This window comes from Modicisalibacter muralis (assembly GCF_900102945.1).
In the GTDB taxonomy this organism is placed as follows: domain Bacteria; phylum Pseudomonadota; class Gammaproteobacteria; order Pseudomonadales; family Halomonadaceae; genus Modicisalibacter; species Modicisalibacter muralis.
This window is the reverse complement of sequence record NZ_FNGI01000006.1, coordinates 1-56,815: the sequence shown is the minus strand read 5'-3', so window position 1 is coordinate 56,815 and position 56,815 is coordinate 1. Positions and strand designations below refer to the sequence as shown.

57 protein-coding genes and 1 pseudogene (1 of these 58 cut by a window edge) are annotated in these 56,815 nt (G+C 55.7%); 46 read left to right on the top strand and 12 right to left on the bottom strand.

Annotated features, from left to right (window positions below; genetic code table 11):
- Positions 1 to 238 carry the final stretch of a DUF2182 domain-containing protein gene (locus BLR92_RS11410; RefSeq protein WP_245704186.1) on the top strand. It extends 617 nt beyond the left edge of the window, so only the last 238 of its 855 coding nucleotides appear in the window; its start codon lies off the left edge, out of view; its stop codon occupies positions 236 to 238.
- A 26-nt stretch (positions 239 to 264) separates the two neighbouring features.
- Here BLR92_RS11410 and BLR92_RS11405 read toward each other — a convergent pair whose 3' ends face one another.
- From BLR92_RS11405 to BLR92_RS11395, 3 genes are all read right to left on the bottom strand, one after another.
- Positions 265 to 936: a hypothetical protein gene (locus BLR92_RS11405; protein ID WP_089728642.1), complete on the bottom strand. Its 672-nt coding sequence runs from the start codon at positions 934 to 936 to the stop codon at positions 265 to 267.
- A 233-nt stretch (positions 937 to 1,169) separates the two neighbouring features.
- A complete protein-coding gene (locus tag BLR92_RS11400; protein WP_089728640.1) occupies positions 1,170 to 2,516 on the bottom strand; it encodes a uracil-xanthine permease family protein in 1,347 nt (448 codons plus the stop codon).
- 69 nt (positions 2,517 to 2,585) lie between these two features.
- Positions 2,586 to 3,941 (bottom strand): 8-oxoguanine deaminase, encoded by a 1,356-nt coding sequence (locus BLR92_RS11395; protein WP_089728638.1) that lies wholly within the window; start codon positions 3,939 to 3,941, stop codon positions 2,586 to 2,588.
- Between the two features lie 265 nt (positions 3,942 to 4,206).
- On the opposite strand from BLR92_RS11395, the gene BLR92_RS11390 reads away from it, so the two are divergent.
- From BLR92_RS11390 to BLR92_RS11355, 8 genes are all read left to right on the top strand, one after another.
- A complete protein-coding gene (locus tag BLR92_RS11390; RefSeq protein ID WP_089728636.1) occupies positions 4,207 to 4,386 on the top strand; it encodes a hypothetical protein in 180 nt (59 codons plus the stop codon).
- Between the two features lie 72 nt (positions 4,387 to 4,458).
- A complete protein-coding gene (locus tag BLR92_RS11385; protein WP_089728634.1) occupies positions 4,459 to 5,241 on the top strand; it encodes a helix-turn-helix transcriptional regulator in 783 nt (260 codons plus the stop codon).
- Positions 5,242 to 5,369: 128 nt separating this feature from the next.
- The gene (locus tag BLR92_RS11380) at positions 5,370 to 6,242 is read left to right on the top strand and encodes an ABC transporter permease (protein ID WP_089728632.1); all 873 of its coding nucleotides are present in this window, start codon (positions 5,370 to 5,372) and stop codon (positions 6,240 to 6,242) included.
- A gap of 36 nt (positions 6,243 to 6,278) precedes the next feature.
- Complete coding sequence (locus tag BLR92_RS11375) at positions 6,279 to 7,067, top strand: ABC transporter permease (RefSeq protein ID WP_089728630.1); 789 nt, start codon at positions 6,279 to 6,281, stop codon at positions 7,065 to 7,067.
- Positions 7,068 to 7,154: 87 nt separating this feature from the next.
- On the top strand, positions 7,155 to 8,300 hold the full coding sequence (locus BLR92_RS11370; protein ID WP_089728628.1) for an extracellular solute-binding protein: 1,146 nt from the start codon (positions 7,155 to 7,157) through the stop codon (positions 8,298 to 8,300).
- Between the two features lie 3 nt (positions 8,301 to 8,303).
- On the top strand, positions 8,304 to 9,482 hold the full coding sequence (locus tag BLR92_RS11365) for an ABC transporter ATP-binding protein (RefSeq protein WP_089728626.1): 1,179 nt from the start codon (positions 8,304 to 8,306) through the stop codon (positions 9,480 to 9,482).
- Positions 9,479 to 10,510 carry a histone deacetylase family protein gene (locus tag BLR92_RS11360; RefSeq protein ID WP_089728624.1) on the top strand — a complete coding sequence of 344 codons (1,032 nt, stop codon included), beginning with the start codon at positions 9,479 to 9,481 and terminating at the stop codon, positions 10,508 to 10,510. Before BLR92_RS11365 ends, BLR92_RS11360 begins: the two co-directional genes overlap by 4 nt.
- Positions 10,511 to 10,521: 11 nt before the next feature.
- On the top strand, positions 10,522 to 11,460 hold the full coding sequence (locus BLR92_RS11355; RefSeq protein ID WP_089728622.1) for a bifunctional Delta(1)-pyrroline-2-carboxylate/Delta(1)-piperideine-2-carboxylate reductase: 939 nt from the start codon (positions 10,522 to 10,524) through the stop codon (positions 11,458 to 11,460).
- 300 nt (positions 11,461 to 11,760) lie between these two features.
- Here the strand turns inward: BLR92_RS11355 and bioA are convergent, their stop codons facing one another.
- On the bottom strand, positions 11,761 to 13,062 hold the full coding sequence (gene bioA / locus BLR92_RS11350) for an adenosylmethionine--8-amino-7-oxononanoate transaminase (protein WP_089728620.1): 1,302 nt from the start codon (positions 13,060 to 13,062) through the stop codon (positions 11,761 to 11,763).
- A gap of 242 nt (positions 13,063 to 13,304) precedes the next feature.
- Here bioA and BLR92_RS11345 point away from each other — a divergent pair, with 242 nt between their 5' ends.
- Complete coding sequence (locus BLR92_RS11345) at positions 13,305 to 13,682, top strand: histone-like nucleoid-structuring protein, MvaT/MvaU family (protein ID WP_089728618.1); 378 nt, start codon at positions 13,305 to 13,307, stop codon at positions 13,680 to 13,682.
- Between the two features lie 494 nt (positions 13,683 to 14,176).
- Here the strand turns inward: BLR92_RS11345 and BLR92_RS11340 are convergent, their stop codons facing one another.
- From BLR92_RS11340 to speB, 4 genes are all read right to left on the bottom strand, one after another.
- On the bottom strand, positions 14,177 to 15,622 hold the full coding sequence (locus tag BLR92_RS11340; protein ID WP_089728615.1) for an aldehyde dehydrogenase family protein: 1,446 nt from the start codon (positions 15,620 to 15,622) through the stop codon (positions 14,177 to 14,179).
- A 9-nt stretch (positions 15,623 to 15,631) separates the two neighbouring features.
- Entirely contained in the window at positions 15,632 to 17,248 is a 1,617-nt protein-coding gene (locus BLR92_RS11335) for a 5-guanidino-2-oxopentanoate decarboxylase (protein WP_089728613.1), read from the bottom strand.
- A gap of 9 nt (positions 17,249 to 17,257) precedes the next feature.
- Positions 17,258 to 18,643 (bottom strand): YjiH family protein, encoded by a 1,386-nt coding sequence (locus BLR92_RS11330; protein ID WP_089728610.1) that lies wholly within the window; start codon positions 18,641 to 18,643, stop codon positions 17,258 to 17,260.
- Between the two features lie 183 nt (positions 18,644 to 18,826).
- On the bottom strand, positions 18,827 to 19,783 hold the full coding sequence (speB, locus tag BLR92_RS11325) for an agmatinase (RefSeq protein ID WP_089728607.1): 957 nt from the start codon (positions 19,781 to 19,783) through the stop codon (positions 18,827 to 18,829).
- A 239-nt stretch (positions 19,784 to 20,022) separates the two neighbouring features.
- On the opposite strand from speB, the gene BLR92_RS11320 reads away from it, so the two are divergent.
- From BLR92_RS11320 to BLR92_RS11300, 5 genes are all read left to right on the top strand, one after another.
- Positions 20,023 to 20,313: a nucleotidyltransferase family protein gene (locus tag BLR92_RS11320; RefSeq protein ID WP_089728605.1), complete on the top strand. Its 291-nt coding sequence runs from the start codon at positions 20,023 to 20,025 to the stop codon at positions 20,311 to 20,313.
- Positions 20,314 to 20,329: 16 nt separating this feature from the next.
- Positions 20,330 to 21,754, top strand: coding sequence for a sigma-54 interaction domain-containing protein (locus BLR92_RS11315; RefSeq protein WP_089728603.1), 1,425 nt, complete (start codon positions 20,330 to 20,332; stop codon positions 21,752 to 21,754).
- A 335-nt stretch (positions 21,755 to 22,089) separates the two neighbouring features.
- Entirely contained in the window at positions 22,090 to 22,305 is a 216-nt protein-coding gene (locus tag BLR92_RS11310; protein ID WP_089728601.1) for a hypothetical protein, read from the top strand.
- A gap of 69 nt (positions 22,306 to 22,374) precedes the next feature.
- Positions 22,375 to 22,677: a nucleotidyltransferase family protein gene (locus tag BLR92_RS11305; RefSeq protein ID WP_089728599.1), complete on the top strand. Its 303-nt coding sequence runs from the start codon at positions 22,375 to 22,377 to the stop codon at positions 22,675 to 22,677.
- A complete protein-coding gene (locus tag BLR92_RS11300) occupies positions 22,674 to 23,201 on the top strand; it encodes a hypothetical protein (RefSeq protein ID WP_089728597.1) in 528 nt (175 codons plus the stop codon). The genes BLR92_RS11305 and BLR92_RS11300 overlap by 4 nt, the downstream gene beginning before the upstream one ends.
- Before the next feature lie 95 nt (positions 23,202 to 23,296).
- Here the strand turns inward: BLR92_RS11300 and BLR92_RS11295 are convergent, their stop codons facing one another.
- The 3 genes from BLR92_RS11295 to BLR92_RS11285 form a co-directional block, all read right to left on the bottom strand.
- The gene (locus tag BLR92_RS11295) at positions 23,297 to 23,497 is read right to left on the bottom strand and encodes a hypothetical protein (protein ID WP_089728595.1); all 201 of its coding nucleotides are present in this window, start codon (positions 23,495 to 23,497) and stop codon (positions 23,297 to 23,299) included.
- Between the two features lie 68 nt (positions 23,498 to 23,565).
- Entirely contained in the window at positions 23,566 to 24,081 is a 516-nt protein-coding gene (locus tag BLR92_RS11290) for a hypothetical protein (protein WP_089728593.1), read from the bottom strand.
- An 89-nt stretch (positions 24,082 to 24,170) separates the two neighbouring features.
- Positions 24,171 to 25,439 carry a FliC/FljB family flagellin gene (locus BLR92_RS11285; protein ID WP_089728591.1) on the bottom strand — a complete coding sequence of 423 codons (1,269 nt, stop codon included), beginning with the start codon at positions 25,437 to 25,439 and terminating at the stop codon, positions 24,171 to 24,173.
- A gap of 351 nt (positions 25,440 to 25,790) precedes the next feature.
- Here BLR92_RS11285 and BLR92_RS11280 point away from each other — a divergent pair, with 351 nt between their 5' ends.
- From BLR92_RS11280 to BLR92_RS11175, 22 genes are all read left to right on the top strand, one after another.
- Positions 25,791 to 26,612: a hypothetical protein gene (locus BLR92_RS11280; RefSeq protein ID WP_089728589.1), complete on the top strand. Its 822-nt coding sequence runs from the start codon at positions 25,791 to 25,793 to the stop codon at positions 26,610 to 26,612.
- Between the two features lie 275 nt (positions 26,613 to 26,887).
- Entirely contained in the window at positions 26,888 to 27,655 is a 768-nt protein-coding gene (locus tag BLR92_RS11275) for a Wzz/FepE/Etk N-terminal domain-containing protein (protein ID WP_089728587.1), read from the top strand.
- A gap of 45 nt (positions 27,656 to 27,700) precedes the next feature.
- Positions 27,701 to 29,467: an SLC13 family permease gene (locus BLR92_RS11270; RefSeq protein ID WP_089728585.1), complete on the top strand. Its 1,767-nt coding sequence runs from the start codon at positions 27,701 to 27,703 to the stop codon at positions 29,465 to 29,467.
- Positions 29,455 to 29,907 carry a nucleotidyltransferase domain-containing protein gene (locus BLR92_RS11265; protein WP_217636577.1) on the top strand — a complete coding sequence of 151 codons (453 nt, stop codon included), beginning with the start codon at positions 29,455 to 29,457 and terminating at the stop codon, positions 29,905 to 29,907. Before BLR92_RS11270 ends, BLR92_RS11265 begins: the two co-directional genes overlap by 13 nt.
- A complete protein-coding gene (locus tag BLR92_RS11260) occupies positions 29,904 to 30,380 on the top strand; it encodes a hypothetical protein (protein WP_089728581.1) in 477 nt (158 codons plus the stop codon). Before BLR92_RS11265 ends, BLR92_RS11260 begins: the two co-directional genes overlap by 4 nt.
- A 57-nt stretch (positions 30,381 to 30,437) precedes the next feature.
- Entirely contained in the window at positions 30,438 to 31,289 is an 852-nt protein-coding gene (gene cysQ / locus BLR92_RS11255; protein WP_245704185.1) for a 3'(2'),5'-bisphosphate nucleotidase CysQ, read from the top strand.
- Positions 31,290 to 31,400: 111 nt separating this feature from the next.
- Positions 31,401 to 31,622, top strand: coding sequence for a DUF2281 domain-containing protein (locus BLR92_RS11250; RefSeq protein WP_089728577.1), 222 nt, complete (start codon positions 31,401 to 31,403; stop codon positions 31,620 to 31,622).
- Entirely contained in the window at positions 31,609 to 31,872 is a 264-nt protein-coding gene (locus BLR92_RS11245) for a PIN domain-containing protein (protein ID WP_217636576.1), read from the top strand. Before BLR92_RS11250 ends, BLR92_RS11245 begins: the two co-directional genes overlap by 14 nt.
- Positions 31,873 to 32,017: 145 nt before the next feature.
- On the top strand, positions 32,018 to 32,221 hold the full coding sequence (locus BLR92_RS11240) for a DUF2281 domain-containing protein (protein WP_089728575.1): 204 nt from the start codon (positions 32,018 to 32,020) through the stop codon (positions 32,219 to 32,221).
- A 139-nt stretch (positions 32,222 to 32,360) separates the two neighbouring features.
- Positions 32,361 to 33,278: a sulfate adenylyltransferase subunit CysD gene (gene cysD, locus BLR92_RS11235; RefSeq protein ID WP_089728573.1), complete on the top strand. Its 918-nt coding sequence runs from the start codon at positions 32,361 to 32,363 to the stop codon at positions 33,276 to 33,278.
- Positions 33,279 to 33,326: 48 nt separating this feature from the next.
- Positions 33,327 to 33,695, top strand: a complete 369-nt coding sequence (locus BLR92_RS11230; protein WP_089728570.1) for a four helix bundle protein — start codon at positions 33,327 to 33,329, stop codon at positions 33,693 to 33,695.
- Positions 33,696 to 33,749: 54 nt separating this feature from the next.
- Positions 33,750 to 35,678 carry a sulfate adenylyltransferase subunit CysN gene (gene cysN / locus BLR92_RS11225; RefSeq protein WP_089728568.1) on the top strand — a complete coding sequence of 643 codons (1,929 nt, stop codon included), beginning with the start codon at positions 33,750 to 33,752 and terminating at the stop codon, positions 35,676 to 35,678.
- Between the two features lie 50 nt (positions 35,679 to 35,728).
- Positions 35,729 to 36,799: a dTDP-glucose 4,6-dehydratase gene (gene rfbB, locus BLR92_RS11220; RefSeq protein ID WP_089728566.1), complete on the top strand. Its 1,071-nt coding sequence runs from the start codon at positions 35,729 to 35,731 to the stop codon at positions 36,797 to 36,799.
- On the top strand, positions 36,796 to 37,674 hold the full coding sequence (rfbA, locus tag BLR92_RS11215) for a glucose-1-phosphate thymidylyltransferase RfbA (RefSeq protein ID WP_089728564.1): 879 nt from the start codon (positions 36,796 to 36,798) through the stop codon (positions 37,672 to 37,674). Before rfbB ends, rfbA begins: the two co-directional genes overlap by 4 nt.
- Positions 37,674 to 38,780 (top strand): DegT/DnrJ/EryC1/StrS family aminotransferase, encoded by a 1,107-nt coding sequence (locus tag BLR92_RS11210; protein ID WP_089728562.1) that lies wholly within the window; start codon positions 37,674 to 37,676, stop codon positions 38,778 to 38,780. Before rfbA ends, BLR92_RS11210 begins: the two co-directional genes overlap by 1 nt.
- Before the next feature lie 122 nt (positions 38,781 to 38,902).
- Entirely contained in the window at positions 38,903 to 40,084 is a 1,182-nt protein-coding gene (locus tag BLR92_RS11205) for a TDP-N-acetylfucosamine:lipid II N-acetylfucosaminyltransferase family protein (RefSeq protein ID WP_089728560.1), read from the top strand.
- The gene (locus BLR92_RS11200) at positions 40,074 to 41,489 is read left to right on the top strand and encodes a lipopolysaccharide biosynthesis protein (RefSeq protein ID WP_089728558.1); all 1,416 of its coding nucleotides are present in this window, start codon (positions 40,074 to 40,076) and stop codon (positions 41,487 to 41,489) included. The genes BLR92_RS11205 and BLR92_RS11200 overlap by 11 nt, the downstream gene beginning before the upstream one ends.
- Positions 41,490 to 41,691: 202 nt before the next feature.
- Positions 41,692 to 43,005 (top strand): UDP-N-acetyl-D-glucosamine 6-dehydrogenase, encoded by a 1,314-nt coding sequence (wbpA, locus tag BLR92_RS11195; RefSeq protein WP_089728556.1) that lies wholly within the window; start codon positions 41,692 to 41,694, stop codon positions 43,003 to 43,005.
- Positions 43,006 to 43,019: 14 nt separating this feature from the next.
- A complete protein-coding gene (locus tag BLR92_RS11190; RefSeq protein ID WP_089728554.1) occupies positions 43,020 to 43,967 on the top strand; it encodes a Gfo/Idh/MocA family oxidoreductase in 948 nt (315 codons plus the stop codon).
- 3 nt (positions 43,968 to 43,970) lie between these two features.
- A complete protein-coding gene (locus tag BLR92_RS11185) occupies positions 43,971 to 44,552 on the top strand; it encodes an acyltransferase (RefSeq protein ID WP_089728552.1) in 582 nt (193 codons plus the stop codon).
- A gap of 3 nt (positions 44,553 to 44,555) precedes the next feature.
- Positions 44,556 to 44,840 (top strand): hypothetical protein, encoded by a 285-nt coding sequence (locus BLR92_RS11180; RefSeq protein WP_089728549.1) that lies wholly within the window; start codon positions 44,556 to 44,558, stop codon positions 44,838 to 44,840.
- Positions 44,827 to 46,398 carry an aminotransferase class I/II-fold pyridoxal phosphate-dependent enzyme gene (locus BLR92_RS11175; RefSeq protein ID WP_217636574.1) on the top strand — a complete coding sequence of 524 codons (1,572 nt, stop codon included), beginning with the start codon at positions 44,827 to 44,829 and terminating at the stop codon, positions 46,396 to 46,398. Before BLR92_RS11180 ends, BLR92_RS11175 begins: the two co-directional genes overlap by 14 nt.
- A gap of 82 nt (positions 46,399 to 46,480) precedes the next feature.
- On the opposite strand, the pseudogene BLR92_RS11170 reads toward BLR92_RS11175, so the two are convergent.
- Positions 46,481 to 47,535 (bottom strand): annotated as a pseudogene (locus tag BLR92_RS11170) (IS30 family transposase).
- A gap of 133 nt (positions 47,536 to 47,668) precedes the next feature.
- Between BLR92_RS11170 and BLR92_RS11165 the strand changes: the two are divergent.
- From BLR92_RS11165 to BLR92_RS11130, 9 genes are all read left to right on the top strand, one after another.
- Positions 47,669 to 48,487 (top strand): hypothetical protein, encoded by an 819-nt coding sequence (locus tag BLR92_RS11165; RefSeq protein ID WP_089728545.1) that lies wholly within the window; start codon positions 47,669 to 47,671, stop codon positions 48,485 to 48,487.
- Between the two features lie 55 nt (positions 48,488 to 48,542).
- On the top strand, positions 48,543 to 49,142 hold the full coding sequence (locus tag BLR92_RS19565; protein ID WP_139171594.1) for an O-antigen polysaccharide polymerase Wzy: 600 nt from the start codon (positions 48,543 to 48,545) through the stop codon (positions 49,140 to 49,142).
- A gap of 87 nt (positions 49,143 to 49,229) precedes the next feature.
- Positions 49,230 to 50,339, top strand: a complete 1,110-nt coding sequence (locus BLR92_RS11160; protein ID WP_089728543.1) for a glycosyltransferase family 4 protein — start codon at positions 49,230 to 49,232, stop codon at positions 50,337 to 50,339.
- A gap of 383 nt (positions 50,340 to 50,722) precedes the next feature.
- The gene (locus tag BLR92_RS11155) at positions 50,723 to 51,961 is read left to right on the top strand and encodes a glycosyltransferase family 4 protein (RefSeq protein WP_281242923.1); all 1,239 of its coding nucleotides are present in this window, start codon (positions 50,723 to 50,725) and stop codon (positions 51,959 to 51,961) included.
- Positions 51,948 to 52,580: a sugar transferase gene (locus BLR92_RS11150; RefSeq protein ID WP_089728539.1), complete on the top strand. Its 633-nt coding sequence runs from the start codon at positions 51,948 to 51,950 to the stop codon at positions 52,578 to 52,580. The genes BLR92_RS11155 and BLR92_RS11150 overlap by 14 nt, the downstream gene beginning before the upstream one ends.
- A complete protein-coding gene (locus BLR92_RS11145; protein WP_089728537.1) occupies positions 52,577 to 53,200 on the top strand; it encodes an acetyltransferase in 624 nt (207 codons plus the stop codon). The genes BLR92_RS11150 and BLR92_RS11145 overlap by 4 nt, the downstream gene beginning before the upstream one ends.
- Positions 53,201 to 53,236: 36 nt before the next feature.
- Positions 53,237 to 54,412 (top strand): DegT/DnrJ/EryC1/StrS family aminotransferase, encoded by a 1,176-nt coding sequence (locus BLR92_RS11140; protein ID WP_089728535.1) that lies wholly within the window; start codon positions 53,237 to 53,239, stop codon positions 54,410 to 54,412.
- A gap of 17 nt (positions 54,413 to 54,429) precedes the next feature.
- Positions 54,430 to 56,382: a polysaccharide biosynthesis protein gene (locus tag BLR92_RS11135; RefSeq protein WP_245704183.1), complete on the top strand. Its 1,953-nt coding sequence runs from the start codon at positions 54,430 to 54,432 to the stop codon at positions 56,380 to 56,382.
- Between the two features lie 132 nt (positions 56,383 to 56,514).
- Positions 56,515 to 56,815, top strand: a 301-nt coding sequence (locus tag BLR92_RS11130) for a helix-turn-helix domain-containing protein (RefSeq protein WP_139171580.1), incomplete at its 3' end; no start/stop codon positions are given.

Genomic DNA, 56,815 nt, shown 5'->3' with positions numbered 1-56,815 from the left:
CACGCGTGGCGCCTTCGAAATGGGCCTGCGACACGGGACTTACTGTGTCGGTTGCTGTTGGGCACTCATGTTGCTGTTGTTTGTCGTCGGCGTCATGAATCTTGCCTGGATCGCCGGGTTGGCCATTTTCGTGCTGGTGGAAAAATTCGCGCCTGCGGGGCCCTGGCTGGAGCGTGGCGTGGGAGTCGCGCTGATGGCTTGGGGGCTCGCGATCCTGGCGATGGCAGTTCACTTCTAGGCCGGGTCCGATGACCGGGTTTCGCGCTACCGGGAGGCCTGTAGCGGCTTGGCGCCCGTGGGGCCTTCGTCGGAGAGTGGCGTGGTACCCGCCAGATTCGCCGGTACCTTCAAGCTGTCGTAGAAGGTTTCCGCCTGGCTGTTGTCCAGTGTGGCCAATCCCATGCACATGCCTTGCAGGCCCGCGGGGGGCGATGGCCCCTCGGTCAATGCGGCATGTAGCTCGGGCATTTCCGATTCGCTGGCATAGTGTGCCAGCAGGAGCTTGGCCAGGTCGCCATCGTATTCCGACAGGTCGGCGGCGGCCTGTTGATAGGCCATGAGAAGGCCGAGCGGGGAGCGCTCTTGCGGTGTTTCCTTGCCCTGGTAGACGATGGTGACGGGGGGCTGCGGAGTGGCATCCAGGCTCTGCATGCCACCCAGCGCTAGCAGTACGCTTACACCCGAGGTCACTCCCGAGGCGGGGTGGGCAAACGCAGCCCCGGCGATGGCCAGGTTGAATACGGATTCGAACAGGCCCGAGCCTTGCGCGTGTTGTGTCTGGAGCGTCTCCAGATACATGGCCACTTCGGCGTTGTCCTTCCTGATCGCTTCGATGACGGCGTCTTGATCGGCGGCACTGACCTTGGACTGATAATCCATGCTGCTGCAGGCTTGCAGCGCGAGGGGCAGCGTCAGTAGGGCAAGGATCTTGTTCATGGCAAAGCAACCGTGCCTGTCAGGCATCGTCACGCGGGGGCTGACAATCAGCCGCCCAGAGTCGCCGGCCTCATGGCCCGCAAGATACCCCATTGTGAGACATGAAGTGATTTCCCATCGCTTGAATAACGATGAAAAACGCCCTTTTTAACGGGTTTTCAGGCTCGCGTCGGGTCGTCAACGAAACGGGCCCCGGCCGCTCGCGCGGTCGGGGCCCGTCACCGGAGCTTGGATCAGACGTCGTTGCGTAGCGGTTTCTCGCTCCTGGGCAGGATCAGATTCAGCACGATGGCGATGATCGCACCGGGAATCAGGCCGGATTCGATGATCGCCTGAACGTTTTCCGAATAGGCGGCATAGAGGCCTTCCTGGGCCGGCAGGCCGATGGCGGTAGCCAGTGACATGGCGATGATCAGCATGTTGCGCTTGTTGAACTCGATACCGCTGAGCATCTTGATGCCGGCGCTGGCGATCATACCGAACATGATCAGTACCGCGCCGCCGAGTACCGCGTTGGGAATGCCCGAAACCACGGCGCCGAGCTTGGGCAGCAACCCCGCGATGACCAGGAAGCCGCCACCGATGGCGACCACGAAGCGGCTGACCACGCCGGTCAGCGCGACGATACCGACGTTCTGACTGAAGCTGATTTGCGGATAGGCATTGAAGATGGCCGCGAACACGCTGGACAGGCCATCGGCCATCACGCCGCCAGAAAGCTCCTTTTGGGTGGGTTCGCGGTTCGCGCCGCCGACGGTGGTGCCGACGATATCACCGATCGATTCGGCGCAGGTCACAACAGCGAGCAGTACCACCGGCAGAATGGCGGCCAGATGGAACTCCAGACCGATGGCGAAGGGTATCGGTAGGGAGAACCAGTCGGCCGAGCCGACGGCGGAGAAATCCACGTAGCCGAAGGCCATCGCGGCGATGAAGCCGACCACCAGTCCCGCCAGCGGCGACATTTCCGACCAGATGCCGCGCCCGAACTGGTGCAGGCCCACGGTGACCACGAGCACCAGGCCGGCCAGCAGTAGATGGTGAAGCGAGCCGAAATCCGGCGCACCGAAGCCGCCGCCGACGTAGGCGAAGCCGACCGGCATCAGCAGGGTGCCGATCATGATCACGAAGGTGCCGGTGACCACCGGTGGGAACAGGAAACGCACGTAGGGCAGGAACAGCCCTACCAAGGCCATCGCCACGCCGCCGCAGAGCGCGGCGCCCAGTGCGGTGGGAACGCCCATGCCCACGGCGATGGGGATCAGCACCGGCACGAAGCCGAAACTGGTGCCCATGACGATCGGCAAGCGCGCACCGATCGGCCCGAGGCCCAGCGATTGCACCAGGGTGGCGACCCCGGCGACGAACATCGCCGCCTGGATCATCAGTGTGGTCTGCGCTTCCGAGAGGCCGGCGGCGCCGGCGATGATGATCGGCACCGTGACGTTGCTGACGAACATCGCCAACACGTGTTGGATGCCCAGGGGTATCGCCCGCCCCAGGGGCGGCATGGCGTTGACGTCATGGGTGCTGCGTACCCGCGCCGGGTTATCTTGCAGCTGTTCGGAAGTGCTCGGCATCGAGGCTCTCCTGGTTGTTGTTGTAACTACAGAGGAGGGCGGCGACGCCAACTGGCGCCATTGCCCGGTTTATAATGCTCGTCTTAATTGCCTGGCCGCGCTGTCGTGGCGAGCCATCAAGGCTTCGAGATCGATCTCGCAGGGCTGGCCGTCGGTGACCCGCCAGCGCCCGGCGACCATCACCCGGTCGGCGCGGTGGGCGCCACACAGCAGCAGTGCGGCCAATGGATTCTCAGCGCCCGAGAAGCGCGGCTCGTCGAGTTTGAATAGCGCGAGGTCGGCCTGCTGACCAGGCTCCAGGCCGCCGATGTCGTCGCGGCCCAGGCAGCGCGCGGAACCTTGCGTGGCCCAGCGGATCACCGCCTGATGGGTCACTTCGCTGGGCGAATAGCGTAGTCGCCCGAGCAGCAGTGCCTGGCGCATCTCTTCGGCGAGATTGGAGTGATCGTTGGAGGCCGAGCCATCGACGGCGAGCCCAACCGGCGCGCCGGCGGCTTCGAGTTCCAGCGTACGACACAACCCCGAGCCCAGCACCATGTTCGACGACGGGCAGTGCGCGATGCCGGTGCCGGCGCGACCGAGCCGGGCGATTTCGTCGTCGTTGAAATGGATGCCATGCGCCAGCCAGGTGCGATCGCTCAACCAGCCGTTCTCCTCGAGATAATCCAGCGGGCGCATGCCGAACAGCTTCTGGCAATAGGCGGTTTCGTCCTCGGTTTCGGCGAGGTGGGTATGCAGGCGCACGTCGTTGGTCTCGGCGAGCCGCGCGCTCTCGCGCATCAGTTCGCGACTGACCGAGAACGGTGAGCAGGGCGCCAGGGCGATGGTGGTCATGGCGCCGTCGCCGTGCTGGTGGTAGCGGTCGATCAGGCGCTGGCTGTCGTCGAGGATGGTGCGTTCGTCCTGAACCACCGATTGCGGTGGCAGGCCGCCATCGTCGCGCCCCACGCTCATCGAGCCGCGAGTCAGCGCGGCGCGCACGCCGAGGCGCTGGGCGGTTTCCACTTGCTGGTCGATGGCGTTGGTCAGGGCGCCGGAAAACACATAGTGGTGATCGGCCACGGTGGTGCAGCCCGACATCAGCAGCTCGACCATGGCCAGTTCGCTGGCCAGCGCCATCTGCTCCTCGTCGAGGTTGGCCCAGACGTCATACAGCGTGGTCAGCCAAGGGAACAATTCCTTGTTGAGTGCCGGTGAGTAGGCGCGGGTCAGTGTCTGGTAGAAGTGATGGTGGGTATTGACCAGCCCGGGCAACAGGACATGGTTCGATGCATCGAATGTCGTGTCGACCGCTTGGCTGGGCTGGCCACCGGTGGGGACCTTCTCGACGATGCGCGATCCTTTGATCACCACGCCGCCGGCGGCATCCGCATCGGCACAGGCCAGCGGGTTGCGGATCCACAGTGTGTTGCTTGTCTCGGCCATAGTGCTTTCTCCTCAGCAGTGTGAACGGCCACCTCCCTTCAAGGGTAAAGGGTTACCCACGCGACGTATTGGACTGTCGCCTGGTTCAGGTGCCTTGCTCTACATGCCGGAGATGGTTTTTGTGTACTGTTGTTGTATACCAAAATCTACGATTGTGGAGTCAGTTGTCAAGCCCCATCGCCGCTGTGAACCATCATACTTACGTCGCGAGTGCTTTTTCTCTATGCTGAGTATGGGAAAACCCATACGAAAAAAGGAAGGAACCATGACTCACTCACTGACGAGCGTCTTTCTACTATCGCTGATGGTGCTGTTCGCAACGGGTTGCAGCTATACGCCAGCGCGTATCCACCCGGAACCCATTATCGAGATCGACGATCACGATCACCGACATGGTCATGGTGAGTTTTGTCCGCCGGGTCAGGCCAAGAAAGGGCGCTGCTGAACTCGGCGATGGGCGGCGTGGTCAGCGTTAAGCTATTCTTGATGGATCGGTCCAACGGATAATAACAATGCCATGTCGTTCTTCAATTTACGTGCCTGCACGCTGGTGCAGGATTACGTCTCCCACGAGCATCCCTATCACCAGTTGATTCTGGCGACGTCGGGCACTACCGAACTGAGTATCGAGGGGCGTGGTGAACGCATCACCCGCGAGCGCGGTTGTCTGATCCCTTCCACCTATCATCACGATTACACCGGCGATGGTCGCAATCGCACGCTGGTTCTGGATGTGCCGCTGGTCAATCTCGGCTTGACGCCATATGCCGATGAAGTCAGTCGGTTATTCGAGCGGCCAAGTTTCTTCGCGGTGCCGCCCGAGTTGCACCAATTGGCGCAGGAAATGATGCAGCAGGTCGAAAATCGTCCGGCACTACAGGGGGAGATCGCCACGCTGATTCTCAAGGCGATTTATCTCAATCTGCATGACGACCGGCTGCTTCCAGCTCCTGGTGCAGTACGCCAAGGCAGCCCGCGCGAGCGGCTCGATCTGAAATGCATCGAACGCCATGTCGATGCTCACCTTCATCAGACGATTCATGTCGAGGATCTGGCCAGCCTGTGCGCGCTGAGTCCGGGTCATTTTCATGTGTGCTTTCGCGAGGCCACCGGTCTGACACCCCGGGCCTATGTGCAGCAACGCCGGTTGTTACACGCCGAGGCGCTGGTGCGCCACACCCAACTGCCGCTTGGGCGTATCGCCATTCAGGTGGGCTTTCACGATCAGGGCAGTTTTTCGCGTGCGTACCGCCGCGTCTTCTCGGCGACGCCATCGGCGCATCGGCGCGGGGTCATTTGATCGTCGCTGCTGGGTTGGCGTGGCGGGCTTCTCCCGAGGGTGGGGCAAAAACACCGTAGGCTCGGGCAAATCGTTTGCCTAAGGTCGTTCTACGCTGCAAGACAATCACTTTTTTATGTGGATTGCTTATGCAGGCCACGCCCCAAGGCGGCATCAAACCCTGGTTGTTGCTGAGTCCCGCGCTAACGGCGCTGTTCTTCCTGTTGATCATTCCCACCGCATTCGTCGCGGTGTATTCGCTATGGCTGAGCAGTGCCACTGGGCTCGCCACGCGCGAGTGGACGCTGAGCAACTGGACCTCGATGCTCGCCGATCCGTTCTATTGGGCGATCCTCTGGCAGACGCTGCGCATCGCCCTGGAGGGAACCATAGGCTGTGCCTTGATGGGGTATCCGGTGGCTTATTTCCTGGCGCGCTGCCGGTTGCGCAACAAGTCCTTTCTGGTGCTTTTGTTGCTGCTGCCGTTCTGGATCAGCTACATCATTCGCACGCTGTCGTGGATCAACATCCTCGGCGCCAACGGGCTGATCAATACCCTGCTCGAAGCGCTCGGTGCGATCGATGCGCCGTTGCAGATGCTCTACAACGAAGTCGCCGTGGTGCTGGGGCTGATTCACTACCTGCTGCCGTTCATGATTCTCAATATCTACGTGGTATTGGAAGGGCTCGACCGCAATATCGAAGCTTCGGCGGCTTCGCTCGGCGCGCCACCCTTTCGGGTTTTTCTCGAGGTCACCTTGCCGCTGTCGTTGCCCGGCCTGGCGGCGGGTGGGCTTCTGTGTTTCGTGCTCGGAGCGGGCACCTACGTGACGCCGATGATCCTCGGCGGTCCGCAGAACGCGATGTTCGCGACCTTGATCTACGACACCATCATCATCCAGCTCAACTGGCCGATGGGCGCGGCCATGTCGATGCTATTGCTGATGCTGCTGGGCGGTATCGTCATGCTCTACAACCGCTTTCTCGGTCTTGGCCAGATCTACAAGTCCCTGGCGGGGTGAAGCGACGCCCACGCGCTATAACGCAGGAGAACGCCAATGAACGATGGGTTGGGCTGGAGGTTGATTCGGCTATCGACCATCGCCGTTTATCTGTTCATGTTTCTGCCGATCGTCGCGGTGGTGGTGCTGTCGTTCAATCCGCAGCAGTTCGGCGGTTTTCCCATGGAGGGTGTCAGCCTGCGCTGGTATCGCGAGTTGGCCGAAAACCAGGCGATTCGCTCGGCGCTTTCCACTTCTCTGTGGCTCGGCCTGCAAACGGCGATCATCTCGTCGGTCATCGGCGTGTTGGCCAGCCTGGCGCTGATGCGCTTCCACTTTCGCGGCAAGCAGTGGATCAGCACGCTACTGGTCTCGCCGATCCTGATTCCCGAAGTGGTGCTGGGCGTGGCGCTGCTGCTGTTTCTGCGCTGGCTGTCGGTGCCGCGTTCCTATGCGTTGCTACTGCTCGGCCACGTGCTGATCACGCTGCCCTTCGTGGTACTGGTGGTGCAGGCGCGCCTGGCCGGCCTGCGTCGCGATTACGAAGAGGCCGCGCGCAGCCTGGGCGCCAATCCCGTGCAGACGTTTTTCACTGTCACCTTGCCGCTGATCATGCCGGCGGTGCTGGCGGGCATGGTGTTCGCCTTCACTATCTCGTTCGACGATATCACCGCCACGCTATTCTGGAAGTCGGCGGGCACCGAGACGGTGCCGACGCAGATCTTCGCCATGCTACGTAACTCGATCAGCCCGGAAATCAACGCACTCGGCAGCCTGATGATCGTTATCACCATCAGCCTGCCACTCATCGCCGGCGCTTTGGCAAGGCGCTTTGCGCGAGGTTGAGCACAAGCCCCGATATCACGACGGCGACGCCGTCAGCATCACCGCTGCGGAATGATAACCACAAAGGCAGTAACAGGGAGATGAACGATGAACGACAACCGCTATCAGCAATGGCTCGACGACTATCGTAACGGGCGGCTTTCTCGCCGACGCTTCGTGCAACTGCTGGGCCTCGGGGGCGCGGCACTGGGCTTGGCCGGTCCGCTGGCCATGCACTCCGGCCGTGCCTTCGCCATGGTCGACCAGGTGCGCTTCGACGGCTGGGGTGGCAGCGTCTCCGAGGCGTTGCGCGAGCATGCCTTCGACCCGTACACCCAGGCCACCGGCGTGCAGGTCGTCGACGGCACCTTCGCCGGGGTCGATGAGTTCTTCACTCGCGTGCGCACCAGCGCGCCGGGCACCTTCAACGTCTTCCATTCGAGTGGCGTATTCGATTATGTGCGCTACGTGGATGCCGAACTCGACGTGACCCTGGACGAGGCGAAGATCCCCAATCTGAAATTCGTCTTGCCGCGCCTGATGGAACCGTTTCGCAAGCTCTCCAACGGTGGACTCTCGGCGGTGCCCTACGATTACGGCACCACTGGCCTGGCCTATAACACCGAGGTCATCAGCGAGGACGAAATTCGCGAGAAGGGCGCCGGGATTCTGCTCGACGAGACCTACGCAGGCCGGCTCGGCGGTATCAGCGATTGGCGTACCCAGTGCTGGTATGGCGCGCTGATGACCGGCCAGGACCCCAATAACGTCGAGGATCTCGATGCCATGTGGAACGCCCTGCGCGAGCATCGCAAGTTGCTGCGCAAGTACTGGAGCTCGGGCGCCGAGCTGATGAGCCTGCTGTCGAGTGGCGAGATCGTCGCCACGCAGGGCTGGTCCGGACGAATCGCCACGCTGCAGAAGGAAGGGTTCCCGATCGGCTACTACGACCCGCCCAATACCTTCGCTTGGCAGGAGGCGATGTTCGTACTGCGTGGCAGCCCAATGCAGGCGGTGCATGAACTGCTCAACTTCATGCTCGAGCCGGAAGTCGCCATCGCCGTGGCCGAGGCCCAGGGTTACCCGCCGTCGCTTGACCCAACCCAGGTCGACCTGCCCGAGAGCGTGACGTCGTTGCCGGCGTTCGATCCGAATGGCGACCTGGCCGGGCGCACCTTCGCCGACCCGCGCTACTGGAATGGCGTGCAGCCGGAGTGGAGCAAGATGTTCAGCCGCATCGAGCGGGGGTTTTAAGCAATGAGCGAAGCGGCGGTCGAACTGCGCGGCATACACAAGCGCTATGGCGACGTGGTGGCGGTGGAAACCATCGACATGGCCGTGCAGTCCGGTGAGTTCCTGACCTTTCTGGGGCCTTCCGGTTGCGGCAAGACCACCACGCTGCGCATGATCGCCGGGCTGGAGAGCCCCAGCGCCGGCGATATCCTGATCAAGGGGCGGCGCGTCAACGACGTGCCGATTCACAAGCGCAACCTGGGCATCGTGTTTCAGAATTACGCGCTGTTTCCGCACCGCAGCGTGTATGACAACGTGGCCTTTGGGCTGCGTTATCGCAAATGCAGTAAGGACGAGATTCGCACGCGGGTGCGCGAGGCGCTGCGCCTGGTGCAACTCGAGGCGATGGAGGAGCGCTACCCGGCGGCGCTGTCGGGTGGCCAGCAACAGCGCGTGGCGCTGGCGCGAGCGATCGTCATCAACCCCGACCTGTTGCTGCTCGACGAGCCACTTTCGGCGCTGGACGCCAACCTGCGCGAAGACATGCGCCTGGAGCTGAAGCGCATCCAGCGCGAAACCGCCATCACCACGCTGTTCATCACCCACGATCAGTCCGAGGCGCTGGCGATGTCGGACCGCATCGCGGTGATGAGTAACGGGCGCGTCGAGCAACTCGATACGCCGCAGGTCGTCTACAACCGTCCGACATCGCGGTTCTGTGCCAATTTTCTCGGCAATGCCAACGTCATGGGCGGCCGCGTGGTCGGCGGTGAGCCGGGTGCATGGCGGGTCGACGCCGGTGGCCGCGAATGGTTGAGCGCATCCACGGATACCTGGCGCCAGGGTGAGAGCGTGGCGGTGATCGTGCGCGCCGAGCACTTCCAGTTGGACGTCTCGTCCGTCGACGGCGAGGTGGGCAATGCGCTTCAGGCACGCATCGAGACGGTGGATTACCTGGGCATGTCGGCGCGCTACATCATTCGCCCGGAGCAGGGCGAGACGCTGGAGCTGATTCATGGCGTACATCATCAACCGTTGCAGGCCGGCACCTGGGTGCGGGTGTGGATGCCGGCCGACGATGTGATTCTACTGCCGCCCGGCGATGTCACTGCATTAGCGCCCAACGATGCGGCCAGATTGTCACCCGAGGATGCGACCAGGCTGCCGCCCGAAGATGCGGCCGTAGGCAAGGGGGCATCATGAGACTGTTCTATCATCCCGATCAGGCGCGTCATGCGCCGACTAGTTTCCTGCTGCGCGGCGCCCCGGCGCCGTCGCCGGAACGCCCGGAGCGCGCCGAGCGTCTTGGCGCGGCACTAGGCGCTATGGGCTTGCACCTCGAGGCGCCGGAGTCGAGCGACAGCCCCGTGCTGCGAGAACGCCTGGCGCGCATCCATACGCCGCGCTACCTGGCGTTTCTCGAAACCATCCATGCGCGCTGGCAGGCGATGCCCGGCGCCGCCGAGCTGGTCGCACCCAACGTGCACCCCACCGGCGGCGGGCATCATTATCCGCGTCATCCCATCGGCCAGGCCGGTTGGCACCTGCACGACATGGCCTGCCCGATCGGCGCCGATAGCTTCGCCGGTATTCTGGCAAGTGCGGCGAGTGCCGAAGCCGCCGCCGAGGCGGTCATCCAGGGTGAATCCTCGACCTATGCGCTGTGTCGGCCGCCAGGCCACCATGCCGGGCCGGAGCGGGCCGGCGGTTTTTGTTTTCTCAACAACTCGGCGCTGGCCGCCAGCGTATTGCGCGAGCGCTTCGCGCGGGTCGCCATCGTCGATGTCGATCTGCACCACGGCAACGGCACCCAGGATATTTTCTATGCGCGAGGCGACGTCTGGACCGGCTCGCTGCACGTCGATCCCGCCGATTTCTATCCGTTTTTCTGGGGTGGCGCGGGCGAGACCGGCGTAGGCGCCGGGCAGGGCGCCAACGTCAACGTGCCGTTGGCGCTGGGCAGCGACGGCCTGCGTTTCCTGGATGGCCTCGAACGCCTGCTGACCGCGCTGGAAGGGTTCGAGCCGCAGGCACTGGTCATCGCGCTGGGGCTCGACGCCCACAAGGACGACCCGTTGGCCGGATTGGCGCTCGAAACCGACGATTTCGAGCGCATCGGTAATCGCCTGGCGCGGCTCGATCTGCCCTGTGTGCTGATCCAGGAAGGCGGTTATCCCACCGAGAGCCTGGGTAACAACCTCGCCGCGTTCATGCGTGGCTTCATTCGATAAGGAATTCGATCGTGCGTATTGTCTCAGCCGAGGAAGTCGCCCATTCGCTACCCTGGGTAGCGCTGGTCGAGCGTATCGGGCGCTGTTTCCGCGATGGCGTCGAGGCACCGCCGCGCCATCATCACGCGATGCACCGTCACGATGGCGAGGCCACCATGCTGCTGATGCCAGCCTGGGAGGCGCGCGGTTATATCGGCATGAAAATGGTCAATGTATTTCCGCAGAATGCCGAGCATGGCTTGCCGGCGATTTCGGGAGTCTATCTGCTCTGCGAGGGCGAGCATGGCCAACCGCTGGCGTGCATCGAGGGCAGCGAACTGACCCGGCGGCGCACGGCCGCGGCCTCGGCGCTGGCGGCGTGGGAATTGGCCCGCGAAGATGCCGAGACGTTGCTGGTCGTGGGAACCGGCAAGCTGGCTCCGATGTTGATCGAGGCGCACGCCGCGGTTCGCCCGATCCGCCGGGTGCGCATCTGGGGGCGTAACGGGGCCAAGGCGACGCGCCTGGCGGCCGATTATGCCGAGTCGTTCGATTGCGCGGCGGTCGAGAACCTGGGTCGCGCCGTGGGCGAGGCGGATATCGTCAGTTGCGCGACGCTTTCCAGCGAGCCGCTGGTGCGTGGCGAGTGGCTGCGCCCCGGCACCCACTTGGATTTGGTCGGCGCCTTTCGGCCCACGATGCGTGAAAGCGACGCCGCTTGCCTGACGCGGGGCGAGGTGTTCGTCGATACCTACGCCGGCGCGCGTGGCGAGGCCGGCGACATTCATCAAGCCATCGACGAGGGCGCGTTTCGTTTCGAGCAGGTTCGCGCCGAATTGGCCGAGCTGCTGCGCGGCGAGCACGCCGGGCGCTCCAGCGACGAGGCGATCACCGTCTTCAAGTCGGTGGGGGCGTCGTTGGAGGATCTGGCCGCCGCCATCGAGGTGTGGGAGCGGCTCGAGAGCGCATGACGACAAATAAAGACGCCACGGGAACCTCTCCCCGTGGCGTAAGTAATCGCTCTCCCTGGGCAGCGTCCCGCTGCCTCGACCCGTGGGTCGTTCCTTTGGCGCCTCCTGCGCCATTGGCCTTTCCCCCTCTTTTCTCACGTGCTCCTGCCCTGTGCTCTGAACGACATTATCCGTTGTCTCGAGGGGCGGGCCAGCGACTGCCCGTTGTCGCGGTGCCATTCCCACTTACCACCATGGCGTTGGGCGGTTGCAGTGCGGTGACTGTTTGATGAAGAAACGATGGCTGACTTGAGGATTCTCTCAGCGCTGAAACCAGGCCTTCATGACTTCGGTGATCCGACGCATTTCGCCCGGCGTGGTGATATAAGCCGGCATGGTATATAGCCAACGCCCGAAGGGGCGCAACCATACGCCGCGCTCGCGTGCGAAGGCTTGCACGCCTTCGAGCGTAGTGGCATCGATGACTTCGATCACCGCGGTAGCGCCGAGCACGCGCACATCGGCGATAAGTGGATCGCTGCCCAGCGCCTCGTCGCCGAGTAGCTCGTGGCGAAGAATCTCGCTGAGCGTGGCGATCTTGCCAAGATAGTCTTCATCCTCGAATACCGACAAGCTTTTCAGCGCCACTCGGCAGGCCAGTGGGTTGCCCATGAAGGTTGGGCCGTGCATGAAGGCGCGATCGGCGTGGTCGCTGAGAAAGGCTTCGAAGACGCTTGTGGTGGCAAGCGTTGCGGCGTGGCCGAGATAGCCGCCGGTCAGCCCCTTGGAGAGCACCATGATGTCCGGCGTGACCCCGGCATGCTCGGCGGCGAACAGCTTGCCGGTGCGGCCGAACCCGGTCGCCACCTCATCGAACACCAGCAGCACGTCGAACTCGTCGCAGAGCTCTCGCGCTGCGCGTACATAGTGCGGCGAGGTCATGTTGAGGCCGCCGGCGGCCTGTAACAACGGCTCCATCAGCAGCGCGGCGATCTCGTGATGATGGCGCTCGAACATTCGGCGCAGCGCGGCGATATCCGCCTCGACCGCTTCACGCGGGGCATCGAAAGGCGCGGTGGGCGCGGGGGCGAAAGGATGCTCGGGCAGAAAACCGCTGAATAGCGAATGCATGCCTTCTTCGGGGTCACACACCGCCATGCAACCCGTGGTATCGCCATGGTAGGCGCGCATCAACGAGAGCATGCGATGTTTGCCCGGTTTGCCACGTTGCACCTGATATTGCACGGCCATCTTCATCGCCACTTCCATGCCCACCGAGCCGCTATCGGAATAGAACACGTGATTCAGCCCTTCGGGCGTGATGCGCACCAGGGCATCGGCAAGGCGTTGGGCCGGGTCGTGGGTCAAGCCGCCGAGCATCACATGGCATAACCGATCAGCCTGATCCTTGAGTGCTGCGACCAGGCGTGGGTGCCCATAGCCGTGGATCATGCACCACCAGGAACAGGTGGCATCGAGCAGGCGCTCGTTGCCTTCCAGGTGCAGCCAGGCGCCTTTTCCGCCGACGACTTTGGGCGCGGGCGCCTGAGTCTGCATTTGGGCATAAGGGTGCCATAGAGAGCGGTGCCACAAAGAGCGATGATGCGGTGCAGGGTGGGACATCCGTGAGTGCTCCGATCTGTAAACCATGGCAATGGTATCAGGTTGACAAGGGCGGTGCAGATTGGTGTTTCACTGAAACCGAGGACTCTCCAAACATGCTGCTCTTATGCTTAATGGCGGAGTTTAAAGTCTTTATTTTTGTTGTCGGATTGAAAAAAAACGACTATACCCTTGGCATAAGGCATTTTAGCGTTAATAATTAACGCGCGTTCCCAATATTCTTAACGAAAGGTTAGCGAAGTATGTCACTGCTTAGTGAATACATGAGAAAAGAGCAACAGCTCAAGCAACTCAGTGAGGAGCTGAAGCAGCTCGAAGGCGACCAGCGCCTGAAGTCGGAACTCGACTTCAAGGAGCGTCTGGAACAGTTGATGAAAGAGTTCAGCAAGAGCGCCTCCGACGTCATCGAACTTCTCGATCCCAAGCCGCAGTCATCCAGTAGCAAATCCCAGGCTGCACCTGCTGGCGCTCGCCGCAAGCGTAAGCTGAAGATCTACAAGAATCCCAATACCGGCGAAGTGGTTGAAACCCGCGGCGGCAATCAAAAGACTCTCAAGGCTTGGAAAGACGAACACGGCAACGATACTGTCGAGTCCTGGCTGGTTCGCACTGAGAACTGATAGCACGCCTATTATGTTCTGCCATGAAAACCGGCGATGTTTAGCATCGCCGGTTTTTTATATCTCCGCTCATCCCCGATAAGCATGATGCCAAGCGCAAACCGCTGGATGAACGACGTGAGCGGTTGTGGGATGCCATCCTGGCGCACTGTATTTTAATGGGGCGAAACTGGCATGGACTCGCGTCAGCGCGTGCGCAGCCGGTGACGCAATTCACGCTGTCACGGTGCATGGTGGCGGCATATTTGTGCTGATGAAATTCCTTATAAGCTATCAGTAACAATTAATCGCAAAAAGGCAATGATTTGTTAGTTTATGTAAGTTACGATGGTTCTCGATGTCCTGACCTGCGTATGGGTCGTGATATTCCCTGCTTGTATGCCCGGCTCTTGTCGGGCTTTTTTTGTGGCAAAAAAAGACCGCCGAAGCGGTCGAAAGGGGTAAACCATGGCCGATTACGCGACCGTATACCCGAGAGACGTACTCCGGTGCGGTCAGGCTGGCCCGATGAGGTGCTTCACTTCCTGGTAGGCAGCCAAGCCCCAAGGCCCCAGTTCGCGGCCGATGCCGCTACGCTTGAAGCCACCCCAGGCGGTTTGCGGCGGTACCAGTTGCTCGCTATTGAACCAGACGCTGCCGGCTTGTAGCTGCCGACCGATACGCCGGGCGCGCTGCGGGTCGCCGCTGACCACGGTGGCGGCCAGGCCGAAATCGCTGTCGTTGGCCAGTTCGACGGCTTCTTCTTCGCTTTCTACGCTGCGTGCACAGAGCACGGGGCCGAAGATTTCCTCACGCCACAGGCGGCTATCGGCGGGCACGTCGCGAAACAGTGTTGGTGCGACAAAAAAGCCCTGCTCGGGCAGGTCGCGATGACCACCGTCACGCATCGCGTTCAACCCCTCCTGCTCGGCGATGGCCAGGTAGCCGTTGACGGCATCGCGCTGGCGGGCACTGGTCACTGGTCCCATGGTAGTGGATTCGGCCAGCGGATCGCCGAATTGCAGGGCGTCGATACGTTCGCCCAATGCCGCATACAGCGCATCGGCAACAGTCTCATGGACTAACAGCCGCGACGTGGCCGAGCAGATTTGGCCGGCATTGAAATAGAGACCGGCCATGACGCAGTCGGCGGCCTGCTCGATATCGACGTCTTCCATCACCAGGATCGGCGATTTACCGCCTAGCTCCAGCGAAATGTTCCGGCTACCATCGGCTACGGCACGCATGACTGCTTCGCCAACCCGGTTGCTGCCGGTGAACGAGACCTTGTCGATGCCGCGATGTGCCGTTAGCGGCGCCCCCACGCCCTCACCATCGCCATGCACCAGATTGAACACGCCGGCGGGCAGGCCGATTTCGAGGGCGATTTCGGCCAGCGCCTGCTCGGGCAGTGGCGTGACCTCGGAAGGTTTGAAAACTACCGTGCAGCCCGCTGCCAGCGCCGGGGCGAGCTTCCAGGCACTGGTCACCAGCGGGAAGTTCCATGGAGTGATCAGCCCGACCACGCCGACCGGATCGAAATAGCAACGTGCATCGATGTCGTCCACGTCCAGCGTCACCGGTTGGCCCTGGCGTGCGTCCAATGCGCGGGCCTGTTCGGCGTAATAGCGATAGCAGGCGATGGCATCGTCGAGATCGATACCGGCCTCCGCCAGCGGCTTGCCGTTGTTGGTCGATGACAGGCGAATCAGCGTATCGCGCCGGGCAGTCAGCGCATCGGCGAAGGCATCGAGAAAAGCGCCACGCTCGGCACCGCTGCGCTCCCGCCAGGCCGGCAGGGCGCGGCGTGCCGCGTTGACTGCGGCTTCCACATCGGCGCTATCGCCGGCGGTAACTTCGGCAATGGCCTCTTCGGTATAGGGATTGACGACCGGCAAGCGGCGCGAGCCCTGCGAGGGTACCCATTGGTTATCGATGAATTGCTGGTCGAGTCGTTGCATGGGTGTTCCTCAGCTTGTAGAGAATTGACGTTGCCAGTGGTGGGCATCGATTTCGATCAATAACGGCTGTGTCGATCGTGTGCCGAGCGCTTGGGCCAGGCCGTCGGGTGTATCGACCTTGACGGCGGCACAACCGAAACCAGCGGCGAGGCGTTGGAAATCCGGCGCCTGAATATCGACACCCAGGCGCGGCACCTCGTGGGCATCCATATAACGGCGTATCTCCTCGTAGCCGGCGTTGTGCCATAGCAGAATCACCACCGGAAGGCGTTCCTCGATGGCGGTGGCAAGCTCGCTCAGGGTGAACATGATGCCACCATCGCCGACCAGTGCCACCACCGGCAGTTCAGGCTTGGCCAGCGCGGCCCCCAACGCGGCGGGCAGACCGTAGCCCAGCGTGCCGTAACCGGTGGATGCATTGAAAAAGCGCCGTGGCGCCGGCTGCGAGACCAGATGGTTGCCGGCGTAGACCGGCGCGGTGGAATCCCCGACGAGAATCGCCTCGGGAAGCACTTCGCGCAGCGTAGCGAACAGCGGCACGAACGGCATGAAAGCAGGATCGGATTCCAGTGCCAAGGCCTCGTGCACGGCGCGGGTGCGTCCCACGCCATCACGAGACAACGGCTGAGGGAAATGCTCGAGCAGCATTTTTAGGGTGCGTCCGGCATCGCCGACCAGCCCCAGTGCCGTCGATTGATTACGCGCCAGTTGTTCGGGGTCGATATCGACGCGAATCAGCCGGCCATTCAATGCAAAGCCGCCATCGAACACCACGTCGTAGTCGGTCTCGCCGAGTTCGGTGCCCACGGCGAGAATTACATCGGCAGCCTGCGCCAACTCACGCACCGCCGGCAGCGAGGTATTGGCGCCAAGGTCGAGGGGGTGTCTGTCACAAGAACCGCGTCCCAGCAGCCCCTTGGCATTGATGGTGGTGGCACACGGCGCATCGAGGCGCTCGATCAGAGCACGTGCCGCCTCGGGGGCATCGACGCAACCGCCACCCAGCAGCACTAGCGGACGCTGGGCCTCGCGTAGCCAGTCGGCCGCCAACGCCAACCCGTCGGGATCGGGCGCCGGGCGATACAATCGCGGTGCCTGCCAGTTGGCGGGTGGCTCGACCGCGGCGGCGAACAGGTCGATGGGAATCTCGATATGCACCGGCCCGGGGCGCGCCGAGCCGAATACTGCGAAGGCTCGGGCCAGCACCTCGGGCAGGGCGGCGGGGTCGAGCAGGGTATGGCTGAAACGCGCCACGCCGGCCAGCGTCTGCTGCTGGCTGGGCAGCTCGTGCAGGCGGCCCTGACCGCGACCCAGGGTATCGCGACGGTTGACGCTGGAGATCACCAGCATCGGTATCGAGTCGGCCAGCGCCTGACCCATCGCCGTGGCGATGTTGGTCATGCCCGGCCCGGTGATGATCAGGCACACGCCGGGCCTGCCGCTGGCCCGCGCGTAGCCGTCGGCCATGAAACCCGCACCCTGTTCATGGCGCGGGGTGATGTGACGAACCCCCACGCCGTCCAGGCCTCGGTACAGCTCGACGGTATGCACGCCGGGAATCCCGAACACGGTGTCGACGCCGTGGCGCTCGTGCAGCAGGCGAATCAGCAGTTCGGCACAGGTCATGGTCGTTCCTTAAAAGACAAACACATGGGCGATCACAGCGATAATCGGCAACGTAATTGCCGTGCGCAGTAGGAAGATCACCGCCAGCTCCCACAGTTTGAGCGGAATCTTCGACTTCAGCAGCAGCGCGCCGATCTCCGACATGTAGATCAACTGGGTCAGCGACAGGCAGGCGATCACGAAACGGGTCAGCTCGCTGTCGATGTCCTTGGCCAGCACCGCCGGCAGGAACATGTCGGCGAAGCCCACCAGCGTCGCCGGAGCGGCGGCCTGGGCCTCGGGAATGCGCAGCCACTCGAGCACCGGCACCATGGGGTACGACAGCCAGGTGAACAGCGGCGTGAACTCGGCGAGGATCAGTGCGATGGTGCCGATCGCAATCACCAGCGGCAGTAGGGCGAGGAAGATATCCGCCACGTTGATCATCGCGCCGCGTGCGAGCTCGCGTAGGCCGGGCGCTTGCTGCGCGCGCGATACGGCTTGATGCAGGCTGAAGCGCAGCACGCTCATGCCTTGCGTGGTTTCTTCGGCAATCTGGCAACCTACGGGTTCGTAATACGTATTCGGCATACGTGACAGCGGTGGCAGGCGCGGAACGATGACGGCGGCAATCAGGCCCGCGACCACGACAGTGAGATAGAACTCGATAAAGAGGTGGTCGATCCCGATGAAGGAGCTAACCAACAGTGCGAAGGCGATGGATACGATGGAAAAGTTAGTGGCAATCGCTCCAGCTTCACGATGGTTGTAATAGCCTTTTTCGTATTGCTGGGCGGTGATCAGCACGCCCACGGTGCCTGAACCCATCCACGAGGCGGTGGCGTCGATGGCGCTGCGTCCGGGCAGGCCGAAGATCCAGCGGAACGGCCGGCGAACCAGGCTGCCGATGAACTCCATGAAACCGAAATCGACCAGAAACGGCAGTAGTAGCGCGGCGAAGAAGAAAAACGTCAGTAATACCGGTGCCAGATCGTTGAGCATCACCCCGCCGGTGAAATCAGCGGTGATGAACGTTGGGCCGACCTGAAAGTAAGTCATCAGGGCGAAGGCGGCACCCAGCGCGCGCATGCCAAACCACAGCGGCGCGACATCGAACATCTCGTGCCAGACGCCTTCGCGCGCCCAGCCTGGGTGGGCTAGCTTGACCAGCGCGGTCAACGCCACCGACAGACACAGCACGAACACGGCGATCGCCGGCAGGGCCGCGCCAAGCAGCGCCTTCAGGCCATCGGCGAGAAAGCCCATGCCGATATTGATGGTGTCGCCCGTGGAGATGGGCACCAGGAACATGCCGATTCCTATCAGCGAGGGAATCAGGAATTTGATCAGGCCCCGGCGGTTGAGATTGCCGCCGTTGGCATTGTCGCGGCCGGTGGCCACATCGAGTGAAGACATGGTGTTACCCCATTGTTATTGTCAATCAAGAAAGACGTTTTCCGACGCTATCGTTGCGAAGGGCCGATGAACGAAGGCCAGGCTAGGCAAAAATCGATGAGGGATCGGAATTTACTGAAGTCAATGAGTATCCCGAGTCGATTTTTAACACCGCATGGCCGAGTTCAGCGGCTCTTATCAGCCCTAGCGGCGCTGGACGCCGGGAAGGACACACAGCATCTCGTAAAGCAGGTTGGCCGCGAGCAGCGCGGTATTGCCGCTAGTGTCGTAGGGCGGGGAAACCTCGACCAGATCGCCGCCGACGATATCCAGCCCCCAGGCGCCACGAATGATTTCCAGCGCCTGCGGTACCGTCAGCCCGGCGACCTCCGCCGTGCCGGTGCCGGGCGCGTAGGCCGGGTCTATGCCGTCGATGTCGAAGCTGATATACACCGGGCCGTCGCCGATCTTGGCGCGGACTTCCTCCATCAGCGGCGTCAGCGACTTGTGCCAGCATTCCTCGGCGGGCACCACGCGAAACCCCTGCTCACGGCTCCAGTCGAAATCGTCCGCCGCATAGCCGGTGCCGCGCAGGCCGATTTGCACCACACGCTCGCCATCCAGAAGGCCTTCCTCGACGGCGCGGCGAAAAGGCGTGCCATGCGCGATGGCTTCGCCGAACATATGCTCGTTGATATCGGCGTGGGCATCGACGTGAATCAGCCCAACCTTGCCGTATCTGCGCTTCATGGCGCGCAGGATGGGCAGGGCGATGGTGTGATCGCCGCCCAGTGTCAGCGGGCGCGTACCCTGGGCAAGTACCTCGTCGTAGAACGCCGTGATAATGCCCATGCTCTTGTGCAGGTTGAAGGTGTTGATCGGCACATCGCCGATATCCGCCACCTGGATGCTGTCGAAAGGCGCGGCGCGGGTCGCCATGTTGTAAGGGCGCAGCATGCGCGACTCGTCACGAATCTGACGTGGCGCCAATCGCGCGCCGGGGCGGTTGGATGTACCGATATCGAAGGGGACGCCAATGAAGGCGGCATCCAGCCCTTGGGCGCTCTCCTGCGTGGGTAGGCGCATCATTGTCGCCGGGCCGCCGAAGCGGGGCATCTCATTACCACCGAGTGGCTGGTTGAAGGTCGGCTTGTCGCTCATGTCGTCTCCTGACGCTCGTTGACGAGTTGTTTTCGACATAAGCATTGCAGGATGCGTGCCAGTTATTCAGGCATTTATTTTCAATCAGTTAAGAGCCTGGCGATTCACAATTGGATTGCTCTTGGTTTATTTTTGATGCAAAAATGTATTATTGATTCATCTTTGTATCGATGGAATGGATAATGCCTGGATTCTGTGGTATTTCTCATTGACATAGCGACTGTAAGCAGGAGTTTTCCATGAGGCCTTCTCAAGCCCTCGCCATCCACCGCGATACCATTTCAACAATCGCTACGAATCATCATGTCCGTAACGTGCGGGTTTTTGGCTCGGTGTTGGACGGTACCGACCAAGAAGGTAGCGACCTGGACTTGCTGGTCGATCCGACCCAGGAAACGTCTCTAATGGATATCGGGGCGATTCGAGTCGAGCTAAGTAAGCTCATGGGCGTGAAAGTCGATGTGCTTACCCCGAATGCGCTACCGGACTCCTTTCGTGAACGGGTGCTGAAAGAGGCTCGGGCACTGTGAGTCGGCATCGAGAGCCATGAGCGATATCGATAGCGCGGTACTCAAGACCATCATCGACACCGCCCACGATCACTTCTTCATCGTCGAGGCGAGCGGACGCATCCTCGATGTCAGTCCGGGGAGTGCGGCCGTTTATGGGCTGAGCCGGGAAGAATTGTGCCGGACAACCGTGCAGAATCTCGTCGAGCGCGGCGTGCTTTCACCCTCGGTGACCATGGAGGTGATTCGCACCGGGCAGCCGGCGCAAGTCATGCAACACACCAACACCGGGCGGCGGGTGCTTGCCGAGGCGTATCCGGTATTCATCGATGGCAAGCTTACGCGCATCGTTTCGCGCTCCATGGACCTGACCGACTTGCAACTGTTGCAAGACGAATACGCGCTGCTGCAGCAGCGTTTCAGCGAGCATCTCAAGCGTGGCGGCTCGGTTCCATTGGGCGACGAACTGGAGCTCGATAGCCTGGAAGTGCGTAGTGAGGTGATGCGCGAAGTGGCGCTGCTCATCAAGCGCGTCGCGCCCACCGATGCCACCGTGCTGATGCTCGGCGAGTCGGGTGTCGGCAAAACCGCCTTCGCCCGCCAGTTGCATCGCTGGAGCAAGCGCCACCAAGGGCCATTCATCGACGTTAACTGTGCCGCGATTCCCGATGCGTTGTTCGAATCCGAAATGTTCGGCTACCAGCCCGGCGCGTTCAGCGGTGCGGCTCGACAAGGTAAAGCGGGCATGCTGGAGTTGGCCGCCGGAGGCACACTGTTTCTCGACGAAATCGGTGAATTGCCATTGGCCACACAAACCAAGCTGCTCAAGGTGATTCAGGATGGCCAGGTCACCCGGTTGGGCGATACCCAAGCGCGGCGGGTCGATTTTCGCCTGATTGTGGCCACCAACCAGGATCTCGCCGCGCGGGTCGAAAGCGGCGATTTTCGCCTCGATCTCTATTACCGACTGAACGTGATTCCATTGACGTTGCCACCGCTCAGGGAACGCCGCGAGGACATTCCCGGGCTTGCGGAACGCCAACTCGAGCGGCTCAACCGGCGCTACGGGCAGTCCAAGGTGTTGCACCCCAACGCCTGGCCCGAATTGATGCGTGGCGACTGGCTGGGTAACGTGCGCGAACTGGAAAACTGGATGGAGCGGGCCTGGTTATCGGCGCCGGATAATGTCATTGGCGCCCCCGGCGGTGCTGGGGCGGCGGTTATCGAGACACCATCGGCAGTGCGCGATACTTCCCTCGCTACCTTTACACCGGGCGAAGGCCAAACGCTCAAGCAGGCCCTCGACGCGCACGAACGAGCTATCCTGGCGGAACTCTGCGATTACCAGCGAAGCACCTATGCCATTGCCAGGCACCTGGGCATCAGTCAGCCCAGCGTGGTTCGTAAACTGCGCAAACATGGATTGACGATCGGACATCGCCGATCCGATACAAAAAAATGACACGTGCGGCATATTTGCGGCACAATAGTGTCGGGTCTTTTCATCGACCTGGCCCATGCTATGATATCCAGGCAGCGTTCGATTGGCTTGAGCCCGTTACCACGCTGGAACTTTGGATGCCCAGACTGTCTTAATCGAATGGTTTTCTTGAAGGTGTTTTCTGGCGCACCTTAGTATTCGATAAATCTTCATGGTGAGGCCGTAGCGCCATGCATCGCCGTTCGCCGTGAGAATTACTTATTCCACGCTATGCTTCACTGTTCACCACGATTGACACAACTTATGACGTTATTACTTGTTTCATGAAAAACTCAAACTCCCGCAAGCCACCTCAAATGGACGAACGAGAGAAATTTCGTAAGTTCCGTGAACTCGACGACGCTTTCGCCGAAGCCCTGCGCGGGATCGAAGGCGACAACCAGCGCCAGCAGCGCGATGAACGCAAGGAATTCGAGCAACGCCTGCGCACGCTGATGAGCGACTACAGCCAGAGCGACGCCAGCGTCGACACACTGCTGCGCACGCTACTCGAACTCGGGCGCATTGCTTGAGTTTACGCTAAACTCTGGTGGTAAAACGTATTGCGCCAAAGTCGGAAATTGCTAGCTCGGTGACTGTTTATGCGCCTCAGTACAGACCAGATCACGACTATTCTTGACATTACCCAGCAGCAACTTGGGAAAGGTTCATGCGTCTCGATTTATGGTTCACGCCTGAATGATGAGCGCAAGGGTGGCGATTTGGATCTACTGATTGAAGTCCCTGAACGAATTGGTACGCTGCAACGCGCAGAACTCAAGATGATGCTGGAGGCAGCGTTACAGATGCCGGTTGACGTTCTGCTATATCGGCAGGGCAGTGAGCCTAGCGCTTTTCAAGCAATTGCGCTGGCCCAGGCGGTAAAACTCGGGCAAGCCGCATGAGCCAGGATATATTAGATGCTGAGCGCCGCTACTTGGCCAACCTGCTTGAAGCCATCCAGCGCTGTGTTTATTTTCTGCATCAATCGGAACGCAAAATAGACTGGCCGCTGGCAGGAAGTTACCTATCGCAGCACAAAAAAGACGTTGAACTCTATGAAACGCTGGCGGCCATCAACGAGCGCTTCGCCAAATTACAGGATTCCCTGGCGGCTGCTATGAGGCACAGTAGCATGCTTATGAGCGAGCCCAGTGATAGCTTTCTCAAAGTTCTGGCTTTTTTCGAGAAAAGTGGAGTTATCGAATCGACGGCTGACTGGCAGCGCAGTCGAGCCGCGCGCAACCTTGCCGCTCATGATTACGAAACCGACTATGATGAAATCGCCGAGCACTTCAATACGCTACACCAACTCAGCGGCATGCTTTATGGCACTGCGAAGCGATTACTGACAATGTGTGAGCAAACCTTGACATTGACACCAGCCAGTGACGATTTTAGCAATGAGTTCAATGCAATCGTCTTTTGAGCGATATTGCGAACGTTGTTGAAGTTGATTAGTGCTTGCTGGAATCTTCCGTGTTTTGTGCCTAGGTGTTTTGAAGCTGGCTTCAGGGCACTGTGCTACTCCTCGGCCACCAGCATCTCTTGTGTGTAACGGCGCTGTTCTTCGACCATCCGGGTATAGAGCTTATGCAAGGCGAGGTAATCGTCGCTCATGGTCTCGTCGAAGTCGGTGGCCTCGAAGCGGACCATCAGCGTTTTGGTATCGCTGATCACTACCTCAAGCTCATCGATGATGCATTGATAATCGGCAATTTTCATTGATTGGCGGCACTGTCACAGGAGTTCATAATTGCTATTCGGGAATAGCGATGGTGCCGGTCAAAAATCTACAATGACCACCCAATTATCCAGGCCTGCCCTTCGGTGGGTAAGCGTAGCTTGATGTCGACATCCCTTGGCGTATTCCAAAATGTTAGTGATTCAAGCCAAGTGCTCCAGCTTTCCTGTGCCATAATGTCATTATAACCTGATACCATCGCGATCAATTGGATCGGCGTTATGCCATCAACCTGCTTCAACGTCATCAGATGATCTCGGTCGAGTCGTATTTTTTCCAGCCACTTGTCTTGCGTATAATCATGAACCAGCGCAACTTCAATGATAAAGTTCTCATCGCCTAGGCTGAAGAATACATCGCCGGTTTTCTTTGATGCATCCAAACCATGGGCTTTGTAAGTCGGTTTCGGTGCTAAGTTGCTATCCGATGCGCCTAGCGCATAGTACAGCTCCCAATTGAACCATTCTTCGAAGGAATATCCCGTTTTACCAAACGCTTGAAGCTCAGTTACTTTGCTTGAGAAATGACGCGAAACAACCTGTTCGAATAATGACAACGCTTTCACCGGGCTCTCCTTATCAAGTACCACTAAAACGCCAAATAAAGAAGGGCAGGGCTTTCGCCCCACCCTTTAATGCACCGCTATACTGAGAATTAACCCAGCAGAGACAGTACTGACTGCGGCAACTGGTTAGCCTGGGCGAGGATGGACGTGCCAGCCTGCTGCAGGATCTGGTTGCGGGTCATGTTGGAGACCTCTGTCGCGTAGTCGGCATCCTGAATGCGCGAGCGAGCAGCGGTCAGGTTGACTTCGGTAGTCGCCAAGTTGGTGATTGCGGAATCGAAGCGGTTCTGCAGGGCACCCAGATCGGAGCGCAGGCCATCAACACTGCTCAGAGCGGTATCGAGAGCAGCCAGCGGATCAACGGATACTTCCGCACCCAATGAAGCTGTGCCATCGGTGGCAATGCTGACCATGTTGTAGGTACCGTCACCGTTATCAAGTACATATTCGCCAGTGCCGTTGCCCTCAGCGTCGTTGATCTCGGTGATATCTGCACTGCTCAGGTTGGTTGCGGTATCCAGGGTGACGCCTGCTTGAATGCTGTCAACGGCACCTGCTTCAGTATTGACTGTGTCTGCATCCAGAGCTGTGGTGCTGTCATAAGTCAGGGCGGCCGCGTCAGTGGTTACCAGTGCATAGTAATTGCCATCGCTGGCAAGTGCTGCATAACCGCTACCATCTTTCAGTTCAAAAAGTTCTGTTGCGTCGGAGGTAGTGGCTGCGCCGTTAGTATCGGTTACTGTTCCCAAGTCTGCAACATCGAATTTGGCAGATACTGCGGTGTCGGTGTCACTCACAGTGGCGCCAAAGTCTTCGGAATTTACAACACCCTTGGTGACGTCGAAGTTATCCAAGCCCAAGGTTTCAGCGTTAATCTCGCTGAGCTTGATCTCGATAGTTTCACCATCGTTGGCGCCAACCTGAATGGCGATTGTCTGGTCGCTAGCCAGCACTTTAACGCCGTTAAAGCTGGTCTCTTCAGAGATGCGGCCGATTTCATCGAGGCGCGCAGTGATTTCGTCCTGAATGGAGCTCAGGTCTTCGGTGGAGTTGGTGCCGTTAGAGGCCTGAACGGTCAGTTCACGGATGCGCTGCAGGTTATCGTTGACCTGGTTCAGGGCGCCTTCGGTGGTCTGGGCGACAGAGATACCGTCGTTGGCGTTACGCTGTGCCTGTGACAGACCGGTGATCTGACTGCTCATGCGGTTGGCGATGGCCTGACCGGCTGCGTCGTCAGCAGAGCTGTTGATACGCAGGCCAGAGGACAAGCGCTCCATGGCGGTGGTCAGGTCGCTTTTGGAGGCGTTGAGGTTTTGCTGAGCGATCAGCGAGGTGATGTTGGTATTGATCACTGACATGGTGATTTCCTTCCTTAATATGCCTGCTTGAGGTCTTGGGGGCTCCAGCGGCGGGATTGGCTATTTTGCTCGTTCGCCTCTCTCTCACCACAACGGCGCCGTTGGCCGTTACCCTGTTTATCGACGCTTGGTGAGAATGCTTTAGGAGAAAATGCAAATTTTTTGTTAAGTCGGGTGGTGTGCCCGCCGAGCCCTTGCCCTTATGGCCCTTATCAGCCTGCCTAGTCTCCTAATCGTGTTTCGCTTATACTGCTTGGATTCGCGTAGCCTTCAGCTGCGCGTTTTTTATGAAAAATATGATTAAAAAGGTGCCGCCATCGATGCGGCGCCACATGACCGTAGGGATGAGTGATGCCGATTCAGAATACCTCGGCCAGCGATGAGATATCGCTGGTCCAGCTTGCTGTGATTCTCGTCAAGCGTTGGAAAGTGATGCTTACCGTTTTTCTGCTGATAATGCTCGCTACAATCGCTTTCATCGTGTTGCGACCCGCAAGCTATACCTATACTTCCGTCTATGCGATTGCTGAAGCTCTCAATGAAGAGGGCGAGTTGGTTGGTCTTGAGATGCAAAAAGCCGTGCTCGCTAAGCTGGATATCATGATTCTGCCTGCCCAGGTCCGTGCCTACCTGAACGAGACGGGGGAGAGCAGCTTGCCGTTTAGCCTAGACACAAAGTTGCTTGAAAATACGCTACTAATCTCATTGACGACTCAGGCCAGCCCAACTCAGGCTGGCGACGTCGAGGCATTGCACCGCCGTATAGTCGAAGCCTTGGCTAACGGGCAAGCGGCGCTATTCGAGCGTAAGCGTGCGAGCCTTGAGCGGCGCTTGTCATATACTCGGAACGCCATGCGCGCCGTAGATGTATCAGGGGGTGTTCTTGTAGAAACGGCCGCTGCGATCGAGCGTGAACTCGATGCCCTGCAAAAAGGCGAAGTCGAGCAGGTCGCCGTGCGCAGCCTATACCCTCAAGGCACCGACACCGGCCTGATAGTGGCATTAGGCGTCGTGTTGGGATTAGTGTTTGCCATCGTGGGGGCCTTTGCCTGTCATTTCGTTACGTTGGTACGCCAGAGTTTTGTGCCCGACCTGTCGCCCCTGGGCGACGTGCGAATCACAAAATTCATACGCGACAAACCTAGAGCTAGTGTAAGTGGTTCTTTAGAATAGCGTTTGGCATAAGGTAGGTAGCAGTAAAAAAGGCCACCACGCCAAAGGGTATGGACGGATGTGCTAGGGACAGTAGCCGTAACGAGCCGGGGCCTGCGGTTCCGTGTCCTTTCTTGCTTGAGCACTCCTCCCATTGGAACCTTTCGTGTGGTGGGCCATCACGACCACAGGGCCTTGGGAAGATGCCCGGAACAATCCTCGGGCGGTAGCGTGCCTACAGCTTGAGCTTGGACAGTGCAGAGCCATGCGAACAAACAACCACGGATCGGTCATTCATGAATGAATCTTCACCGCAGCAAACGCATTACGATGACGAAATCTCACTGGTCGACCTCGCCAAGATCCTGATCAAACGCTGGAAAACCATGGCAGTCATTTTCATCGTCGTGGTGCTTGCCGCCTTGGCTTATGCTTTGCTGCAGCCGCGTACGTATAGTTATACCTCTCTATATGGCGTAGCCGAACAGGGCCCCTATGATGCTCTGGAGTCCCCTGAAGCGCTGGTCGCTAAAGCGCAGAGCCTGTATGTCGGCCCCGAGACGCGTGAACTACTGGATAGCCTCGGACTGCAAAACCTGCCTTTCAGTATCGAGATCGAGAACCCCGAGGAAACGTTGTTGGTCTCGCTGACCTCGCAGGCTGCCGAAACCCATGTCGAAGCCGTGACTCAGCTCCATGAAGGCGTGCTAGCCCGCCTGAAAGAAAGCCAGCAGGCCATGGTGAAACGTCGCAAGGAAGCCCTGGAACGCCAGTTGCAAAGCGCGAAAGCGACGCTGGATGCCGCCAAGCAATCCGATAGTATGGGGGCGGCCGAAGTCGTGGCTGGCGTCATGGGGCGTATTGCCGGGTTGGAAGCCAGCCTGGTCGAACTCCGTGAAGGCGAGATTTCGCAAACGGCGGTACAGAGCCTGAATCCGACCGGAACCAGCCGAACCCTGATTCTGGCACTGGGCATCGTACTTGGCGGCATGTTGGCGGTGTTGGGGGCATTCTTCATGCAGTTTGCCGGACTCGTTTGCAAGAGCCTGAAAGAAGATGCCTAGCCTTATTTTCGCTTACCGCTCCAGCCTGGCACCCCGCTGACCTGAATGGAGCTTCCCGCCTTACTCACCCTTGCGGTCATCGTCGCGGTACTTGCCACGCTAGCGATGACTCGCATCGCTGCCGATGTCATCCTGATGACGGCGCTGACGTTTCTGGTGATCTCCGGCATTCTTACGCCCCAGGAAGCGCTGGCTGGTTTCGCCAATACGGGCGTGATGACCATCGCCACGCTTTACGTGGTGGCGGCGGGGCTGAAGGAAACCGGGGCCATTCGCTGGATCGCGCATCGGCTATTGGGGCAGCCCGAGAATGTAAGGCACGCGCAACTTCGCGTATTGGCTCCGGTTTCCGGTCTGAGTGCCTTCATGAACAATACGACCGTGGTGGCGATGTTCATTCCAGCCATTCAGGAATGGGCGCAGCGGTTGAAACTGCCGCCTTCCAAGCTGCTTTTGCCGCTGAGTTATGCGGCCATTCTCGGCGGCACCTGCACGCTAATCGGCACCAGTACCAACCTGGTGGTCGATGGCCTGTTGCAAAGCCGCAAGGACGTATCGCTCGGCATGTTCGAACTGGCCTGGGTCGGTGTCCCGGTATTGTTCATCGGGGGCGGTTTTTTATGGCTGTTGGCCGATCGCCTGTTACCCGACCGCCAAGGGGTACTCGAACAGTTGGAGCAAGCCCGTGAGTACTGTGTTGAGGTCAATGTCGAACCCAAGGGGCCGCTGCCCGGTAAAACCATCGCCGAAGCGGGCCTGCGCAGCCTGGCGCATGGATACCTGGCCGAGATAGAGCGCGACGGGCGGCTGATGACCGTCGTGCCGCCGGATACCGAACTCAAGGCAGACGATATTCTCATCTTCATCGGCGCGCCGGAGTGTGCTCGAGAGCTTCGTCGTATTCATGGCCTGAAACCCGCCAACGGCGATGTCCAGAAACTCGATATCGCGCACCACCGCCGCTGCCTGGTCGAAGCCGTCGTCGGGCCGGACTTCGCCGGGCTGCACCAGACCGTACGAGAATCGCGCTTCCGCTCACGCTTTCAGGCGGTGATTCTATCGATTTCGAGAGCGGGCCGGCGGCTACCTGGCAAGGTCGGCGACATCCGATTGCAAATGGGCGATACCCTGTTACTGGAAACCGCCCAGGAATTTGTCGAGCAGTACCGCTACCGCAAGGATTTTTTGCTGGTCAGTGCCCTTAACGATTCCACGCCGCCCGATTTCCGCAAGGCCCCGCTGGCCCTGGGTATTCTCGCCAGCATGGTGGCGGTAAGCGCATTGGGGTTACTGTCGATCCTCGAAGCCGCCTTGCTTGCCTCGGGCGCCATGCTGTTCACGCGCTGCTTGACTGCCAGCAAGGCTCGCCGCTATGTCGACTTGAGCGTGCTCGTGGTTATTGCTGCTTCCTTCTCGTTGGGGGCCGCCATGGACAAGACCGGCGCGGCAAGTCAGATCGCTTCCTGGTTAATGTTTACCAATAGCATGGCCCCCTGGCTGGCATTGGCACTGGTCTATCTGATGACCGTTGTTTTCACCGAGCTGATCACCAACAACGCATCCGCAGTGCTGATGTTTCCGATCGCCATGGCGGTGGCCGAACAGTTGGGGGTGAACTTCATGCCCTTCGCGATAGCGATCATGTTCGCCGCTTCGGCCAGCTTCATGACCCCAATCGGCTACCAGACCAACCTGATGGTACTCGGGCCGGGTGGTTACCGCATGAGCGACTATTTTCGCCTCGGTGCGCCATTGAGTGTCGTCGTCGCCATTACCAGCATTACGCTGATTCCGCTGGTATGGGGGTTCTGAAGCTGGAAGAGCGCCGCTACGCGGCTGGAAGCTGGAAGCTGGAAGCTGGAAGCTGGAAGTACGATGCTTCGCATCTTGAAGAGAAAAGACACACGACAGCCCGAAGCCTGGGCCGAGCGCCTTGCCGCGAACCAAACACCATGCGCCTGACAGATACCCAACGACAGATCATCCAGCATATCGTCTCCAACGAGCTTGGCCCTGGCGCCACTGTAAGACTATTCGGCTCGCGGCTGGACGACACCGCCCGTGGCGGCGATATCGACTTGTTCGTTGAGCTTAATGAGCCAGTGGAGCATCCCGCACAACTTGCTGCCCGGCTCAGCGTGCGCATCATGCGCGCTATGCACGGGCGCAAGGTAGATGTGCTCTTGAGTGCGCCGAATCTTAGCGAGCAGGCGATACACAGGCTGGCGCGAGAACAAGGAGCTCTTATATGAACGACAATCTTTCGGAGCGCCTGCGCTTTTTGAAGCGAGTGGTCGAGCGTGAAATCCACCATCTTCGCTACTCCTCGGATAGCGTATTTGCCTCACCGCTCACCGAAGAGCGTGCCGCCAAGCTGGGTGATGATGAAGCGCTGGCAGAGAAAGTGGAAGCCTACACCAGCCGCTTTTGCCGGCTTCAGGACACGACCGGCGACAAGCTGCTTCCTCTTTGGCTGCGTGCGTTGGGCGAGAGGACAGGGGCCGTGGCCGACAACCTGGACCGCGCCGAAAAACTTGGCGTACTCGATTCTGCCGACAGGTGGCTCGAGATCCGCCAGATACGCAATCAGATGATCCATGAATATATCGAGTCGCCACAGGTCCTGGCCGATGCGCTCAATACGGCTTATGGCTATCAGGAAACGCTTATGGCGTTTGCCCATGCCATGCTCACTGATGCCGAGAAGAGGGATCTGCTTGGATAGGCTGTGAAAACCATGGCGTTGCACCATGTGCCCGTAGCTGCTCTTTTAGGAGTCTCCTTGACCGATTTCATAACCAATGACACACGCAAACGCCTCATCGACGGCATACACAAGGCTGGTGAGGCGGTATTGGCCATCTACCGGCGCGATTTCGATGTCGAAACCAAAAGCGACGACAGCCCGCTGACCGAGGCGGACATGGCCTCGCATCATGCGCTGGTCGCCGTGCTGGAAGAACTCACGCCGCAGGTTCCGATTTTGTCAGAAGAGTCCGGCGAGATTTCCTTCGATACCCGTAAGACCTGGGGCCGTTATTGGCTGATCGACCCGCTGGACGGCACCAAGGAGTTCATCAAGCGCAATGGCGAGTTCACCCTGAACGTCGCGCTGATCGAAAATGGCGTACCGGTGTTCGGCATCGTTCACGCTCCGGTATTGGATAAAACCTGGTGGGGCCAGCAAGGCCTAGGCGCCTGCCAGCAAGAAAAAGGCGCATGGAAACAGCAGGGCAGCGAGCCGGCGCAAGCCATTACCGCGCGGACTCTGCCCAACCCCGAACACGCCCCCTGGAAAGTGGTCGGCAGTCGCTCGCACGGCGCCGTCGCTTTTGATGCGTTCTGCAAGGGCCTGCCCCGGCACGAATGCGTCACCATGGGTAGCTCGCTCAAGTTATGCCTGGTCGCCGAAGGGAGCGCGGATCTCTACCCCCGCCTGGCACCGACCAGCGAATGGGACACCGCCGCCGCCCAAGCCGTGGTTACCGCTGCCGGCGGCGACGTGCTCAACGCCCATACGCTAGAACCGCTACGTTGCAACCAACAGGAAAGCGTACTCAACCCGTTCTTTATTGTCTGTGGTCAGCGTGACACTCGCTGGATCGAAGCCTTAAGTACGGCGCTACGCGCCTGAAGCTGTAAGAAAACCCATACGGCACCAGCGAGCTCGCCATAGTCTAATCTAAGAATGGTAGTGCCATGAGGCAAACCGTTGGAACACGGCAGACCCTACGGGGGGAAGAATATGAACACAGAGCAAATTGCTAGCAAAATTAGTCAACTCCCCGAGTCACTCCAAAGCGAGGTTCTGGATTTTATTGGATTCCTGGAGGTTAAGTACCAAGTTGCTCCCAGAAAAGCAGATGACCAGTCAGTGCTTGATCTGAAAGGTGGGCTGGAGAGCTCAAAAACCTTCAAGGGAAATAATATGAAAATCCAGGAGCGCCTACGCGATGAGTGGAGCTAAGTACCTTCTGGATACCAATTATATTCTTGGGATCATGAAGTCCACTCCTGACGTACTGAGCGATCTTTCCTTAAGAGGCATGCGCTCTTCGCAATGCGCTTACAGCACCATAACGCGAATGGAGCTGCTCGGTTTTCCCGGCATACAAGATGAAGAAGATCTGCTAATTAGGCGTAAGTTGGAAAATTTTATTTACCTGCCGATTACGCAGAGCATTGAAGAAAAGATTATTTCACTTCGTCAGTCGTAAAAAATAAAATTACCAGACGCAATTATAGCTGCAACAGCGTTATGTGCTAGGTTAGAGCTTCTTAGCTTCGATAAAAAACTTACCAACATTATTCACTCAATTTCTGTGCAGTAATAAATTTTTAGCCGCACGAGGCAAATAGACCATGAGCACGGCTGAGAAAATTGCCAAAAAGGTCAGTCAATTTCCTGAATCACTTCAGCAAGAGATTCTTGATTTTGTCCTTTTTCTAGAGCAGAAAATTGAAAAAAGTGAATCCGGTAACCTGTCTCAGGCTCAAGAGACGAGCATGAAAAATATATGGACCAATGACGATGACGAGACTTGGAATGACGTTCCAATCCGATAATGCCATTAATTTTGGTCAATACTCTTCTTACGATTCTGTAGTCTATTTTTCTAGCTTCTAGCTTCTAGCTTCTAGCTTCTAGCTTCTAGCTTCTAGCTTCTAGCTTGGTTCTTGTTCCCCTCGAATCTCTGGAAACGTCATGCCTGAACTCACCCCCGAACGCCAGACTCACCTCAAACAGCTCGAAGCGGAATCGATCCACATCATCCGCGAAGTTGCTGCCGAGTTCCGCAACCCGGTGATGATGTACTCCATCGGCAAGGACTCCTCGGTGATGCTGCACCTGGCACGCAAGGCGTTCTACCCCGGCACGCCGCCGTTCCCGCTGATGCACGTCAACACCACCTGGAAGTTCCGCGAGATGATCGCCTTTCGCGACAAGATGGCCGCGCAGACCGGCATGCAGCTGATCGAGCACATCAACGAGGAAGGCCGCGCGGCGGGCATCAACCCGTTCGATCACGGCAGCAGCAAATACACCGACATCATGAAGACCCAGTCGCTCAAGCAGGCGCTCGACCAGCACGGCTTCGACGCCGCCTTCGGCGGGGCGCGACGCGACGAGGAAGCCTCGCGCGCCAAGGAGCGCGTCTACTCCTTCCGCGACCGCTACCACCGCTGGGACCCCAAGAACCAGCGCCCCGAGCTGTGGAACGTCTACAATGCCAAGGTCGACAAGGGCGAATCGATTCGCGTGTTCCCGCTGTCCAACTGGACCGAGCTCGACATCTGGCAATACATCTACCTCGAATCGATCCCCATCGTGCCGTTGTACTACGCCGCGCCGCGCCCGGTGGTCGAGCGCGACGGCATGCTGATCATGGTCGACGACGAGCGCCTGCCGCTCGAGCCGGGTGAGGTGCCCGAGGAGAAGTGGGTACGCTTCCGCACCCTGGGCTGCTACCCGCTGACCGGCGCGGTGGAGTCCAAGGCCGCCACCCTGCCCGAGATCATCCAGGAGATGCTGCTCACCCGCACCTCGGAGCGCTCGGGGCGCGCCATCGATCATGACCAGGCCGGTTCGATGGAACGGAAAAAGAGGGAAGGGTACTTCTGAGCCGAAGGCTCAGAAGGCCCGAAGAGAGAAGTCGGAAGAGGAAAAGCGGTGGACTTCGAGAAGCTCGACGTATGGAAACGCTCGGCGCGATTATCCGCGCAGTTATACCAGCACTTCGCCAGTTCCCGTGATTTCGGCTTCAAGGATCAAATCACGCGTTCCGGTCTATCGATCCCAAGCAACATTGCCGAAGGGATGGTCAGGCCGACGGCCAAGGATCGCGTCAGATTCCTGTATATCGCCAAAGGATCCTGCGCCGAACTGAGAACACAACTCTACATTGGTATGGAAATCGACTACATCGACCGCGGGCAAGGCGGTTTGTGGGTTTGTGAAACCAAGGAGATAGCCGCCATGCTTATGGGTCTCATACGTCGCCAATCAGTACCAGACATGACAGAGCAGGGCTTGGGGTAGGATTTTGACCTTTCTTCCCCCTTCTTTCTTCCTTCTTCCGTCTAAGGATTCCCCATGTCACACCAATCCGATCTGATCGCCGACGACATCGAAAGCTATCTGCAAGCGCATGAGCAAAAAGACCTGCTGCGCTTCATCACCTGCGGCAGCGTCGACGACGGCAAGTCGACGCTGATCGGGCGCTTGCTGCACGACTCCAAGATGATCTACGAGGACCAGCTCGCCGCGATCACCCGGGACTCGAAGAAGAGCGGCACTACCGGCGACAAGGTCGACCTCGCGCTGCTCGTCGACGGCCTGCAATCCGAACGCGAGCAGGGCATCACCATCGACGTCGCCTATCGCTTTTTCTCCACCGACAAGCGCAAGTTCATCATTGCCGACACCCCCGGCCACGAGCAGTACACCCGCAACATGGCCACCGGCGCCTCCACGGCGAGCCTCGCGGTGATCCTGATCGACGCGCGTTACGGCGTGCAGACCCAGACTCGCCGACACAGCTTTATCGCCGACCTGCTGGGCATCCAGCACCTGGTGATCGCCGTCAACAAGATGGACCTGGTCGACTTCTCGCAGGCGCGTTTCGACGAGATCGTCGCCGACTACCGTGAGTTTGCCGACAAGCTCCAGGTACGCGATATCCGCTTCGTGCCGCTGTCCGCGCTGGATGGCGACAACGTCGTCAACAAGAGCGACAAGACGCCCTGGTACCAGGTTGATGGAACACAGGGTCCCGCGCTGCTCGAACTGCTCGAAAGCGTCGAGGTCGCCTTCGACCAGAACCTCAGCGACCTGCGTTTGCCGGTGCAATACGTCAACCGCCCCAATCTCGACTTTCGCGGCTACTGCGGCACCCTGGCCGCCGGCATCCTGCGCCCCGGCCAACGCATCAAAGCCTTGCCTTCGAACAAGAGCGCCACGGTCGAGCGCATCGTCACCTTCGACGGCGATCTCGAGCAGGCCTACCCCGGCCAGGCGATCACCGTCACGCTGGATGAGGAGATCGATATCTCACGCGGTGACTGGCTGGTGGGTGGCGATGACGAAGTTCCGTTATCGAACACCTTTGAGGCGGATATCGTGTGGATGCACGATACCGCCTTGGAAACCGGCAAGCTCTACGACATCAAGCTGGCCACCCGCGACCTTGCGGGGCAGATCAGTCGCATCGATTACCAGATTGATGTCAATACGCTGGAACACAAGAACGCCGATCATCTCGACCTTAACGCCATCGGCCGTTGCCGGGTCGAACTCACTGTACAAGTCCCCGTTGACGACTACCGCACCAGCCCCGGTACCGGCAGCTTTATCGTCATCGACCGGCTGAGTAACGTCACGGTTGGCGCGGGGATGGTCCATAAAACCGTGGATGCTGGGCTGCCTTTCGAGTACCGCGACCACGACAGTAAAGCCGAAGTGGTATGGAACCGCACCAGCGTAACGCCGGCGATGCGCGCCCAAATCAAGGGCCACAGCGGCAAGTGCGTGTGGTTTACCGGGCTTTCCGGTGCGGGGAAATCGTCGCTTGCCAATGCCTTGGAAGTCGAGCTTAACCGACGCGGTTATCACACCATGCTGCTCGATGGCGACAACCTTCGCCACGGCCTGTGCAAGGACCTGGCCATGAACGAGGCCGACCGCAACGAGAACATCCGCCGTGTGGGCGAAATCGCCAAGCTATTTGCCGACGCCGGAATTATCGTGATTACCGCCTTTATCTCACCGTTCCGCGCCGACCGCGACAACGCTCGCGAGCTATTTCACGAAGGCGAATTCATCGAAGTACATGTCGATACCCCGTTGGATATCTGCGAGCAGCGCGATCCCAAAGGCCTATATGAGAAAGCCAGGCAGGGCAAGATCAAGGACTTCACTGGCATCAATAGCCCCTACGAAGTGCCCAAGGCTGCTGAAGTCACTGTTAACACTGCTGAACACAGCGAGCAGGAACTTGTCAGGCAGTTGATTAAGTTCATTTGAGGTAAGAGAAATATATCCTCACGGTATAGCGCTAAAGCAAAGGATCATCGATGAGCAAGACTTTCATTGTCACCGGCGGCGCCGGTTTTATCGGCTCTGCCGTGGTGCGTGAACTGATCGCGAATACCGATCACCGCGTCGTTAATGTCGATAACCTCACCTACGCTGGCAATCTGGAGTCGTTGGCTATCGTGGCAGAGAATTCTCGCTATGCGTTCGTGCAAGCGGATATCTGCGATGCCTTGGCCATGCAGGCGGTATTTGAGGCGCACCAGCCTGATGTGGTCATGCACTTGGCAGCCGAAAGCCACGTAGACCGCTCCATCGATGGCCCAGCCGAGTTCATCCAAACCAACGTAGTGGGTACTTCGGTATTGCTTGAAATCGCGCGGGCGTATTGGAAGTCGCTACAAGAAACGGCACCCGAGAAAGCGGCCGGTTTCCGCTTTCACCATATCTCCACCGATGAAGTGTATGGCGATTTGGAGGGGCCGGAGGGGTTGTTCACCGAAACCACACCCTACGCGCCCAGCTCACCGTACTCCGCCAGCAAAGCCAGTTCGGATCACTTGGTACGTGCATGGCAGCGCTCCTTCGGCTTGCCCACGCTGGTTACTAACTGCTCCAACAACTACGGTCCCTATCATTTCCCCGAAAAGCTAATTCCGCTGATGATCCTTAACGGCTTGGCAGGCAAACCGCTACCGGTTTACGGTGACGGTCAACAGGTCCGTGATTGGCTCTATGTGGACGACCATGCCCGAGCGCTGATCAAGGTGGCCAGCGAAGGCCGGGTAGGAGAAACCTACAATGTCGGTGGCCACAACGAGAAAACTAACCTCGAAGTGGTAGAAACCATTTGCGATCTACTGCAAGAGCTAATGCCAAAGGCCGATGACCACTATCGTGGTCTCATCACGTTCGTAACCGACCGGCCTGGCCATGATCTGCGTTACGCCATCGATGCGGGCAAGATCGAGCGCGAACTGGGCTGGGTACCACAGGAAACCTTCGAGACCGGCCTGCGTAAAACCGTTCAGTGGTACCTGACTAACGAAAGCTGGTGGCGACACGTACAGGATGGCAGCTACCAAGGTGAACGTTTGGGAGTCTTCGCATGAAAGGTATTATCTTGGCAGGCGGCTCCGGCACCCGCTTATACCCCATCACCCTCGGTACTTCCAAACAACTGCTGCCGGTGTACGACAAGCCGATGATCTATTACCCGCTGTCTGTACTTATGTTGGCGGGTATCCAGGATATTCTGATCATCACTACCCCGGAAGATGAGGCCGGTTTCAAACGCACGTTGGGCAATGGCGAACAGTTTGGCATCAACCTGGCCTACGCCATACAACCCAGCCCTGACGGCCTCGCCCAAGCGTTTATTATCGGTGAAGACTTCATCGGCGACAGCAGCGTGTGCCTGGTGCTGGGCGATAATATCTTCTACGGCCAAGGCTTTACCCCCAAACTGCGCGACGCCGTAAAGCGTACAGAACAAGGGCAGAGCGCCACTGTATTTGGCTATCAGGTAAAGGACCCAGAGCGTTTTGGTGTGGTGGCCTTTGACGCTAACCAAAAAGCAATCTCCATTGAAGAAAAACCCGCCAATCCCCAGTCTCACTTTGCCGTCACCGGCTTGTATTTTTACGATAACCGAGTGATTGACATCGCCAAATCCGTAAAGCCCAGCCACCGTGGCGAACTGGAAATCACCGACATCAATAAAGCCTATCTGGAACAGGGCGAGCTAAACGTGGAACTGCTAGGTCGTGGCTTCGCCTGGCTGGACACCGGCACCCACGAAAGTCTGCTGGAAGCGGCGCAGTTTGTGGAAACCATTGAGAAACGCCAGGGCTATAAGATTGCGTGCTTAGAAGAAATTGCCTTCAATGCTAATTGGCTGAGCAAGGAGCAATTAGCGGATCAAGCAGAGCAACTTAAAAAAAATGGATACGGTCAATACTTGTTGTCACTGGTGGAGGAGATTTAATGGCGGATGAGCCAATCTTCGTCACCCAGCCCTACTTGCCGCCGCTTGAAGAGTTTACGCCCTACCTTGAACAGATATGGGCCAATAAACAGCTAACCAACGGCGGCCCCATGCACCAGCAATTAGAGCAGGCACTGTCTGATTACCTGGGTGTTCCAGAATTGGCGCTGTTCAATAATGGCACTAACGCCTTGTTAACGGCGCTGCAAGCCATGAATGTCACTGGCGAAGTGATAACTACACCGTATTCCTTTGCCGCCACAGCACATTCAATCCTGTGGAACGGGTTAACACCGGTGTTTGTCGATATCGATCCGGTTACTCTGAACATAGACCCTAAAAAAATCGAAGCCGCTATTACTCCCAATACCAGCGCTATCATGCCGGTGCACTGTTACGGCAACCCTTGTGATGTTACTGCAATCAAACAGATAGCCGATAAACACAACCTTCGCGTTGTTTACGATGCGGCACACGCCTTTGGCGTAGAAGATGCCGGTGGCAGCATCCTTTGCCATGGGGACCTGAGTGTACTCAGTTTCCATGCCACCAAGGTTTTTAATACCTTTGAGGGTGGGGCAATTATATGCCCGGATACTAAAACTAAGCAGCACATCAACAACCTAAAAAACTTCGGCATTGTTGATGAAGTCACTGTCACGGAAACGGGTCTGAACGGCAAGATGAGCGAAATCAATGCCGCTTTTGGCCTGCTGCAACTGCAGCACATGGAAGCTGTACTGGAAGGTCGCAGATGGGTCGCCCAGTCTTATCGTGAACAACTCAGCGATGTGCCGGGCATTATCATCGTGCCAGCGAAAGAGCAAATAGTTAGCAATAACTCGTATTTCCCAATACTCATCGGGCCAGAATACCCGCTCAGTCGCGATGAACTTTATCAGAAAATGAAAGACCACAATATTTTTGCGCGGCGTTATTTTTACCCTCTGATCAGCGACTTCCCTATGTATAGTTCATTGAAATCAGCAAAGCAGAGTAATTTGCCGGTTGCAACGCATGTGGCGAAACAGGTTTTATGCCTCCCCGCCTACCCTGACCTTACTGACGCTGACTTAAATAAGGTAGCAAAAGTCATAAATGGGTAATAAAATGAAAGTAAAAACATAGCATCATAAGATGAAAAAAATTGCCGGTTAGCCAAGCAGAAGTGGTGTTTATGTCCATGCAAAGAATTTGAAAATAACTCAACGAGTTTGGATGTTGATTGATGAGGATATTGCATCTTACGACGAGTAATAAATTTTTCCCTATGGCATATTGTTCTTTTGAGCGAAAATTTCCTGGCCAAAACACGATATGGATCAGGGGAGATGTTGGGAGTAGTGAGGGGGTTGTCAAAACTGAAGGGGGGAGAGTTTTCAACCTTTTTGATATTTTTTGTTTTTTCTTTAGAAGGCATGTTAAGGAATACGATCTTGTTATCTTGCATTCCCTTGATCCAGCTTGGTTCCCAGTACTCATCAAGCTATCACGGTACGCTAAAATCGCCTGGATTGGTTGGGGGTTTGACTATTACAGCTATATTAAAACTGGGCGGCGAGAGTTTTTGCTGGATAAGACATATTCGCTTTTTCAAGCTTCGCGTAAAAATGCTATAAATAATCCGATACAGGCTGTTAAAAATTTTTTGTCAAAAGTCATTCTTTCTTTTTTTAAAAATAAATCACTACCATTGATCGACAGTATTTCCACCGTAATTAAGGAGGATTACGATCTGATTTGTGGGGCAGGAATCCTTAAGAGAGTCCCGCCGTACTTGCCATGGAATTATGGTACTTTGGAAGGGGATTTGGTTGGGAGTTTTATTGGCCAACGTGTTGATGGTCAGAAAATTCTTTTGGGTAACAGTGCAGATTACACTAATAACCATATTGAAGCTATCGATTTTTTAAGTATGTTAGATGTGTCGAGCGATGTTGTGCTTCCATTAAGTTATGGTGATTTAAATTATAGAGATTATGTTTCTTCATATGCTACGCAAAAACTTGGCTGTCGAGCGCGGATATTGACAGATTTTATTCCTATTGATGAATATATTAGTATGCTTAAGTCTTGCGGCTACGCTATTATGAATCATAAGCGACAGCAGGCCTTGGGTAATATTGTTATTATGCTATATCTTGGTGCTAGAATATTCCTTCGGTCTGAAAATCCGGTTTATACTTGCCTTGTTCGGGACGGGGCTATTTTAAATACAATTAACGATCTTTCAAGAAATCCAGGATTATTAAAAAAGCCTTTGACTGATTCTGAGGTTCGAAAGAATATCGCTGTATTGGAGATGCGTTGGTCGGAACAGGCTATTGATAATAAAACGTTAGAATTAGTTAGATATCATGTTGGTCAGCAGAGAGGATATATGGCCGCACGAGTACATTGTGACACCTAGAAAAATTGCTTATTTTGCTATTGGTCCACTAGGCGCTGCGCTTCTTGGGTTTGTGACCCTGCCAATAATTACCTGGTTCTTCAGCCAAGAGGATGTTGGAAGAATTGGCATGCTTCAAGTAGCGCTAAATTTTAGCACGTTATTGTTTGGCCTCGGGCTGGATCAAGCCTATGTACGTGAATTTCATGAGGTCGAGAACAGACCGGCGCTTTTTAAGGAAGTGCTGATGCCGAGTATGGCCCTTCTGTTGATAGTGCTCGGTGGATTGTTGCTCTTTGATGGTTTGGTTGCAAGGCTGCTTTTCGATGTGCCTGATCAATTATTGAGCATTATGGTAGCAGTGGGCATGATAGTACAGCTAGTTTCGCGTTTCCTTTCATTGATTCTTAGAATGTATGAGCAGGGGCTAGCATTCTCCATGAGTCAAGTTCTTCCGAAACTGTTGTTGCTGGCCATTATCGGCATTTATATTCTTATAGGTGTTAGTCAAAACCTGACTAGTCTAGTGCTGGCATACGTGGCTACTTTTACACTTACCTGTATGGTCTTTGCTTGGAATACGCGTCAGGAATGGCTTGCCAGTTTTCAGCAGTCGGTAGATGCCGAGCGACTTAAGCCCATGCTTCGATTTGGCTTGCCGCTTGTTCTGAACGGCGTTGCCTTTTGGGGGCTCACGGCTACAGATAAAGTGCTGCTTAGAGTGCTTTCCAGTTATCAAGAACTTGGTCTTTACACTGTCGCAGTAAGTTTCGCGGCAGCCGGAATCATTTTGCAGTCTGTGTTCTCAACTATATGGGCGCCCACAGTGTATAGGTGGGTGAGCAAGGGAGAATGCTTGGAAAGGGTCGACCAAGTCAGCCGATATGTCCTATTCTGCGTGGTCATAATATTTTGTTTGACTGGTCTATTCTCCTGGCTTGTTACTTTCATACTGCCTGACCGTTACGACGATGTGCAGTGGTTGGTGATTTCATGCTTGGGTTATCCGCTGCTCTATACGCTATCCGAGACCACGGTGGTGGGTATTGGTGTCACACGAAGAACCGGATTTGCGATGTTGGCGGCTGTGCTCGCATTTGCCACTAATGCTGTGGGTAACTGGTACTTAATTCCGTCTTTTGGTGCCGCTGGGGCAGCTGTAAGCACCATCATTGCATTCTTGGTGTTTTTCATACTTCGCACCGAATTTTCCATGTTTCTCTGGCGCCCCATACCAAGGCTTGTACACTATTGTTATACCACAGTGCTGGTTTTTGGTAGCATATTAAGTACGCTGTACGGTGAGCAACTAAGCTGGTTGACATACTCTTTTTGGTTGGTGGTATTGTTAGCTAGCTTCTGGACATTCAGAGCTGAAGTCGGACAGCTTAAGCAGGTGGTTTTATATCGGCTCGGCAACCAATAAGGCAATCACAACAAAGTGAATCTGATAAAAATAAGTTGGATTTAATTCCCTATCTATTATTTGTGGTTGTCGCCGGCTGAAAGGTGGAAAAATCGTTATTTATCGTTTGTGGCTAGTTGAAGCAGCGTTAAGAGGGGGCTGGCCATGTAGGCGTCGGTTGAAACGATGACTATTACTATTAATCGCTAGAAATGGATACCTGATGTCGGATATTAAATCTACCCTGATCAAGAAGCTACAAACTAAGGATGCTGTGATTGGTATTGTCGGCCTAGGCTACGTGGGCCTTCCGCTGATGCTGCGCTACAACGATATCGGTTTTCGCGTGCTGGGTATCGATATCGATCATGAGAAGGTCGATAGGCTCAACGCGGGTAAGAGCTATATCGAGCATATTCCATCAGACAAGGTTGCTAAGGCAACAAAGTCAGGCTTCGAGGCGACGTCCGATTTTAGCCGTGTAGCTGAAGCTGACGCGGTCATTCTCTGCGTGCCTACGCCATTGAACAAATACCGCGAGCCGGACATGAGCTTCGTGCTCAACACTACCGATGCCTTGAAACCCTTTCTACGCGAAGGGCAGGTGGTGTCACTGGAAAGCACAACCTACCCGGGTACCACCGAGGAGGAGCTGCTACCGCGTGTGCAGGAAAGTGGCTTAGTAGTCGGCGAGAATCTTTTCCTAGTCTATTCGCCCGAGCGGGAAGACCCGGGCAATCTGGACTTCGAGACGCGCACCATTCCTAAGGTTGTGGGCGGCCACACCCCGGCGTGCCGCGAGGTGGGTATCGCGCTCTACGAGCCCGCGATCGATCAAGTGGTACCGGTCAGCTCGACCAAGGCTGCCGAGATGACCAAGCTGCTGGAGAATATCCACCGCGCGGTGAATATTGGCTTGGTCAATGAAATGAAAATCGTCGCCGACCGAATGGGTATCGATATCTTCGAAGTGGTGGATGCCGCTGCTACCAAGCCATTTGGTTTTACACCCTACTATCCTGGCCCAGGGCTGGGTGGGCACTGTATTCCCATTGATCCTTTCTATTTGACCTGGAAAGCGCGTGAATATGGTCTGCATACACGCTTTATCGAGCTTTCCGGTGAAGTGAATCGTGGCATGCCGGAATACGTGGTTGGTAAGTTGATGGACGGCCTCAACCAGCATGGTAAAGCCCTGAAAGGCAGCAGAGTATTGGTGCTGGGCATCGCCTACAAGAAAAACGTCGATGACATGCGTGAATCTCCATCGGTGGAAATCATGGAGTTGATCGAAGCCAAGGGTGCGGAGGTACGCTACAGCGACCCCCACGTACCGGTGTTCCCAAAAATGCGCGAGCATCATTTCGACCTGTCCAGCGTTGAGCTCAATGCGGAGAGCCTCGCCGGTTTCGATGCCGTAGTATTGGCCACTGACCATGATCGTTTCGACTATGAACTGATCAAGCAGCACGCCCGCCTGGTCGTTGATAGCCGTGGCATCTGGCGTGAGCCCGCCGACAATATCATCAAGGCCTGAGGTACGAGCTCGACATGAAGAACTTTGCCCTGATCGGCGCCGCCGGTTATATCGCACCCCGCCACATGAAAGCCATCACGGAGACTGGCAATCACTTGGCGGTGGGTTACGATGTCAACGATTCGGTTGGCATCATCGACTCCATCTCGCCACAGAGTGAGTTTTTTACCGAGTTCGAGCGCTTTCATGAGTATGCCTGGCAACTCAAGCGTAGCCAGGAAACGGCCCTGGATTATGTGGCGGTGTGTTCTCCCAACTACCTACACCACGCCCATATCGCTGCCGGCCTGCGCCTGGGCTGTGACGTGATCTGCGAAAAGCCTCTAGTACCGACGCTCGCGTTGTTGGATGAACTGGCGTTGATCGAGCGAGAAACCGGGAAGCGCGTCTTCAACATTCTGCAGTTACGTCATCATCAGGCGATCCTTGACTTGAAGCAGAAAGTAGCCGTCGAAGCACGCGACGATAAGCACGAAGTGGAGCTAACCTACGTTACCTCGCGCGGTAAGTGGTATATGGAGAGCTGGAAAGGAGATCCGCGCAAATCCTACGGCGTGGCTACGAATATTGGCGTTCACTTCTTCGATATGCTGCACTTTATCTTTGGCGACTTACAGAAGAACGTATTGCACTATGCCACCAACGATAAAGCGGCTGGCTATCTTGAGTATGAGAAGGCCCGGGTTCCCTGGTTCCTATCCATCGATTCAACTGATTTGCCGCAAAGTGTTAGGGGCAAGCAGACCACCTACCGTTCTATTACTGTAGATGGTCAGGAGATTGAATTTTCAGGTGGTTTCACCGACCTGCACACCATCAGCTATCAAGAAATTCTAGCCGGTCGGGGCTACGGTATCGAGGATGCCCGTCATTGCATCGAAACGGTCGATACTATCCGCTCCGCGAAGCCCCAAGCGCCGGATACCGCCGAGGCCCATCCTTTTCTGAATTGGTTGATCTAAACCATGAACTATCAGGTCCATGAAAGCGCGATTGTCGATGAAGGCGCGCAGATTGGCGAAGGCTCCCGTGTTTGGCACTTCGTGCATGTTTGTGGCGGTGCCCGCATAGGCAAGGGAGTTTCGCTTGGCCAGAACGTCTTTGTGGGTAATCAAGTAACGATTGGCGATCACTGCAAGGTGCAGAACAACGTCTCCGTTTACGACAATGTCACGCTTGAAGACGGTGTATTCTGCGGCCCTAGCATGGTGTTCACCAACGTCTACAACCCACGCTCACTAGTAGAACGCAAGAATGAATATCGCGATACGCTGGTGAAAAAAGGCGCCACGTTGGGGGCCAATTGCACCATCGTGTGTGGCGTGACCATCGGCGAGTATGCCTTTGTCGGCGCTGGCGCGGTAGTCAACCGTGACGTACCCGCCTATGCACTGATGGTGGGTGTGCCCGCCAAGCAGATCGGCTGGATGAGCGAATTCGGCGAGCCGCTAGAGTTGCCGCTGGAAGGTGAAGGCCGGGTGGAATGCCCCCACACAGGCAGTGTCTATATAATGAAGAACGCCCAAGTGACCCGAACGGAGGGCTGAACCATGCAAGTCGATGCCATCTACGATAACGGCAGGTTGCAATTGCCAAGCCATATTCAACTCAAACACACGCGGCTAACCTTACGTGTGGAAGTTCCCGATGACGAACTCGCCGGCGCGGAGACAGAAGTAGTGGAAGAGGGGCAACGCACGAGTTTCCGCCATGCCATCGATGACATTCTGGGTCCGTTAAAGGAACAACTGAAGAATACTCCTCCCCTGACCGACGAAGTGCTGGATCAACTGCGCTATGACGCCCTCAAGGAGAAATACCTTGATCGCCCGTAAACACCTTGTACTGGATATCAGCGTTATTCTCGATGCATGGCTTAGACCGGATCACACCCCAGCCACGGCATCGCTTTTCGATCTAAGCGAGCAAGGCAGGGTGCAGCTATGGGTCAGCGCTGCTAGCCTGCCCACCATTGAATATGTGGCCAAACAGCGCATCAAGTCGCAGGGCCATGAGCCGGCCAATGCACTGGATGTGGTAAAACGGCTAATGGCGGATCTGCTGGATCGTGTCCATGTGCTTACTAACCATGGTTTCGAGCAAACAGCGCTCTACCGTCAGGCAATCGATTTCGAGGATGCGCAGATTGCCGCCAGTGCGCGGGCATTGGGCGGCGAAGATATTGCTATCGTGTCACTAGATAAAACCTTCGATGCGCTCGGTGAATGCCCGGTAATGAGCCCACAAGCGGCTCTGACCAGGTTGCAAGACCCATCGGTGCCCTCAGGTAACATGCCTTTCATCGACCTCGCCGCCCAGCAGGCACGTATACGGCCTCAGGTCGAGCGTCGCATTGAAAACGTTTTGAGGCATGGCAAGTACATCCTCGGCCCCGAAGTGGCTGAACTGGAAGAAAAACTGGCGGCCTATACTGGCGCCAAACATTGCATCACCTGTGCCAACGGAACCGATGCGTTACAGATTGCCCAGATGGCGTTGAACATTGGGCCTGGCGATGAAGTCATCACACCTGGGTTTTCCTACATCGCCACTGCCGAGACGGTCGCTTTGCTCGGTGCCAAGCTAGTCTACGTGGATATCGACCCACGCACCTATAATCTGGATCCACAACTACTAGAAGCCGCCATCACTCCACGCACCAAGGCGATCATCCCAGTATCACTTTATGGCCAATGCGCTGATTTCGATGCCATCAATGCCATTGCCGCCAAGCATGGCATTCCAGTAATAGAAGATGCCGCACAAAGCTTCGGAGCCACCTACAAAGACAAGCGATCCTGTAACCTTTCTACCATCGCTTGCACCAGCTTTTTCCCCAGCAAACCGCTGGGTTGCTATGGTGATGGCGGAGCCATCTTCACTAATGACGATGAGCTGGCAAAAACCCTCCGCCAGATTGCACGGCATGGGCAGAACAAGCGGTACCATCATGTGCGCATAGGTGTAAATAGCCGCCTTGATACGTTACAAGCTGCCATTTTGCTGCCCAAACTTGAGATTCTGGGTGAGGAATTAGCATTACGTGAAAGAGTAGCCAAGAGCTATACCACGTTGCTCAACCAGTCCGGCATCACTACAACACCCTACATTGAATCGCATAACACCAGCGCCTGGGCGCAATATACCATTCGCGTGAATAACCGCGCGCAGATGCAAACCAAGCTAAAGGAGGCTGGCATCCCTACCGCTATACATTACCCTATCCCGCTAAACAAACAGCCGGCGGTAGTCGACACTGAAACAGAATTAATAATAGGTGATAAGGCCTCGGCACAAGTAATAAGCTTGCCTATATATCCTTATCTCATAAATGAAATGGTAGAAAAGATAAGCATGAAGTTAATAAAAGAAATGCTGAGTTCTCCTCTATGAAAGTATTTGCATGGGTCCATGCCCCTCATTGTCAAAATGGCAAGTTTATAAATTAAAAAAGAGGGGTGAGGTTGTATTGAGCTCATATGATTGTGAAACAAAGAAGGGAAGGAGAGGTGGACTCAAGTTCCAAATGCAACGCTAGTGGATAACTTCCTGCCCCAGCGATGGAGCGCCGTAATACATCCGCGAATACCTCAAGCGGTGGTCGCCAGCCCAGCGTCTTGCGAGGGCGCCCATTGAGTTCATCAGCCACGGCATCCAGCTATACTCCGAGAGATCGGTGCCTTTCGGGAAGCACTGCCGTAGCAGGCCGTTGGTGTTTTCGTTGCTCCTCCGCTGCCAAGGGTTTGCGGGTCGACGAAGTAAATGGCGGTTCCGGTCTTCTGGGTGATTTCGGCATGGCGGGTCATCTCCCGGCCCTGGTCATAGGTCATCGACAGACGAAGCGCACGGGGGATCTCATTGAGCTTATCGCTGAAGGCCACCGACGCCGCCGTCGCTGTCGCGTCGTCCACCCGGGCTAATATCACCAATCGGGTGGTGCGCTCGACGAGGGGGACGATCGCGGCTGCGGTTGCCCGCTCCCATGATCAGCTCGCCCTCCCAATGGCCCGGCATGAGGCGATCCTCGACCGATGGCGGGCGCAGATGGATGCTGACCAGGTCGGGGATTTGTCGGCGACGATCACGCCCACGGCTACGTGGGCGGCGCTTGGCATTACCTTGGCGCAGACAGGCAATCAGTTCTTTCTTGAGCGTACCGCGCGGCATCACATAGAGCGCGTTATAGATGCTCTCGTGTGAAATCCGGCGATTGGGATCATCGGGATTCATACGCTTGAGTGTGCGGCTATCTGCTGCGGTGACCAGTGGTGCCTAGTATATGGGTCTTGAACTCGAATAGCTCACCCTCGGGATGAAACTTCGGCGGACGGCGAGGCCTGTGGCAAGTCAGGCGTGCCCGATGCCCCGCCAGGGACGTCTCACAGTGATTACGGGTAGCGAGAGTTTACGTGAGACGGTGCTGGGCACCCGACCCAGGTAGCGAGCCATGGCACGGATGGAATGGGTCGGTTGCATCAGCATGATGGCTGCCCGCTCTTCGGCGGTGAAGTGATGAAAGTGACGAGTCATGGCAACACGATACTCCGATAGTCACGTGTTGCTCCTGGTTATTGAGACCGCCCAAAGGATATTCTAAAAGGCGCTAATCTGTTATGTTTTTTCAAAACAGGATAAGGTGGGTAATACTTTCCGATAAGGTTTATTGGCTTTGTTCAAATACGGTGAAATGTTTATGTACTCCTTTAGAGCCAAGAAAATTCAGTTATTCTTACTGATTTTGCTTTTATCAGTACCATTGTTCAGTGCTATTGCAATATATGCTATCCAACCTAGCTTGGTGTTATTAAGTTTTATTCTCCTGTTTGTTATGGCATTTAATTGTATTTTCTTGAAAGGTAATGATTTTTTTTCTCCACTTACCTGGTTTTCATTTACGTATCTTGGTTATGTTATTGGAGGGTTATATTACTCTATGGGAGGGGAGTATTATGGTAAATTTATTGAGCTAACTGGGATTCCCTTTCAAGAAGTGCCTTTTTATATGATGATTTCGTTGTTATGGGCTACCATATGTTATGGTTCTTTATGTATAGGCTATTCAATTTTTAGTAGAGATGGCGATTTTATCCCTAAAGTAAAAATGGCTGGTTTGTTTTGCGCACGCAATTTTAGAACTGTCAGCTTTGTGATTATCCCTCTCTTTCTAATTACGGGGCTGTTATATTGGCTGTATGTTGCTGAGGTTCTGGCAGGCAATGTTATATCTTTAATTATTAATTTCCAGGCTTTCAGGCACCTTAATGCCGAGGTTCACATTACAACGTTACCATACCATTTTTATTATGTAGGAATTCTCCTTTGGCTCTTGAATATTGTACAGTCAGGAAAAAAAGTAGGAGGTTTTTTTATATTTTTTAGCTTGATTGGCTTTATAATCGATTTGACGCAAGGCCAAATAATGCAGCCTATGACTTTTTTAATCATGCAAGTTGTTTTTTATAATATGAGCACGGGGGGGTAAAAAAGCAGCAAAAAAAGCGGCATTTTTTTTCTTGGTGTTAATGGTGATAGCTTTTTTGATTTACTTTCTGCGAATATTAAGCAATTATCACTACATAGATAGCGATGCAGAAATATTCAAAGGCGGTTTATTACAATATTTTTCTACTTTTATGAGTCGAATTGTTGGTTCGGGTAATGTGGCGGATCTTCAGCAGTTGGTTATTATATTCAAAACATGGGGGTGGGGGGATTTTGCATGGGATGTAACATATTTTGATTGGTTGATAAATACATTCGGCGGGTTTGTAGGGCTGGAGCCATCGTCTATTGGTTTGACTATTAGGGATACTTATTTTCCCGGTAAGTCTGGTGCTCCTACGCCTGGAGCTATTGGCGAGGCATATTATAATTTTAGCATTTTTGCCCCTCTTTTTATGCTTCTTATAGGTTCAATGTTTTCATATTTATACCAAAAGGTAAAAGCTTCAGGTAGCAATTTGCTTTTGATGATATATTCAATTTTTTTGTTGCGCTTTGTTTTTCTGTTCTCAAAGGTCGACTCTACCATGATGTCTAATTTTTTCTGGGGTGCGGTTCCTTTTTTGTTAACAATGTGTTTTATTTTTTTCGTATTATCGCTTTTTGATGATAAAAAATACAGTGGTGCGGTATGACTGTTCTTATAAACATTCTTGTGAGTAAAGTTTTTCCTGAAAACTCTAGTAATTTTAGCTCTCATTTTATTAAAAAAGGGGATGTAAATGATTGTTCATTTAACCTCAGTGCATCCAAGATTTGATACGCGTATTTTTTTTAAAGAATGTGTTTCACTAGCTGAGGCTGGTTATCTCGTAACTCTAGTTGTGGCGGATGGTAAAGGGGATGAAAGTAAAGAAAATATATACATCAGTGATGTTGGCTCATCCAGAAGTAGGCTAGATCGGATTCGTAACACTACGAAACGAGTATTCAGGAAAGCTGTAGAATTGGATGCAGAGGTCTACCATCTTCACGACCCTGAGTTGATTCCTATTGGCTTAAAACTAAAGCGGTTAGGAAAAAAGGTTATTTTCGATGCCCATGAAGACTTACCTAAGCAGTTAATGGGTAAGCCATATTTGAACAAACCCACATTGTGGTTTTTATCTAAGTTAGTGACGCTATACGAGCGTTGGGCGTGTTGTAAATTGGATGGTGTTATAGCAGCGACACCCTACATTCGTGATAAATTTAAGACGATCAACGCTAATTCGCTGGATGTTAACAACTACCCTATGTTGGCTGAATTGGCGTCAGAGAGGGTTGATTGGTCTAGTAAGAAAAAGCAGGTATGTTATGTTGGTGGAATAGCTAGGATTCGTGGTATTCAAGAGATGGTTCGGGCCATGTTGCATACAATTTCTGGTGCGCGATTACAGCTTGGCGGTTCATTTCCTGATTCGTCTTTTGGGCAGGAAGTCAAGGCAGAGGCTGGCTGGTTAAAGGTTGATGAGCTGGGGTTTCTTGACCGAAAGGCAGTTTGTGATACCTTGCAATGCTCAGTGGCTGGTTTAGTGACGCTTCATCCGATAATAAACTATTTGGATGCATTGCCGGTAAAGATGTTTGAGTATATGAGTGCGGGCATACCTGTTATTAGTTCTAACTTTCCTTTGTGGTGTGAAATTATTGAAGGAAATAACTGTGGTCTATGTGTTGACCCACTTGATCCAGAAGCTATTGCTAAGGCAATTGATTATTTGATACAAAACCCTGCTGAGGCCGAGAAAATGGGGCATAATGGTCAAACGGCTGTAAGGGAATACTTTAATTGGGGGCGCGAGGAGAGTAAACTAATTGCTTTTTATAAAAAGCTTGAGGAAAAAATTTAATTTATCGAATAAAGTCTTGTGATTACATCTTTTGCTACAATGTTGTAGCTAAGGTCTGAGTGTTAAACGCAATGAGCTAAGCTAGTAAGATTCTGAATAAACGAGCTGGGAGTTGTTAACAAAAAGTCATCCTTGAGGTTGCGTCGTCGACAGTTTTGTCATTAGGTGGAAAATATAGATCAATTGTATTGTGGTGGTGAAGTGGTGAAGCGGTGAAGTGGTGAAGCGGTGAAGCGGTGAAGCGGTGAAGCGGTGAAGCGGTGAAGCGGTGAAGCGGTGAAGCGGTGAAGCGGTGAAGCGGATATATAGATGTATTAGCCTATAATGGTGGGGTTTCTGAATTGATAATAATTTATCTACATCAATACTTTAATACACCAGAAATGAGCGGAGGAACGCGCTCTTATGAAATGGCAAGGAGGCTTGTAGCTAAAGGTCATGAAGTTCACATGATCACGTCATGGAGGGATGGGGGGGATGGGAATGACTGGTTTCTAACAGAAGAGGCCGGCATACAAGTCCATTGGCTTCCAATAGCATATTCAAATCATATGAACTTTGGGCAGCGAATTAAGGCTTTTCTGCGTTTCGCTCTGGCATCGTCTCGTAAAGCTGCTTCTATAAAGGCTGACCTTATTTTTGCTACCAGTACTCCGCTGACCATTGCTATTCCTGGAGTATATGCATCTAAACGGCAAAGAATACCGATGGTGTTTGAAGTAAGAGACCTCTGGCCCGAGATACCTATTGCCATGGGTGCTTTGAAGAATCCCATACTTCGCTTTACGGCTCAACGGTTAGAACGTTGGGCCTATAGGAATGCGCGTGCTGTGGTAGCACTTTCTCCAGGAATGAAAGCAGGTGTTGTACGTGCGGGCTACCCAAGGGGTCAGATTGCTGTCATTCCTAACAGTAGTGATATAGATATATTTAGTGATGTTGATGGCGGTCTCATCGATCATGTACGGTGCGAGCGTGGCTGGTTAGGGGATGGTCCACTGTTGATATATACTGGTACGTTTGGTTTGATAAATGGTGTTGGCTATATGGTCAACTTGGCGCAGCACCTTCTGGATATAGCGCCCGAGATACGCATTTTGCTTGTAGGTGATGGTGTAGAGTATCAGAAAGTCCTTGCAGATGCAGACAATGCAGGCGTGCTTAATCGAAATTTATTTATCGAACAGCAGGTGCCAAAACGAGATATTCCTGCATTACTTAGTATTGCTGATATGGCGAGTAGTTTGGTTATTGACAAGCCAGAGATGCGAGCAAATTCGGCAAACAAATTTTTCGATTCATTAGCTGCAGGAAAGCCAATCATGATTAACTATGGGGGGTGGCAGGCAGACTTGCTTGAGTCAAATGATGCAGGGGTGGTGACATGGCAGATGGATATTAAAGAAGCGGCGGAAATGCTGGCAAAGACATTGGGAGATAAGGATTGGCTTGCAAAGGCTGGCGTATCTTCACGTCGCTTGGCCGAACAGCTCTTTTCTCGGGACCAACTCGCTTCTCAATTGGAAGAGGTCTTGGTTCGGGCTGTGGAAGGAAACCAATGGATGGTATCTGAAATTGCTCCAGGAGAGTATGCTCTGGCGAATGTAGATGAAACAAAATAACACAGCGTTAGGCCCGCATTCTTGTATCAAACGTGCCTTTGACATTTTTGTATCCTCATGTGCTTTGGCCTTTCTCTCACCATTAATCTCTCTTATCGCTTGGCAAATTCACCGTAAAATGGGCGCCCCTGTTCTGTTCCGCCAGCAGCGCCCGGGTCGGGATGGCAAGCCATTCTATATGGTGAAATTTCGTACCATGAAAGATTCAATCGACGCAGATGGCAATTCTCTACCAGATTCCGAACGCTTGACTGCCTTTGGCCAGTTTTTGCGGTCGTCTAGTCTTGATGAACTGCCTGAGCTCTGGAATGTGCTCAAGGGTGACATGAGCTTGGTTGGACCTCGGCCTTTGTTGATGGAATATCTTCCACTGTATTCCAAAGAGCAGTACCGTCGTCATGAGGTCCGCCCTGGCGTGACTGGATGGGCGCAGATAAACGGTCGCAATGCACTGAGCTGGGAAGATAAGTTTAAACTGGATGTCTGGTATGTAGAGAATCAATCATTCTATTTGGACATTAAGATATTGCTGCTAACCGTTAAGAAAGTCCTTGTACGCGACGGTATCTCAGCGGAAGGGCAGGCGACTATGGAACGCTTCCGGGGCAGTGACAAATGAGACTTGCTGTTTTCGGTGCTGGTGGGCATGGCAAAGTGGTTGCGGACACTGCCTTACAAATGGGCTGGCAAGAGGTGGTGTTCTTCGAAGATGCTTGGCCGAAGAGAAGCCACAATGGCTGTTGGCTCATTATTGGAGATGCTCAGGCGCTGCTGCAGCGCCTCGATGATTTCCAGGGAGTGATCGTGGGTGTCGGTAATAACCGCATTCGTTTGGCTAAGACTCGTGAGCTAGCCGCACATGGTGCCAGGCTGGTGAGTGTGGTTCATCCCAGTGCTGTTATAAGTCCACATGCGGTTCTGGGACGAGGCAGCGTCGTGTTTGCTGGGGCCGTGATTCAGGTGGATAGCCAGCTAGGCGAAGCCTGTATCGTCAATACCCGCGCTTGTGTTGACCACGATTGTCACTTGGCCGATGGCGTGCATATTTGCCCTGGCGCCAGCTTGGCTGGCTCGGTTGAAATTGGCGAGGCAAGCTGGATCGGCATCGGTTCTTCCGTCAAGCAGCAGGTGCGGCTGGGTTCGGATGTCATTGTGGGTGCGGGGGCGGCAGTGGTATGTGATGTGCTGGATAAGCAGACCGTGGTAGGCGTGCCGGCAAAATCTCTCGGTCGCAAATAATCCACTCTCCCTTATTTTTCAGCTTTTGGTGATGAAATGCTTAGTGGACCTTTTTCTCCCTGGCCTTCCTTTACCGAGGAAGAGAGCCAGGCAGTCAGCCGCGTGCTGCTTTCCAACAAGGTAAACTACTGGACCGGTCAGGAAGGGCGCGAATTCGAACGAGAATTTGCCACCTTCGCTGGTACCGATTATGCGATTGCACTAGCTAACGGCACCGTTGCGTTGGACCTGGCGCTCAACGGGCTAGGTGTTGGCCCAGGCGATGAGGTGATCGTTACTTCAAGAACTTTTCTGGCGTCAGCTTCCAGCATCGTCACTGCCGGCGCGATTCCCGTATTCGCAGACGTGAACCGCGATTCACAGAATATCACCTCCGAAACCGTAGCGGAGCATGTCACGCCGCGCACCAAGGCGATTGTTGCCGTGCATCTGGCGGGTTGGCCTTGCGAGATGGATGGCCTGATGGCGTTGGCCGAAGAGCATGGGCTTTATGTCATCGAGGACTGCGCCCAGGCGCATGGCGCGATGTACAAGGGCAAGAGTGTCGGCTCCATCGGTCATGTGGGGTGTTGGTCGTTCTGTCAGGACAAGATCATGACCACCGGCGGCGAAGGGGGCATGGTCACAACCAATGACCGTGCCCTGTATAAGTGCATGTGGGCCTATAAAGACCACGGCAAGAGCTGGGATGCAGTTTACGAGCGTGAACATCCACCAGGCTTCCGTTGGCTACATGAGAGCTTCGGCACCAATTGGCGCTTGACCGAGATGCAGTCCGCCATTGGGCGTATTCAACTTGAGCGTATGCCACAGTGGGGAAGTGCGCGCCAAGCCAATGCACGGCGGATTTGGGCTGCGGCGAAAGAGTGTGTGGGTTTGCGTGTGCCCGATATTCCTGAGCATATCCAGCATGGCGCCTATAAATGCTATACCTTTGTAGAGCCTGATAAGCTGAAGCAAGGTTGGAATCGCGACCGTATCATGAATGAGATTGTCGGGCAGGGGGTGCCGTGTTTTTCCGGTTCCTGTTCCGAAGTTTACCGGGAGAAGGCTTTCGATGGTACGGGGTGGCGGCCAGAGAATCCGCTGCCTGTCGCTAGGGAGCTGGGCGAAACCAGCTTGATGTTTCTGGTACACCCAACCCTGACCGAGGCCGAAATTGACAGGACCTGCACCGTGTTACATCAGGTTATGGATAAGGCTGCTGATTGAGTAGACAGGATGTCGAAATGAACCGACCTGCCAAGTTTCACCAGCGCTTTGCGATGATGAGTCGCACCAAGAAACGGATGATCATGGTCGCCGCCGATTTGGTGGCATTGCCATTGGCGCTGTGGTCTGCTTATGCGCTGCGCTTATCCGAGTGGTGGCCAAGTTATTATCTTGAGCCTTATTGGTGGCTATTTGTCATAGTGCCGCCGGTTGGCGTGTTCATTTTCGCACGCTTGGGTTTGTACCGTGCCGTGGTGCGATTCATGGGTCCACAGGCACTTATGGCGGTGGTCAAGGGGGTCGTGCTCCTGGCCTTGCTCATGTGGGCCGCCGCTTATTTTTACCAGTTCCAGGATTTTCCGCGTTCGGTGCCGGTTAACTTTGCTCTGGTCGGATTTTTCTATGTGGGCGGCACGCGCTTTCTGGTGCGCAGCTATTACCAATGGCTAATCAAGCATTACGCTCAGAAAGAGCCGGTCGCCATTTATGGGGCGGGTGGCGCCGGGGCGCAATTGGCATTGGCGTTGTCAAACAGTCGCGAGTTCTATGTGGCTGCGTTTCTGGATGATGACAAGGCGCTGTGGAATAGCACCATCAAGGGTATTCGAGTTTATAGCCCTGCCGAGTTCACGCCAGTGACCGAGCGTCTAGGGATATCCCGAGTATTACTCGCCATGCCGTCCGCTACTAAAAAGCAGCGGAAGCATGCGCTGGATCAATTGGCCGATACACCGGTACATGTGCAGACCGTGCCCTCGATGCCAGAGATCGTCTCGGGTGAAGCAAACGTAGACCAGTTGCGAGAGGTCGAGCTTGAGGATTTGCTGGGGCGTGATCCCGTTCCGCCGCTTGAAGCGTTACTTAATGCCAGTATTCATGACAAGGTCGTAATGGTGACAGGGGCGGGGGGATCGATCGGTTCGGAGTTGTGTCGGCAAATTGTCAGAGGGGCACCCCAGGCTATCATTCTCTTTGAGCGAAGCGAATATAGCTTGTATGCGATAGAGAAAGAGCTCGAAACCCAGAAGCTCGAGATGAATGAGCATTTTCCTATTTATCCCTTGTTGGGGTCGGTGTGTAATCGTCGGCGGATCGAGGCGGTGATCCAACACTACGGCGTTCAGACTATTTATCATGCGGCGGCCTACAAGCATGTGCCTATTGTTGAGCTCAATGTGCTTGAGGGGGCGCACAACAACGTAGTAGGCACTCAGGTCGTTGCCGAAAGTGCAGGAAAGCTGGGTGTCGAGCGCTGTATCTTGATATCCACCGATAAAGCGGTACGACCCACCAATATCATGGGGGCTTCGAAGCGCTTTGCCGAGCTGATTCTGCAAAATCTGGCTAAGAAAAGTACCGGCACGGTATTTTCCATGGTCCGGTTTGGTAATGTGCTGGGCTCGTCAGGCTCCGTTGTACCTCTCTTCCGGCGCCAAATCGCCGTAGGCGGACCGGTGACGGTGACCCATCCGGAAATCACGCGTTATTTCATGACGATCCCCGAAGCCGCACTGTTAGTCATCCAGGCAGGTTCAATGGCTGAAGGCGGTGATGTTTTTGTGTTGGATATGGGCGACTCGGTGAAAATAGTCGATTTGGCCAGGCGCATGATCCAGCTTACGGGCCTTGAAGTGAAGGATGAAAAGAATCTTGATGGTGACATTGAGATTCGCTATAGCGGTTTGCGGCCGGGTGAAAAGCTTTATGAGGAGCTGCTAATTGGTGACAACGTCGTTGGCACGTCACACCCTAAAATCATGCGGGCTAATGAAGAAACGTTGCCCGATGCGGAGATCGGTCGCCTTTTGAATGAGCTGGCCCAGGCTGAAAGCGAGCTGGACTGTCACCGGGTCTGCGACATTCTGCGCGAGGCTGTCAGCGGTTTTCAGCACAGCTCGCCCGTGGCGGATCTACTGCTGCCGCTGGGCACTTGTCCCAAGCCGGCAAAGGTGGAGAAGCCGCTGCATTGAGTTTCGGGATGGAAAGTAGTGATAATTACCCGGCCGGGCGACTACGATCAGGCAACTATAAATTAGAACCCTCGACAATGATGAACTGCACCCCGAAAGTTGGACACCCAATCCAACCTTCGGGGTGTTTCTATGAGCAATCGGTACGACGAGTGGTTCAAGCTGCGGGTGGTGCAGCAGTGTTTACGTGAGGAGACCAGCTTAAGGGAAGTGGCACGTCAGCACTGCCTGGATGCGTCCACCGTACGGCAATGGTTGGACAACTACCGGCAGCATGGCGTGACGGGGCTGCGCAAGAAATACACACACCGCAGTGCGGCTTTCAAGCTGGCAGTACTTGAGAGGATGTGGCGAGATGGCTTGTCACATCGTCAGACTGCGGCCCTGTTCGATATCCGTGAGCGCCGCGCTATTGGCAGATGGGAGCGTCAGT

What these genes read in the sequence shown, in the direction of transcription:
- BLR92_RS11405 (WP_089728642.1), bottom strand. Translation starts at nt 936, where the DNA reads ATGAACAAGATCCTTGCCCTACTGACGCTGCCCCTCGCGCTGCAAGCC.
- BLR92_RS11400 (WP_089728640.1), bottom strand. Translation starts at nt 2,516, where the DNA reads ATGCCGAGCACTTCCGAACAGCTGCAAGATAACCCGGCGCGGGTACGC.
- BLR92_RS11395 (WP_089728638.1), bottom strand. Translation starts at nt 3,941, where the DNA reads ATGGCCGAGACAAGCAACACACTGTGGATCCGCAACCCGCTGGCCTGT.
- BLR92_RS11390 (WP_089728636.1), top strand. Translation starts at nt 4,207, where the DNA reads ATGACTCACTCACTGACGAGCGTCTTTCTACTATCGCTGATGGTGCTG.
- BLR92_RS11385 (WP_089728634.1), top strand. Translation starts at nt 4,459, where the DNA reads ATGTCGTTCTTCAATTTACGTGCCTGCACGCTGGTGCAGGATTACGTC.
- BLR92_RS11380 (WP_089728632.1), top strand. Translation starts at nt 5,370, where the DNA reads ATGCAGGCCACGCCCCAAGGCGGCATCAAACCCTGGTTGTTGCTGAGT.
- BLR92_RS11375 (WP_089728630.1), top strand. Translation starts at nt 6,279, where the DNA reads ATGAACGATGGGTTGGGCTGGAGGTTGATTCGGCTATCGACCATCGCC.
- BLR92_RS11370 (WP_089728628.1), top strand. Translation starts at nt 7,155, where the DNA reads ATGAACGACAACCGCTATCAGCAATGGCTCGACGACTATCGTAACGGG.
- BLR92_RS11365 (WP_089728626.1), top strand. Translation starts at nt 8,304, where the DNA reads ATGAGCGAAGCGGCGGTCGAACTGCGCGGCATACACAAGCGCTATGGC.
- BLR92_RS11360 (WP_089728624.1), top strand. Translation starts at nt 9,479, where the DNA reads ATGAGACTGTTCTATCATCCCGATCAGGCGCGTCATGCGCCGACTAGT.
- bioA (WP_089728620.1), bottom strand. Translation starts at nt 13,062, where the DNA reads ATGTCCCACCCTGCACCGCATCATCGCTCTTTGTGGCACCGCTCTCTA.
- BLR92_RS11345 (WP_089728618.1), top strand. Translation starts at nt 13,305, where the DNA reads ATGTCACTGCTTAGTGAATACATGAGAAAAGAGCAACAGCTCAAGCAA.
- BLR92_RS11340 (WP_089728615.1), bottom strand. Translation starts at nt 15,622, where the DNA reads ATGCAACGACTCGACCAGCAATTCATCGATAACCAATGGGTACCCTCG.
- BLR92_RS11335 (WP_089728613.1), bottom strand. Translation starts at nt 17,248, where the DNA reads ATGACCTGTGCCGAACTGCTGATTCGCCTGCTGCACGAGCGCCACGGC.
- BLR92_RS11330 (WP_089728610.1), bottom strand. Translation starts at nt 18,643, where the DNA reads ATGTCTTCACTCGATGTGGCCACCGGCCGCGACAATGCCAACGGCGGC.
- speB (WP_089728607.1), bottom strand. Translation starts at nt 19,783, where the DNA reads ATGAGCGACAAGCCGACCTTCAACCAGCCACTCGGTGGTAATGAGATG.
- BLR92_RS11320 (WP_089728605.1), top strand. Translation starts at nt 20,023, where the DNA reads ATGAGGCCTTCTCAAGCCCTCGCCATCCACCGCGATACCATTTCAACA.
- BLR92_RS11315 (WP_089728603.1), top strand. Translation starts at nt 20,330, where the DNA reads ATGAGCGATATCGATAGCGCGGTACTCAAGACCATCATCGACACCGCC.
- BLR92_RS11310 (WP_089728601.1), top strand. Translation starts at nt 22,090, where the DNA reads ATGGACGAACGAGAGAAATTTCGTAAGTTCCGTGAACTCGACGACGCT.
- BLR92_RS11305 (WP_089728599.1), top strand. Translation starts at nt 22,375, where the DNA reads ATGCGCCTCAGTACAGACCAGATCACGACTATTCTTGACATTACCCAG.
- BLR92_RS11300 (WP_089728597.1), top strand. Translation starts at nt 22,674, where the DNA reads ATGAGCCAGGATATATTAGATGCTGAGCGCCGCTACTTGGCCAACCTG.
- BLR92_RS11295 (WP_089728595.1), bottom strand. Translation starts at nt 23,497, where the DNA reads ATGAAAATTGCCGATTATCAATGCATCATCGATGAGCTTGAGGTAGTG.
- BLR92_RS11285 (WP_089728591.1), bottom strand. Translation starts at nt 25,439, where the DNA reads ATGTCAGTGATCAATACCAACATCACCTCGCTGATCGCTCAGCAAAAC.
- BLR92_RS11280 (WP_089728589.1), top strand. Translation starts at nt 25,791, where the DNA reads ATGCCGATTCAGAATACCTCGGCCAGCGATGAGATATCGCTGGTCCAG.
- BLR92_RS11275 (WP_089728587.1), top strand. Translation starts at nt 26,888, where the DNA reads ATGAATGAATCTTCACCGCAGCAAACGCATTACGATGACGAAATCTCA.
- BLR92_RS11270 (WP_089728585.1), top strand. Translation starts at nt 27,701, where the DNA reads ATGGAGCTTCCCGCCTTACTCACCCTTGCGGTCATCGTCGCGGTACTT.
- BLR92_RS11265 (WP_217636577.1), top strand. Translation starts at nt 29,455, where the DNA reads ATGGGGGTTCTGAAGCTGGAAGAGCGCCGCTACGCGGCTGGAAGCTGG.
- BLR92_RS11260 (WP_089728581.1), top strand. Translation starts at nt 29,904, where the DNA reads ATGAACGACAATCTTTCGGAGCGCCTGCGCTTTTTGAAGCGAGTGGTC.
- BLR92_RS11250 (WP_089728577.1), top strand. Translation starts at nt 31,401, where the DNA reads ATGAACACAGAGCAAATTGCTAGCAAAATTAGTCAACTCCCCGAGTCA.
- BLR92_RS11245 (WP_217636576.1), top strand. Translation starts at nt 31,609, where the DNA reads ATGAGTGGAGCTAAGTACCTTCTGGATACCAATTATATTCTTGGGATC.
- BLR92_RS11240 (WP_089728575.1), top strand. Translation starts at nt 32,018, where the DNA reads ATGAGCACGGCTGAGAAAATTGCCAAAAAGGTCAGTCAATTTCCTGAA.
- cysD (WP_089728573.1), top strand. Translation starts at nt 32,361, where the DNA reads ATGCCTGAACTCACCCCCGAACGCCAGACTCACCTCAAACAGCTCGAA.
- cysN (WP_089728568.1), top strand. Translation starts at nt 33,750, where the DNA reads ATGTCACACCAATCCGATCTGATCGCCGACGACATCGAAAGCTATCTG.
- rfbB (WP_089728566.1), top strand. Translation starts at nt 35,729, where the DNA reads ATGAGCAAGACTTTCATTGTCACCGGCGGCGCCGGTTTTATCGGCTCT.
- rfbA (WP_089728564.1), top strand. Translation starts at nt 36,796, where the DNA reads ATGAAAGGTATTATCTTGGCAGGCGGCTCCGGCACCCGCTTATACCCC.
- BLR92_RS11210 (WP_089728562.1), top strand. Translation starts at nt 37,674, where the DNA reads ATGGCGGATGAGCCAATCTTCGTCACCCAGCCCTACTTGCCGCCGCTT.
- BLR92_RS11205 (WP_089728560.1), top strand. Translation starts at nt 38,903, where the DNA reads ATGAGGATATTGCATCTTACGACGAGTAATAAATTTTTCCCTATGGCA.
- wbpA (WP_089728556.1), top strand. Translation starts at nt 41,692, where the DNA reads ATGTCGGATATTAAATCTACCCTGATCAAGAAGCTACAAACTAAGGAT.
- BLR92_RS11190 (WP_089728554.1), top strand. Translation starts at nt 43,020, where the DNA reads ATGAAGAACTTTGCCCTGATCGGCGCCGCCGGTTATATCGCACCCCGC.
- BLR92_RS11185 (WP_089728552.1), top strand. Translation starts at nt 43,971, where the DNA reads ATGAACTATCAGGTCCATGAAAGCGCGATTGTCGATGAAGGCGCGCAG.
- BLR92_RS11180 (WP_089728549.1), top strand. Translation starts at nt 44,556, where the DNA reads ATGCAAGTCGATGCCATCTACGATAACGGCAGGTTGCAATTGCCAAGC.
- BLR92_RS11160 (WP_089728543.1), top strand. Translation starts at nt 49,230, where the DNA reads ATGATTGTTCATTTAACCTCAGTGCATCCAAGATTTGATACGCGTATT.
- BLR92_RS11155 (WP_281242923.1), top strand. Translation starts at nt 50,723, where the DNA reads ATGAGCGGAGGAACGCGCTCTTATGAAATGGCAAGGAGGCTTGTAGCT.
- BLR92_RS11150 (WP_089728539.1), top strand. Translation starts at nt 51,948, where the DNA reads ATGAAACAAAATAACACAGCGTTAGGCCCGCATTCTTGTATCAAACGT.
- BLR92_RS11145 (WP_089728537.1), top strand. Translation starts at nt 52,577, where the DNA reads ATGAGACTTGCTGTTTTCGGTGCTGGTGGGCATGGCAAAGTGGTTGCG.
- BLR92_RS11140 (WP_089728535.1), top strand. Translation starts at nt 53,237, where the DNA reads ATGCTTAGTGGACCTTTTTCTCCCTGGCCTTCCTTTACCGAGGAAGAG.
- BLR92_RS11135 (WP_245704183.1), top strand. Translation starts at nt 54,430, where the DNA reads ATGAACCGACCTGCCAAGTTTCACCAGCGCTTTGCGATGATGAGTCGC.